Origin of the sequence: Pseudomonas alloputida (genome assembly GCF_021283545.2) — a bacterium.
Taxonomy (GTDB): Bacteria; Pseudomonadota; Gammaproteobacteria; order Pseudomonadales; family Pseudomonadaceae; genus Aquipseudomonas; species Aquipseudomonas alloputida.
This window is the reverse complement of record NZ_CP128540.1, coordinates 3,583,957-3,641,627: the sequence shown is the minus strand read 5'-3', so window position 1 is coordinate 3,641,627 and position 57,671 is coordinate 3,583,957. Positions and strand designations below refer to the sequence as shown.

45 protein-coding genes and 1 pseudogene (2 of these 46 only partly in view) are annotated in these 57,671 nt (G+C 62.7%); 25 read left to right on the top strand and 21 right to left on the bottom strand.

Annotation, left to right across the window (positions count from 1 at the left end; genetic code table 11):
* The 7 genes in view from LU682_RS16725 to LU682_RS16695 are tightly spaced (at most 50 nt apart) and all read left to right on the top strand, a layout consistent with a single transcriptional unit that may run on beyond the window.
* Positions 1–416, top strand: partial view of a beta-ketoacyl synthase N-terminal-like domain-containing protein gene (locus tag LU682_RS16725; RefSeq protein WP_049586211.1) — the end only. Its footprint begins 796 nt before the window's first position; 416 of the gene's 1,212 nt are visible here — the last part of the coding sequence; its start codon lies beyond the left edge, outside the window; its stop codon occupies positions 414–416.
* Between the two features lie 39 nt (positions 417–455).
* Positions 456–3,326 carry an aminotransferase class III-fold pyridoxal phosphate-dependent enzyme gene (locus LU682_RS16720; RefSeq protein ID WP_060488902.1) on the top strand — a complete coding sequence of 957 codons (2,871 nt, stop codon included), beginning with the start codon at positions 456–458 and terminating at the stop codon, positions 3,324–3,326.
* A 9-nt stretch (positions 3,327–3,335) separates the two neighbouring features.
* Entirely contained in the window at positions 3,336–4,073 is a 738-nt protein-coding gene (locus tag LU682_RS16715; RefSeq protein ID WP_060488904.1) for a 3-oxoacyl-ACP reductase family protein, read from the top strand.
* On the top strand, positions 4,070–4,834 hold the full coding sequence (locus LU682_RS16710) for an SDR family NAD(P)-dependent oxidoreductase (protein WP_010953695.1): 765 nt from the start codon (positions 4,070–4,072) through the stop codon (positions 4,832–4,834). Before LU682_RS16715 ends, LU682_RS16710 begins: the two co-directional genes overlap by 4 nt.
* A gap of 2 nt (positions 4,835–4,836) precedes the next feature.
* A complete protein-coding gene (locus tag LU682_RS16705; RefSeq protein ID WP_010953696.1) occupies positions 4,837–6,120 on the top strand; it encodes a DUF1302 family protein in 1,284 nt (427 codons plus the stop codon).
* 50 nt (positions 6,121–6,170) lie between these two features.
* Positions 6,171–7,007 carry an outer membrane lipoprotein-sorting protein gene (locus LU682_RS16700; protein WP_003253956.1) on the top strand — a complete coding sequence of 279 codons (837 nt, stop codon included), beginning with the start codon at positions 6,171–6,173 and terminating at the stop codon, positions 7,005–7,007.
* 33 nt (positions 7,008–7,040) lie between these two features.
* Positions 7,041–9,650 (top strand): efflux RND transporter permease subunit, encoded by a 2,610-nt coding sequence (locus tag LU682_RS16695; RefSeq protein WP_010953697.1) that lies wholly within the window; start codon positions 7,041–7,043, stop codon positions 9,648–9,650.
* 69 nt (positions 9,651–9,719) lie between these two features.
* Here the strand turns inward: LU682_RS16695 and LU682_RS16690 are convergent, their stop codons facing one another.
* The 3 genes from LU682_RS16690 to prpR all read right to left on the bottom strand — a co-directional run bounded on the left by LU682_RS16690 (position 9,720) and on the right by prpR (position 13,015).
* Complete coding sequence (locus tag LU682_RS16690) at positions 9,720–10,103, bottom strand: MerR family transcriptional regulator (RefSeq protein ID WP_003253954.1); 384 nt, start codon at positions 10,101–10,103, stop codon at positions 9,720–9,722.
* 164 nt (positions 10,104–10,267) lie between these two features.
* Positions 10,268–10,846, bottom strand: coding sequence for an NAD(P)H-dependent oxidoreductase (locus tag LU682_RS16685; protein ID WP_003253953.1), 579 nt, complete (start codon positions 10,844–10,846; stop codon positions 10,268–10,270).
* Positions 10,847–11,062: 216 nt separating this feature from the next.
* Complete coding sequence (gene prpR, locus LU682_RS16680; RefSeq protein WP_010953699.1) at positions 11,063–13,015, bottom strand: propionate catabolism operon regulatory protein PrpR; 1,953 nt, start codon at positions 13,013–13,015, stop codon at positions 11,063–11,065.
* Positions 13,016–13,217: 202 nt separating this feature from the next.
* Between prpR and LU682_RS16675 the strand changes: the two genes are divergently transcribed.
* The 7 genes from LU682_RS16675 (at position 13,218) to LU682_RS16645 (ending at position 20,385) form a co-directional block, all read left to right on the top strand.
* Entirely contained in the window at positions 13,218–14,276 is a 1,059-nt protein-coding gene (locus LU682_RS16675) for a phosphotransferase family protein (protein ID WP_049586209.1), read from the top strand.
* Positions 14,273–14,629: a 4-hydroxypentanoyl-CoA kinase subunit LvaB gene (gene lvaB, locus LU682_RS16670; RefSeq protein WP_010953701.1), complete on the top strand. Its 357-nt coding sequence runs from the start codon at positions 14,273–14,275 to the stop codon at positions 14,627–14,629. Before LU682_RS16675 ends, lvaB begins: the two co-directional genes overlap by 4 nt.
* A gap of 53 nt (positions 14,630–14,682) precedes the next feature.
* Positions 14,683–15,855 carry an acyl-CoA dehydrogenase family protein gene (locus tag LU682_RS16665; RefSeq protein ID WP_010953702.1) on the top strand — a complete coding sequence of 391 codons (1,173 nt, stop codon included), beginning with the start codon at positions 14,683–14,685 and terminating at the stop codon, positions 15,853–15,855.
* Positions 15,855–16,622: an SDR family NAD(P)-dependent oxidoreductase gene (locus LU682_RS16660; RefSeq protein ID WP_010953703.1), complete on the top strand. Its 768-nt coding sequence runs from the start codon at positions 15,855–15,857 to the stop codon at positions 16,620–16,622. The genes LU682_RS16665 and LU682_RS16660 overlap by 1 nt, the downstream gene beginning before the upstream one ends.
* Positions 16,623–16,705: 83 nt before the next feature.
* Positions 16,706–18,352: an acyl-CoA synthetase gene (locus LU682_RS16655; protein WP_010953704.1), complete on the top strand. Its 1,647-nt coding sequence runs from the start codon at positions 16,706–16,708 to the stop codon at positions 18,350–18,352.
* A 54-nt stretch (positions 18,353–18,406) separates the two neighbouring features.
* Positions 18,407–18,730, top strand: a complete 324-nt coding sequence (locus tag LU682_RS16650) for a DUF485 domain-containing protein (protein ID WP_010953705.1) — start codon at positions 18,407–18,409, stop codon at positions 18,728–18,730.
* The gene (locus LU682_RS16645; RefSeq protein WP_010953706.1) at positions 18,727–20,385 is read left to right on the top strand and encodes a cation acetate symporter; all 1,659 of its coding nucleotides are present in this window, start codon (positions 18,727–18,729) and stop codon (positions 20,383–20,385) included. Before LU682_RS16650 ends, LU682_RS16645 begins: the two co-directional genes overlap by 4 nt.
* A gap of 261 nt (positions 20,386–20,646) precedes the next feature.
* On the opposite strand, the gene LU682_RS16640 is transcribed toward LU682_RS16645, so the two are convergent.
* The 9 genes from LU682_RS16640 to LU682_RS16600 form a co-directional block, all read right to left on the bottom strand.
* On the bottom strand, positions 20,647–21,555 hold the full coding sequence (locus LU682_RS16640) for an NAD(P)-dependent oxidoreductase (RefSeq protein WP_010953707.1): 909 nt from the start codon (positions 21,553–21,555) through the stop codon (positions 20,647–20,649).
* A gap of 56 nt (positions 21,556–21,611) precedes the next feature.
* The gene (locus LU682_RS16635) at positions 21,612–22,991 is read right to left on the bottom strand and encodes an aspartate aminotransferase family protein (protein ID WP_010953708.1); all 1,380 of its coding nucleotides are present in this window, start codon (positions 22,989–22,991) and stop codon (positions 21,612–21,614) included.
* 95 nt (positions 22,992–23,086) lie between these two features.
* Positions 23,087–24,340 (bottom strand): diaminobutyrate--2-oxoglutarate transaminase, encoded by a 1,254-nt coding sequence (locus tag LU682_RS16630; protein ID WP_060488906.1) that lies wholly within the window; start codon positions 24,338–24,340, stop codon positions 23,087–23,089.
* A gap of 37 nt (positions 24,341–24,377) precedes the next feature.
* Positions 24,378–25,802, bottom strand: a complete 1,425-nt coding sequence (locus LU682_RS16625) for a gamma-aminobutyraldehyde dehydrogenase (protein ID WP_010953710.1) — start codon at positions 25,800–25,802, stop codon at positions 24,378–24,380.
* 77 nt (positions 25,803–25,879) lie between these two features.
* Complete coding sequence (locus LU682_RS16620; protein WP_010953711.1) at positions 25,880–27,211, bottom strand: APC family permease; 1,332 nt, start codon at positions 27,209–27,211, stop codon at positions 25,880–25,882.
* Between the two features lie 12 nt (positions 27,212–27,223).
* Entirely contained in the window at positions 27,224–28,381 is a 1,158-nt protein-coding gene (locus LU682_RS16615; protein ID WP_232856695.1) for an iron-containing alcohol dehydrogenase, read from the bottom strand.
* Between the two features lie 218 nt (positions 28,382–28,599).
* Positions 28,600–29,475, bottom strand: a complete 876-nt coding sequence (locus LU682_RS16610; protein ID WP_010953713.1) for an alpha/beta fold hydrolase — start codon at positions 29,473–29,475, stop codon at positions 28,600–28,602.
* The gene (locus tag LU682_RS16605) at positions 29,472–30,998 is read right to left on the bottom strand and encodes a flavin-containing monooxygenase (protein WP_010953714.1); all 1,527 of its coding nucleotides are present in this window, start codon (positions 30,996–30,998) and stop codon (positions 29,472–29,474) included. Before LU682_RS16605 ends, LU682_RS16610 begins: the two co-directional genes overlap by 4 nt.
* Before the next feature lie 276 nt (positions 30,999–31,274).
* Positions 31,275–31,856: a TetR/AcrR family transcriptional regulator gene (locus tag LU682_RS16600; RefSeq protein ID WP_010953715.1), complete on the bottom strand. Its 582-nt coding sequence runs from the start codon at positions 31,854–31,856 to the stop codon at positions 31,275–31,277.
* A 250-nt stretch (positions 31,857–32,106) separates the two neighbouring features.
* Here LU682_RS16600 and LU682_RS16595 point away from each other — a divergent pair, with 250 nt between their 5' ends.
* From LU682_RS16595 to LU682_RS16565, 7 genes are all read left to right on the top strand, one after another.
* On the top strand, positions 32,107–32,994 hold the full coding sequence (locus LU682_RS16595) for a phytanoyl-CoA dioxygenase family protein (protein WP_010953716.1): 888 nt from the start codon (positions 32,107–32,109) through the stop codon (positions 32,992–32,994).
* Between the two features lie 20 nt (positions 32,995–33,014).
* On the top strand, positions 33,015–34,382 hold the full coding sequence (locus LU682_RS16590; RefSeq protein ID WP_010953717.1) for an NAD(P)/FAD-dependent oxidoreductase: 1,368 nt from the start codon (positions 33,015–33,017) through the stop codon (positions 34,380–34,382).
* Between the two features lie 89 nt (positions 34,383–34,471).
* Entirely contained in the window at positions 34,472–35,119 is a 648-nt protein-coding gene (locus tag LU682_RS16585) for a hypothetical protein (RefSeq protein ID WP_079732584.1), read from the top strand.
* Between the two features lie 472 nt (positions 35,120–35,591).
* Entirely contained in the window at positions 35,592–37,013 is a 1,422-nt protein-coding gene (locus LU682_RS16580; RefSeq protein WP_010953719.1) for a DUF1329 domain-containing protein, read from the top strand.
* Between the two features lie 85 nt (positions 37,014–37,098).
* On the top strand, positions 37,099–38,685 hold the full coding sequence (locus LU682_RS16575; protein ID WP_051122558.1) for a DUF1302 domain-containing protein: 1,587 nt from the start codon (positions 37,099–37,101) through the stop codon (positions 38,683–38,685).
* Positions 38,686–38,693: 8 nt separating this feature from the next.
* Positions 38,694–41,108 (top strand): efflux RND transporter permease subunit, encoded by a 2,415-nt coding sequence (locus LU682_RS16570; protein WP_010953721.1) that lies wholly within the window; start codon positions 38,694–38,696, stop codon positions 41,106–41,108.
* Between the two features lie 10 nt (positions 41,109–41,118).
* Entirely contained in the window at positions 41,119–42,081 is a 963-nt protein-coding gene (locus LU682_RS16565) for a WD40/YVTN/BNR-like repeat-containing protein (RefSeq protein ID WP_010953722.1), read from the top strand.
* Between the two features lie 116 nt (positions 42,082–42,197).
* Here the strand turns inward: LU682_RS16565 and LU682_RS16560 are convergent, their stop codons facing one another.
* Entirely contained in the window at positions 42,198–43,067 is an 870-nt protein-coding gene (locus LU682_RS16560; protein WP_010953723.1) for a phytanoyl-CoA dioxygenase family protein, read from the bottom strand.
* A gap of 238 nt (positions 43,068–43,305) precedes the next feature.
* On the opposite strand from LU682_RS16560, the gene LU682_RS16555 reads away from it, so the two are divergent.
* On the top strand, positions 43,306–44,559 hold the full coding sequence (locus LU682_RS16555; RefSeq protein ID WP_010953724.1) for a PucR family transcriptional regulator: 1,254 nt from the start codon (positions 43,306–43,308) through the stop codon (positions 44,557–44,559).
* 58 nt (positions 44,560–44,617) lie between these two features.
* On the opposite strand, the gene LU682_RS16550 is transcribed toward LU682_RS16555, so the two are convergent.
* Positions 44,618–45,184, bottom strand: coding sequence for a TetR/AcrR family transcriptional regulator (locus LU682_RS16550; protein ID WP_010953725.1), 567 nt, complete (start codon positions 45,182–45,184; stop codon positions 44,618–44,620).
* 94 nt (positions 45,185–45,278) lie between these two features.
* Between LU682_RS16550 and LU682_RS16545 the strand changes: the two genes are divergently transcribed.
* The 3 genes from LU682_RS16545 to LU682_RS16535 are packed head-to-tail and all read left to right on the top strand — an operon-like array spanning position 45,279 to position 50,959.
* A complete protein-coding gene (locus tag LU682_RS16545; protein ID WP_049586198.1) occupies positions 45,279–46,412 on the top strand; it encodes a MexC family multidrug efflux RND transporter periplasmic adaptor subunit in 1,134 nt (377 codons plus the stop codon).
* Positions 46,413–46,427: 15 nt separating this feature from the next.
* On the top strand, positions 46,428–49,556 hold the full coding sequence (locus LU682_RS16540; protein ID WP_232856698.1) for a multidrug efflux RND transporter permease subunit: 3,129 nt from the start codon (positions 46,428–46,430) through the stop codon (positions 49,554–49,556).
* Positions 49,556–50,959 carry an efflux transporter outer membrane subunit gene (locus LU682_RS16535; RefSeq protein WP_049586196.1) on the top strand — a complete coding sequence of 468 codons (1,404 nt, stop codon included), beginning with the start codon at positions 49,556–49,558 and terminating at the stop codon, positions 50,957–50,959. Before LU682_RS16540 ends, LU682_RS16535 begins: the two co-directional genes overlap by 1 nt.
* Positions 50,960–51,041: 82 nt before the next feature.
* On the opposite strand, the gene LU682_RS16530 is transcribed toward LU682_RS16535, so the two are convergent.
* The 7 genes and pseudogenes from LU682_RS16530 to LU682_RS16500 all read right to left on the bottom strand — a co-directional run.
* On the bottom strand, positions 51,042–51,599 hold the full coding sequence (locus tag LU682_RS16530) for a TetR/AcrR family transcriptional regulator (RefSeq protein ID WP_010953729.1): 558 nt from the start codon (positions 51,597–51,599) through the stop codon (positions 51,042–51,044).
* A gap of 177 nt (positions 51,600–51,776) precedes the next feature.
* Positions 51,777–52,181, bottom strand: coding sequence for a hypothetical protein (locus tag LU682_RS16525; protein ID WP_010953730.1), 405 nt, complete (start codon positions 52,179–52,181; stop codon positions 51,777–51,779).
* An 11-nt stretch (positions 52,182–52,192) separates the two neighbouring features.
* Positions 52,193–53,353: a hypothetical protein gene (locus LU682_RS16520; protein WP_061405631.1), complete on the bottom strand. Its 1,161-nt coding sequence runs from the start codon at positions 53,351–53,353 to the stop codon at positions 52,193–52,195.
* 29 nt (positions 53,354–53,382) lie between these two features.
* A complete protein-coding gene (locus LU682_RS16515) occupies positions 53,383–55,002 on the bottom strand; it encodes a methyl-accepting chemotaxis protein (RefSeq protein WP_020191871.1) in 1,620 nt (539 codons plus the stop codon).
* A gap of 592 nt (positions 55,003–55,594) precedes the next feature.
* Positions 55,595–56,275: a TetR/AcrR family transcriptional regulator gene (locus LU682_RS16510; protein ID WP_010953733.1), complete on the bottom strand. Its 681-nt coding sequence runs from the start codon at positions 56,273–56,275 to the stop codon at positions 55,595–55,597.
* A 99-nt stretch (positions 56,276–56,374) separates the two neighbouring features.
* Positions 56,375–56,827 (bottom strand): annotated as a pseudogene (locus LU682_RS16505) (tyrosine-type recombinase/integrase); the annotation flags it as partial.
* A gap of 18 nt (positions 56,828–56,845) precedes the next feature.
* Positions 56,846–57,671: the 3' portion of a LysR family transcriptional regulator gene (locus LU682_RS16500; protein WP_010953735.1), read on the bottom strand. It continues 89 nt past the right edge of the window; only the last 826 of its 915 coding nucleotides appear in the window; its start codon lies off the right edge, out of view; the stop codon is at positions 56,846–56,848.

Below are 57,671 nucleotides of genomic sequence, written 5' to 3'. Positions count from 1 at the left end.
AGGCGTGCCTCGCCGACATGACGGCCCATGCCTCCCTCGGTCGCTTGAGCCTGCCCGACAGCCCAACCGATGTGTTGGTGTGCAGCGGCACCGGCGATGCGCACAAAGACCGCGTGTTGTGCCAGACGCTGGCCCTTGCGCGCGCCTCGCACATCACCAGCGGGTTGGCGATCAACGGCATTCTCAGCGCGGCGCCGAGCCTGGTGGATCTGATGCTTGCGCGTTGCGCATTGCAGGCCCAAAGCGTGCCGCCGATTGCCGGTTTGCAGCAGCCAGTGGCGAACCTGCCGTTCATTCAGGGCGCGCCCCACGCCGCGAGCCTTGCGCATTGCCTGGTGCTGAACCGCGACGACAACGGATTCAGCGCCGCCTATCAAGTGCACTACAGCGCAAAGGTCACTCAGGACTGCCGCTGACTACCGCCTCTTTTTTTACTTTCAAGGGATATGACTGTCATGGATTATCGCGATTTCGTTCGGCCCAAATTCGTCGGCCTGCTGCAGGCACTGGGCCTGGAGTGTGAATTTGAGCGCGCCCTCGGTAGCCAGTTGTTCTACCGCAACCCCAAGGGCGACATGGTCACGGTCACCGACTTTCTCGGCGGTTACGGTGCGGCACTGTTCGGCCACAACGACCCACAGTTTGTCGATCAGCTATGTGCGCTGCTGCGCAGCGACGTGCCGTTCAACGCACAAATGTCGATCCGCGGTGCGGCCGGGCAATTGGGGCGAGCGCTCAGCGACGCCTTCAATCGCGAACTGAAGAACACCGAACGTTATATTTCGACTTTCTCCAACAGCGGCGCGGAGGCGGTGGAAATCGCCGTCAAGTACGCGGAGTTCCGTCGTCAGAAGAGCCTGCAAAAGCAGTTCGACGACATCGATTTCACCCTGGCCAGCCTGACCGCCAGCGAACACGCTTACCGCGAACTGGATGTGGCCGACCTCGACCTGCCTGCAGGTGTCCTGCCGGCCACCCTTAACAGCGTGACCTTGCGTCAGGTGGTTGAAGCCGTTCGCCAACACAACCTGGCGCAGTTGCACATCGAACCGGTATTCGTCGCCCTGCGCGGCAGCTTCCACGGCAAATTGGTCAATACCGTGCAACTGACCTATGGCCGTCAGTACCGCGCGCCGTTTGCCCGTTTTGGGCTGAACGTCGAGTTCATCGACCCACAGCAGCCCCATCAGTTGCAGGAATTGCCGGCCCGGCACACGCACCATTGGTTGAGCCTGCAATGGGACGGCGAACACCTGCACGTGCTGCAATTGCCGTTCAGTGCAATTACCGCCGTGTTGATGGAACCGATTCAGGGCGAAGGCGGTATCAACGAGTTCGCGGCCGAGTTCTATCTGGGGCTGCGCAAGCTGTGTAACGAGCAACAATGCCCGCTGGTGGTCGATGAAGTGCAGTCGGGTTTTGGTCGCGCCGGGACGTTTCTTGCCAGCAGCCAGTTCAACCTGCAAGGCGACTACTACTGCCTGTCCAAGGCACTCGGCGGCGGCTTGATGAAAATCGCCGCGACGGTGATCCGCAGCAGCCACTACGAAGGCGAGTTCAGCTATATCCACAGCTCGACCTTCGCCGAGGACGATCCGTCCTGCCATATCGCGCTGTCGGCATTGCGCCGGTTGTTCGCCGATGACGACGCGATGCTCAAAGACATACGCACCAAGGGCGCCTACCTCAAAGCCTCGCTCAATGAACTGAAGATGGCCTATCCGGATGTGATCGCCGATGTGCGCGGGCGTGGCTTGCTGGTGGGGCTGGAATTGCACGACTTGAGTGTCAGCAGCTCGCTGGTACAGGCGTCGGCCCAGTACAACGATGCCTTGGGTTACTTGATCGCCGGTTACCTGTTGCAATTCGAAGCGTTGCGGGTAGCACCTTCGGGCAGCAACTCCAACGTGATTCGCCTGGAGCCGCCAGCCTGTATCACCCTGGGCGAAATCGACAAGCTGATCGCTGCCCTGCAACGGGTCTGCGACATGCTGCGCCGTGGCGATGCCTTGCCGTTGGCTGCGGGTATCTGCGCGGACTCGATGCCCGCCTTGCCAGCCCGTCAGGACGATTTTCGGGTGACCGAGCCCGTTGAAAACAGGGATGCCAAGGTCGAAGTCGTCGCTCGGGTAGCGTTCATCAACCACCTGATCGATGCCGATATCCTCGGTGACGTCGATCCCTCGTTGGCAGCCCTGAGCCCGGAACAAAAACGCACGTTCATCAATCGCACCAAGCCTGAGCGCCGCGCTGTGCCAGTCGGCCCGGTGATCATTCGGTCGCGCCTCGGCATGGCGGTGGAGTTCACGTTATACCCGCTGTGCATGGACTCGGATGCCATGGCCGAGTACATCCGCAGCGGTGACCTGGACAGCATTCGCGAAGAAGTCGGCAGGCGTGTCACTGATGCCCGCGCCGATGGCTGCAGCATCGCCGGCCTCGGGATGTACACCTCGATCGTCACCAACAATTGTCAGGCGCTGAAGATTGCCGACATGGCGCTGACGTCCGGCAATGCCCTGACCATCGGCATGGGGCTCGAAGCCATCGAGCAAGGCTGTGTACAGCAAGGTCTGGCACTTTGCGAGCAAACCGCTGCCGTTGTCGGTGCCGCCGGTAACGTTGCGTCGACCTATGCCTCGGTGCTGTCCGCCACCGTCGATCACCTGATTCTGATTGGCAGCGGTCGTGATGGCTCGGTTCGGCGCCTGGAGAAAACCGCGCAACAGATTTACGCCGACGCGGCCCGTTCGATCCTCAAAGGCACGGCCGAACACGACCGGTTGGCCCAGCGACTGCTGACCCTTGATGGTTTTCGTGGCTTGTTGCACTCACATGGCCAAAAAGCCGACCTCGGTTTGCACATCGCCCGTCTGGTGGATGAGCGCCTTGGCGCGAACGCCTTCATCACGGTCACCAACGATCTCGACGCCATCAAGGGCGCACGTATTGTCCTGTGCGCTGCCAATGCGCCTCAGCCGTTCCTCGGTGCCGAACATTTTGCCGAGCGCAGCGTGATTTGCGATATCGCCGTGCCGCTGAACGTCCATCAAGACCTGCCGAGCCAACGCGAAGACGTGCTCTACATGCACGGCGGCATCGTCCAGACGCCGTTCGACGACGGCCTGGCGCCCAACGTGCGGGCCTATCTGAAGAAAGGTCAGCTGTATGCGTGTATGGCCGAGTCGGTGTTGATGGGCTTGTCTGGCATGAGCCAGCACGGCTCCTACGGCGATATCAGCCGTGAGCAAGTGCAGCAGGTCCGCGCACTGGCCGCGACCCACGGTTTCACCCTCGCGCAATTCAAAACTCAAAACTCACTGTAAGGAGCGGTCATGACTCAGAAAATAGCTGTCGTGACCGGCGGCAGTCGCGGCATTGGCAAGTCCATCGTGCTGGCCCTGGCCGGCGCGGGTTATCAGGTTGCCTTCAGTTATGTCCGTGACGAGGCGTCAGCCGCTGCCTTGCAGGCGCAGGTCGAAGGGCTCGGCCGGGACTGCCTGGCCGTGCAGTGTGATGTCAAGGAAGCGCCGAGCATTCAGGCGTTTTTTGAACGGGTCGAGCAACGTTTCGAGCGTATCGACTCGTTGGTCAACAACGCCGGTATTACCCGTGACGGTTTGCTCGCCACGCAATCGTTGAACGACATCACCGAGGTCATCCAGACCAACCTGGTCGGCACGTTGTTGTGCTGTCAGCAGGTGCTGCCCTGCATGATGCGCCAACGCAGCGGGTGCATCGTCAACCTCAGTTCGGTGGCCGCGCAAAAGCCCGGCAAGGGCCAGAGCAACTACGCCGCCGCCAAAGGCGGTGTAGAAGCATTGACACGCGCACTGGCGGTGGAGTTGGCGCCGCGCAACATCCGGGTCAACGCGGTGGCGCCCGGCATCGTCAGCACCGACATGAGCCAAGCCCTGGTCGGCGCCCATGAGCAGGAAATCCAGTCGCGGCTGTTGATCAAACGGTTCGCCCGGCCTGAAGAAATTGCCGACGCGGTGCTGTATCTGGCCGAGCGCGGCCTGTACATCACGGGCGAAGTCCTGTCCGTCAACGGCGGATTGAAAATGCCATGAGCCAGTTACGCACGATTGTGATTACCGGCGCGGCCAATGGTATTGGCCGCGCCGTCGCGGAAAGTTTTGCAGCCCAGGCCGAGCACCTTTTGATCTTGCTTGATCGGGATCTGGCAACCTTGCAGGGGTGGGTCACCGAGGGCGAATTTGCCGCTCGTATCGAAACCCATCAAGCGAACATCGCCGATCTCGCCAGCCTGCAACTTCTGTTCAAGGGCCTGGCCGACCGGGTCGGCTTTGTCGATGTGCTGGTCAACAGCGCCGGGGTCTGCGACGAGAACGAACCCGAAGACCTCGACAACTGGCACAAGGTCATTTCGATCAACCTCAACGGCACCTTTTACGTCACCTCGTTGTGCCTGCCACTGATGGCGGATGGTGGGCGGATCGTCAACATGTCGTCGATCCTCGGCCGAGCGGGCAAGGTCCGCAACACCGCTTACTGCGCCTCCAAGCACGGCATCATCGGCATGACCAAAGCCTTGGCGCTGGACCTGGCGCCACGGCGAATCACCGTCAATGCCATCCTGCCCGCCTGGATCGACACACCGATGCTGCAAGGCGAATTGGCGGCTCAAGCGCGCATCGCCGGGATCACCCATGAGCAGATCCTGCGCAATGCCAAGAAGAAGTTGCCCCTGCGGCGCTTCATTCAGGGCGACGAAGTGGCGGCCATGGTTCGTTATCTGGCGAGCCCGCAGGCGAGTGGTGTCACGGCGCAAAGCCTGATGATCGACGGCGGTGCCGGGTTGGGAATGTAGCCATGGCTCGACTGGGATTGAACCGCGGCCTTTTGGCCGCGCTGGTCAGCCTCGGCCCGCCAGCGGCGATCGCCGAGTGGTTGCCGGAGCATCATGAAGCGGAGATCGGCGTTGCCACGGCCGTGCGTCTGCACGGTGACGACCGGGTCACGCAAAAAGCCGTGTACCTCAAGTTCAGCCTGGAGGATGCCTGGGACAGCGGCTACTACAAGGCCAAGGGCCGAGCCCGTTATGACTTCCGTTATGACGGCAACAACCCATACAGCGCGCAAGCCCGGGACGATTACCGGGCCACTGCCGATTGGCGGCACCTTTACTGGGGGCTCTACGTCGGTGACGGCGAGCTGACGGTGGGCTGGCAGCAGGTGGTGTGGGGGCGTGCAGATGAATTACGGGTGCTCGATCAGATCAACCCGCTGGATTATCGCGAGGGTGTGATCGGTCTGTTGGAAGACAGCCGCATCGCCGTGCCGATGATTCGCCTGGTGCAGCCGGTCGCCGAGTGGGAGCTGGAAGCGCTGGTGATCACTGACTTTGTGAAAAACCAGGCGCCGGCCGTCGGCAGCGAGTTCGATGCACCGATCTTTGCCACACCCGATCCGCAGATGTTCGTGGTCGATTCGCGGCCCGGTTATGACGGTCACAGTGGCTTCGGTTACGGCGCCAGTGCCAACGGCCGGGTCGGCACGGTGGATGTCAGCTTCGTTGCCCTCAACGCCCGCCAACAGGACCCGGTTTACGCCGTCGAAGGCCAGACCGAAGAGGGCCTGATTCGCCTTGAGCGGCAATTCCCGCGCTATTCCATGGGCGGTGCCGGTGTGGCCATCGATGCCGGCCACAGCATCGTGGTACGCAGTGAAGTCGCCTACTTCGACAATTGGCGCGTCACCAATCCTTACCGCGCTTACGGCAGCGACCAGACGGCTATGACCAAGTCGCTGCTGGGCGTCGATTACCTCTTGCGGGACTGGCTGATCTCGACGCAGTGGCAACATCAGCGGCTGCTCGACTGGCAGCCCGGCATGGTCCAGGACAAACGCGACGACCTGTTCACCGTGTCTGCCGAAGGCTCGCAGTTCCAGGATCGCCTCAAGACCCGTCTGGTATTCGGCATGTCGCCGCCAGCGCAGGACGACAGTTTCGTTCAGGGGATCTTCACCTACAAACCGGTGGACTGGCTCAAGTTGGGGCTCGAAGTCGATGTGTTCTTCGGCAAGCCCGACCGCCAGTTCGGTGCGTACGACAACCGCGATCAGGTGCGCTTGTCCGCCGGTTATCTGTTCTGACCACACCGGTGCGGTGTGCGAACCACTCAAACAATGAAAAGGAAATCGCCATGTTGCCCATCTTCAAGACCCTGACTGTAAGCGCACTGCTGTTGAGCGCCGCTGCCGCCATGGCAGCTGAAACACGCACGGCCGACGACATCATTCGCCAGGCCCGGGACCGCGATGACGGCAAGAGCTTCATGTCCCAGGTGTCCCTGATCCTGATCGACAAGCAAGGTAACAGCCGCATCCGCGAGTTCAGCTACCTGCAGAAGGATTACCCGGACAGCGACAAATTCACCATGTATTTCTCCGCGCCAAGTGATGTGCGTGACGTCGCCTTCCACATCGAAAACCCGCGCGAGGCCCTGGGCCTCGAAGACAGCCAGTGGATGTATTTGCCGGTCAGCCGACAGACCCGAAGGATTTCCACCACCGACAAACGCGGGGCGTTCATGGGTAGCGACTACTCCTATGCCGACCTCGACAAGATTCGCGCCGAAGACTATCGCCAAACGCTGGTTGGCGAAGAGCAGTTGCAGGGCCGCGATTGCTACGTGATCGAGCGTGAGCCGGCGACGCCTGCCGTGCTGGCCAAGACCGGCTACAACAAGCTCAAGGTCTGGGTTGACAAGAAGAACTCACTGGTGCTGCGCCAGGACTTCTTCGATGTAAAAGGTGTGATGTTCAAGCAGATGCGCACCCTGAAGACTGAAACCATCGACCAGATCGACAGCATTACCTTCAGCGAAACCGAGGACTTCATCGCCGGTACGCGCTCTCAGCTGCGCTTCAATCAGTTGCAGTACAACGTCGCGCTGGACGACCGCCTGTTCACGCAGACCGCGATCAAGCGCGGGCTGAAAGCCGGCGACTTGCCGGAATACGCCGTGTCTGCCCGCTAAGCGCCGCTCTCGATTCATCTGGAACCCTCATTCATGGAAAGATACCTGAACTTCGTCGAGCGCTATGCGCGGGCAATTGTGTTCGTGTTGGTGGCGATCACCGCCTACTTCACCTACACCCTCGGCGCGCTGATGTCGGACACCAATCCGTATCTGCTCAAGGACACTCACCCGGCGCGCAAGACGATCATTGATCTGCAGCGCGAGTTCACCGGCACCTATGACTCGGTCATGGTGGCGCTGAACAACCCCGTGAGTGTCTTCAACACCACGTCGCTGAACGCCCAGTTCGAGCTGTCCCAGGCCATACGCCAGTTGATGCTGGCGAACGATGAGGACCGTGTCGAACTGCAGCGCATCGTCGGCCTGCACAGTGACGACCCTGATGCCCAGGGTTTGCTGGTGCAGATCCTCGCCGAGGGTTTTTCGCAGAACGATTACGCTGCCGCCAAAGCGCTGCGCGACCATGGGATTGCCCGGCACTGGGACAGCCATGACCTGCAGTTTTTGAGCTTTCTTGCCGAGCGGATCAACCCGATCCAGGAAATGGCCTCGATGGCTGACCTGGAAAACATCAGTTTGAGTGCCGATGGCGAGTTGTGGATCCACAAGACCCTGCACGCCCTGGATATGGACCCGATCAAGGTCGAAGCGCAGATCATGGGCAACGAGCAGATGGTCGGTGGCGTCGTCTCGGCGGACAAGAAAGTCGCCATGGTCGTCGCTGAACTGGGCACCAAACAGGACGACGCTCAGGCCCAGTTGCGTGCCTATCACCAGGTCCGCGAGATCATCGCGAAGTACCAGGCCGCCCACCCGGAGTTCACCGATGAGGTGTTCATCGCCGGCATGCCGATCTTCATTGCGGCCCAGCAGGAAATCATCGATCACGACCTGGCGATGCTGTTCCCGATCGTGTTCCTGTTGGTGACCTCTCTGCTGGTTTTCTTCTTTCGCAAACCACTTGGCGTGGTGCTGCCGCTGTTCAATATCCTGTTCTGCACCATCTGGACCCTTGGCCTGATGGCGCTGCTGCGGGTGCCGATGGACTTGCTCACCAGTGTCTTGCCGGTGTTCCTGTTCACCATCTGTTGTGCCGACGCGATCCACGTCATGGCCGAGTATTACGAACAGCTCAATTCGGGTAAGTCTTTCCGCGAAGCCAACCGTGAAACCCAGCGCCTGATGGTCACGCCGGTAGTGTTGACAACGGTCACGACGATTGCGACGTTCCTGATTTCCACCACCAACAACATTGTCAGCATCCGCAACTTTGGCGTGTTCATGTCCATCGGCCTGACGGCGGCGCTGATCATCTCGTTGCTACTGATTCCGGCGTGGATTTCGATCTGGGGCAAAGATGCCGTCCCGCGCAAAGTGCAACTGAAAGAGTCGCTGATCTCCCACTATCTGGTGGTGTTCTGTGCCTGGCTGATTCGCTGGCGCAAGCCGGTATTGCTGGTGACCCTTCCGTTGTTGGCGATGATGACGGTGTTCACGTTCAAGGTGGATATCGAAGACTCGGGCATTGCCTACTTCAAGAAGGACAGCCCGGTGCGGATGTCCGACGAGTTCATCAACCGGGCCGGAGTCGCCGGTACATCGCCGGGCTGGATCGCTTTCGACACCAAGACTCCGCGTGGCGCGCTGACCACTGAAACCGTGCAGTTCCTCGACCGTCTGGACCAGTTCATCAAGGCCCAGCCGAACGTGAGTTACACCTATTCGGTGGCGACCTACATCAAGCGCATGAACCTCGTGCTCAACGACATGAACCCTGCTTTCCTGCGGGTGCCGCAGGCGGTGGAGCAGGTGACGGTGGTCGATGATGACGGCAAACCGGAGACCTTCGATGTCGATGGCAACTCGCTCATCGAACAACACATCATGATGTTCGAGAACGGTGGCGGCACTGACTTGCAGAACGTGCTCAATGCCGATTACTCGAAGGCGGTGACGCTGTTCACCATGACCTCCTCTGTGGCGGGCGATTACCAGGCGATGCTCGATAAACTAGACGCCTGGCTGGCCATCAACAAACCGGCCAACCTGCAGGTCACCCATGCCGGTACGCCGTACATATGGACCGGGGTGTTGCAGGAAATCACCCAGGGTCAGGTGCTGAGCTTCTCGCTGGCGTTGCTGGCCGTGACCTTGATGATGATGTTCTGGCTCAAGTCAGTACGCCTGGGCATCCTCGGCATGCTGACGTTGCTGACCACGTCGGTGACGGTTTACGGCAGCATGTACCTGTTGGATATTGAGTTGAACATCGGTACCACATTGGTGACGTTCCTGGTGGTGGGCGTGGTGGATTACGCCGTTCACCTGCTGTCACGGATCAAGATGCTGGTGCAGAAGGGCATCGAGATCGACGAGGCCATCCTGGCGGCCATGCAGGGCGTCGGGCGCTCGACGGTGGTCAACGTCGTGATCTTCTCGATGGGCTTTGTCGCGCTGCTGTTCTCCGCCTACAAACCCGTCATTGACCTGGGTGTACTGGTGATACTGGCGCTGTCATCCAGCGGCTTCATGACCATTTTGTTGGTCACGCTGATTTCGCCGTGGTTCTTTGCCTCGATTGTGCCGCAGCCAGCAGTGCAAGAGGGCGAGCAGCCGGGGGGTGGGGCTGTGCCAGGCTAAATCGCCGGGGCGCCTGCGTGCTGAAAACGGCACCGGGCGCCATGGCCGTTCAGGGGCGGCGGAGCGGATTCAGCGGGCTTTTTCCAGGTGTTCGAACTGGCATTGCATCTGAGCATCCTTGAGGCTCAGCTCAAACTCAACCAAGCCGTCATGCACTTGCTGCAAGGCCTGGATCTGCCCCATCAATTCCTGCTTTTTGTTATCGATGGCCTGCATGGCCAGATCCCAGGGCAGCTCCTGGCCGCGATGATCCTGCAGAATGGCCTGCATTTCCTTGAGCTTGAAACCGAGTTGCTGAGCGCATTTGATGAAGGTCAGCAGCTCTACGCTTTGCTGGCTGTAGATGCGGTACTTGCCTTCGCGTTGCGGTGGGGGTAGCAGGCCGATTTCTTCGTAATGGCGGATGCTTTTGACGGTGGTGCCCGACAGCTGGGCGGCTTTGCCGATGTACATGAAAATCCCTTTTTTGACGCATCAGAAGCGAAAAGATGTCGCGTGCTCGTACAGGCGCGCGACATTTTTGCACAAGCGTCAGGGGGTGGGAAGCCAAGCTGAAAAGGCGTCACAGCACGGCGGCTCGGCTGGGCAGCGCAGGGGCACGGCCCGACCGGGGCCGATCAGCGGCTGGCGACTGCCTGGACTTGTTTGAGCCAGGCTTCACGCTGTTCCGGCTTGGAGCCCAATACCGGACCGAAGGTCAGGGTTTTCAGGGGTTTTATGCCGCAGAACTCCAGGGTGGTCTTGCGCATTTGGTGCAGGCCCGGCATGCGATACACCCACCGGTAGTACCACGGCGGCGTGTCCATGGTCACCAGTAGGTGAGCCGTGCGGCCCTTGAGCAGTTTATCCGGGAAGGGCGAGCCCTTGCGGTACTTGAAGGCAAAACCGGGCAGAAACACGCGGTCGAAGAACCCCTTGAGCAACGCCGGAATGCCGCCCCACCAGATCGGGTACACCAATGTCAGGTGTTCGGCCCAGGTAATGTCGTTCTGTGCGTTGATCAGATCGGGCTCAAGCAACTGGATCTGGTTATAGCCATCGTGCAAGACCGGATCGAAATCCAGGGTATCCAGGCGCAGCAGGCGCACCTCATGGCCTGCTTGCGTGGCAGCCTCGACATAACGTTCGGACACAGCGCCGCAAAAGCTGTCGTTCGAAGGGTGGCCGAGGATTACGAGCATGCGTTTGCGCTTCATGACAAACTCCAGGTAATGAAGTGCCAAGGGTAAAGTCTGCCCCTTACGGTAGAGTCAAGCCTTGCCGGTTAGCGGTAGCGACAGACAGTCCAGCAGCATCGCTAGCAACCCGGCGATGTACGTCGAGCCAGTCAGTTCGCGGATGATTAGACGGTATAGGGCCTTGAGGCTGTCCAACCAGACGTCATGGGTTGAACATGGGATTGGGGCTTTCATTCAATTGGCAGATCGCAAGCGCCGCCACAAGGTTGTGCGGCTGATGCCGAGACGGCGGGCGGCTTCGTCGAGGTTGCCGCGGCAGCTTTCCAACGTTTCCTTTACATGGCGCAGTTGCGCGACCTTGCCGATGGTGTGCAGGTCCGTTTCGCCTGACGACTTTTTCCGGGCGGGTGAAGGGGGAGGGCCTTCGCACAGTTCAGGTAGCACGCGTGCTAGGTACTGCTCGTTCACGCGGTGTTCCTCAAGCAGTTCGCGTGCCGAGAGCATCGCGCGCTCGATCACATTCTCCAGTTCCCGGACATTGCCCGGCCAGGCATAGCGTTCAAGGTACGGCAGCAGCGCGGCGGGGATGTCTGCAGCTCCCGGTGGTTGCCCCTGAACGAGCAGGCGCTGGCTGATGCCCCGGCAGATCAGGGCAATGTCCTCAGGGCGCTCTCGCAGCGGGGTGGTCTGCAGACGCAGGATGTTGAGCCGGAAATACAGGTCGGTACGGAAATCGCCATCGTCCATGGCGCTGCGCAGGTCCTTGTGGGTGGCGGCAATGATGCGCACGTCGATGGCAATCGGTTCGGTGCTGCCCAGGCGCAGGACTTCGCGCTCTTGCAGCACGCGCAGCAGGCGTGTTTGCAGCGACACCGGCATGTCGCCGATCTCGTCGAGGAACAGCGTGCCGCGGTGTGCTGCTTCGAACAGGCCTGGCTTGCCACCTTTGCGCGAGCCGCTGAAGGCGCCTTCCTCGTAGCCGAACAATTCACTTTCCAGCAACGACTCGGGAAACGCCGCGCAGTTGATGGCGACGAAGGGGCCTTGCCGGCGCGGGCTTTCGTTATGGATTCCCTGGGCGAGCAGTTCCTTGCCGGTGCCGCTTTCACCGGTAATCAGGATGGTCGAATGGCTGGTGGCAAAACGCTTGGCCAACTGCAGCATCTCGCGGTTGGCCTTGCTGTTGCCGTTGAGCTGGTCGAGCCGGTAACGGGCAGTGAACGCACCAGGGCGGCGGGTGGATCGGATGCGTTGGTCGGCACGTTGCACAACAGTGATGTCCTGGCAGGTCAGGACCAGGCCGGTACGTTCGCCGTTCTCCAGGATAGGCAGTAAATTGCTCACCACGGCGTGCGAGCCGAGCCGCATCACGCGGTTTTCTTCACCCGTGCCTTCCTGCAGCGCCTGCTGCAGGTCCAGTTCCGGGCACAGCTGCTGCAGCGGCCGGCCCAGCGCTGCGCTAACCGGCAGGTCCAGCAGCTGCGCAAGGGCAGGGTTGAGCGACTGCACCACGCCTTGGTTGTCGACCGCTGCTACGCCGGCGGGGATATGCCGCAGCACGGCATTCAGATGCCGCCGTTTGGCGATCTCGACGCGTTGAGTGTCGAGAATGCCCAGGGCTTCCTCCAGCGCTTTGCGCGCGGTGTCTTCGCTCAGCGACAGCACGCCATGCAGCCCTGCCTGCTCCGCCAGCTCCACCACCGTCGACGAGCCGATGATGCTGCGACAGCCTAGCTGGGCCGCCTGTTCGACGGCCTGGCGGGCCTCTTCCAGGGAGGTGTAGGCGGCCTGGTGAACCTGGACGGTGAAGAGCGCGGCCATGGCTTGCAGGTCGTGGTTGACATGGTTGTAGCTGAGCACGGCCACTTGGGAGGAGCGTTCGCGGGCCTGCCCCAATGCCCGTAGCAGGTCGCCACTGCCCACGCGCATCGCCAGTACCGGGCGTGTCAGGTGTTTGCGCAGGTAGGCGGCGGTCGCCCCGGCGCAGACGAACACATCGACCTTGCCTGCCTGCTCCAATTCTCGGGCGGTCTGTAGTGCTTCAGCCACCGAGGTGTCGAGGACTTCGATACGAGTATCTGGGTAGTCCGTCGTGAGCCCGGCCACCACATGGGCGAGCCGGCTCCGTTGTTGGGGGCGCTGCAAGTGGCTGATCAGCACGACGACCTGGGAGGCAAGAGCATCCATCACGGGGCCTGTTCATGTTTGAAATGTTTCGATAATGAATCAATAGCTTGCAAATATGCAACAAGCAGCCTGACTTTCGCTCGGCGGTGAGGCGTCAGAACCCAGGCTGTATGCGGCCTGTGGCTGACTTTTGAAGAGTTGGCCCAGGCCTTGCTCTTGGGCTTGTGCCAACCCAGAAACCAAAGGCAGGGCCTACAGAACCATGAGCAGTTCACCAACGATTTCCCCGGCCAGCGATACGTTCGCGGCCATGACTGACGATCACCGCCTGGCCGAGTTCATCCGCGAGCAGGCCTCGGCAACGCGGGTGGTCATCCAGGCGCGCAAGCGCCTGAGCGGCGGCGCTATCCAGGAAAACTGGCTGCTGGACCTGCTGATCGAAGGCGGCCCGTGGGCCGGTGTCCGGCGTTGGGTACTGCGCAGCGATGCGCTTTCAGCGCTACCCGCCAGCCTTGACCGTGAACAGGAGTTCGCCGTGCTGCAGGTGGTTTACCAGGCCGGCGTGAAAGTGCCACGCCCGCTCTGGCTGTGCCGCGATGTGCGCGTGCATGGGCGGGTGTTCTTCCTGATGGAGTATGTGCCGGGTAGCGCTGCCGGCCGCGCGCTCAGCACCGGCGCCGGTCCTCAGGGCCGGGCGCAACTGGCGACGCAGCTTGGCGCCAACCTGGCGCGTCTGCATCAGGTCCGCCCGCCGTGCGCCACGCTGTGCTTCCTGTCCGTTCCGGACAGCTCGCCGGCCCTGGCGACGATCGACGCCTACCGCCGCTACCTCGACACCCTCGCCGATGCCTATCCGGTGCTGGAATGGGGCCTGCGCTGGTGCGAGCTGCATGCGCCGCGCAGCAGCACCCTGTGCCTGTTGCACCGTGACTACCGCACCGGCAACTACCTGGCCAGCGAAGAAGGGCTGGAGGCCGTGCTCGACTGGGAGTTCACCGGCTGGGGAGATCCTTGCGAGGACCTCGGCTGGTTCACCGCCCGTTGCTGGCGTTTTACCCGTCCAGACCTCGAAGCCGGCGGCATTGGCCAGCTGGAGGATTTTCTGCGTGGTTATCACGAGGTGTCTTCGCTGTGCATCGAGCGCAGTCGGCTCCACTACTGGCAAGTCATGGCCACCCTGCGCTGGGCGGTGATTGCCTTGCAGCAAGGGCAGCGCCATCTGTCCGGTGAAGAACCGTCGCTCGAGCTAGCACTGACAGCCCGGCTGTTGCCGGAGCTCGAACTCGACATCCTGCACATGACCGGAGCCGAAGCGCCATGACCCAACCCAACGCCCACGAATTGCTCGAGATCGCCCGCGCGACGCTTCTGGAGCAGCTGCTGCCAGCGCTGCCCGGCGAGTTGCGTTACCCGGCCCTGATGATCGCCAACGCCATGGCCATTGCGGCCCGCGAAAACCGCTTGGGCGCTCAGGCCGAGGATCAGGAGCAGGCGCGTCTGGCCGCCTTGGTCGATGACGCGCCGTCGACATTGCCCGACCTGCGCCGCCAACTGGCTCGCGCCATTCGCCAGGGCAGCCATGACGCCCCGCAAACCCGGCGCACCCTGGTCGAGACATTACGCCAGATCACCGTTGCCCGATTGGCGATCAGCAACCCCAAGGCCTTGCCCTGAAACCGCATCGACCACCCCATTCCTCCGATAGACAAGAACACACAAGGACAGCCATGAACTTCACTCTCCCGGACGAACTGCTCGCCTTGCAGGCCAAGACTCGAGACTTCATTGCCGAACAGGTCATCCCATTCGAGAACGACCCCCGCCAGAACAGCCACGGCCCCAGCGACGCACTGCGCCAGGACCTGGTGCTCTGCGCCCGCGCCGCTGGCTTGCTGACGCCTCACGCCAGCCGCGAAATGGGCGGTCTGGAACTGAGCCATGTGGCCAAGGCGATCGTCTTCGAAGAAGCCGGCTACTCGCCGCTGGGCCCGGTAGCGCTGAATATCCATGCGCCGGACGAAGGCAATATCCACCTGATGGACGTGGTCGCCACCGAAGCGCAGAAGGACCGCTGGTTGCGCCCGCTGGTCCAGGGCCATGCCCGTTCGTGCTTCGCCATGACGGAGCCTGCTCCGGGCTCCGGTTCGGATCCGTCGATGCTGCGCACCACTGCCACCCGCGATGGCGACGACTACCTGATCAATGGTCGCAAGTGGCTGATCACCGGGGCCGAAGGCGCGGACTTCGGCATCATCATGGCGCGCATGGAGGACGGCACCGCGACCATGTTCCTGACCGACATGAAGCGCGACGGCATCATCCATGAACGTCAGCTGGACTCGCTGGACAGCTGTTTTACCGGCGGTCACGGGCAGCTGCGTTTCGACAACCTGCGTATTCCGGCGAGCGATGTCCTCGGCGAGATCGGCAAGGGCTTCCGGTATGCCCAGGTGCGCCTGGCGCCTGCACGCTTGACTCATTGCATGCGCTGGCTCGGTGCCGCGCGCCGCGCCCACGACATCGCCTGCGACTATGCGCGCACCCGGGACGCCTTTGGCAAGCCGCTGGGCGAGCACCAGGGCGTGGGTTTCATGCTGGCCGACAACATGATGGACCTGCACGTGGTGCGTCTGGCGGTCTGGCACTGCGCCTGGGTGCTCGACCAGGGCCGGCGCGCCAATGTCGATTCGAGCATGGCCAAGGTGATCAGCGCCGAGGCGCTGTGGCGGGTGGTCGATCGTTGCGTCCAGGTATTGGGTGGACGCGGGGTGACCGGGGACACCGTGGTGGAGCGGATCTTCCGCGACATTCGCCCGTTCCGCATCTATGACGGCCCGAGCGAAGTGCACCGCATGAGCCTGGCGAAGAAGCTGCTCGACCAGCGCCTGGAGGCCCACTGATGCAGCCGAACCTTGCCCGACTGTTCGCCCTCGACGGGCGTCGCGCCCTGGTGACCGGGGCCTCCAGCGGCCTGGGCCGTCACTTCGCCATGACCCTGGCCGCCGCAGGCGCCGAGGTGGTGGTGACCGCCAGACGCCAGGCGCCGCTGCAGGCGTTGGTGGAGGCCATCGAGGTGGCCGGAGGGCGGGCGCAGGCCTTTGCCCTCGATGTGACGAGCCGTGAGGACATCTGCCGGGTGCTCGATGCCGCCGGCCCGCTGGATGTTCTGGTCAACAATGCGGGGGTGAGCGACAGCCAGCCTTTGCTAGCCTGCGATGATCAAACCTGGGACCACGTGCTCGACACCAACCTCAAGGGCGCCTGGGCCGTGGCCCAGGAAAGCGCCCGGCGCATGGTGGTGGCGGGGAAGGGGGGCAGCCTGATCAATGTCACCTCGATCCTCGCCAGCCGTGTGGCCGGCGCCGTCGGCCCTTACCTGGCGGCCAAGGCCGGCCTGGCCCACCTGACCCGCGCCATGGCGCTGGAGTTGGCGCGCCATGGTATCCGGGTGAACGCCCTGGCGCCCGGCTACGTGATGACTGATTTGAACGAGGCCTTCCTGGCCAGCGAGGCCGGTGACAAGTTGCGCTCGCGGATCCCCAGCCGCCGCTTCAGCGTGCCGTCGGACCTGGACGGCGCCTTGCTGCTGCTCGCCAGCGATGCCGGGCGGGCGATGAGCGGCGCTGAGATCGTGGTCGATGGCGGCCACCTGTGCAGCAGCCTGTAACGCGCCGTGGCGCAATAACAACAAGAACAGGAGGTAGGTATGTGCGTGCAAAACCTGAGCAATGTGTCGATGAGGTGCCTGCCATGATGGTTCCAACCCTCGAACACGAGCTTGCTCCCAACGAAGCCAACCATGTCCCGCTGTCGCCGCTGTCGTTCCTCAAGCGTGCCGCGCAGGTGTACCCGCAGCGCGATGCGGTGATCTATGGCGCAAGGCGCTACAGCTACCGTCAGTTGCACGAGCGCAGCCGCGCCCTGGCCAGTGCCTTGGAGCGGGTCGGTGTTCAGCCGGGCGAGCGGGTGGCGATATTGGCGCCGAACATCCCGGAAATGCTCGAGGCCCACTATGGCGTGCCCGGTGCCGGGGCGGTGCTGGTGTGCATCAACATCCGCCTGGAGGGGCGCAGCATTGCCTTCATCCTGCGTCACTGCGCGGCCAAGGTATTGATCTGCGATCGTGAGTTCGGTGCCGTGGCCAATCAGGCGCTGGCCATGCTCGATGCGCCGCCCTTGCTGGTGGGCATCGACGATGATCAGGCCGAGCGCGCCGATTTGGCCCACGACCTGGACTACGAAGCGTTCTTGGCCCAGGGCGACCCCGCGCGGCCGTTGAGTGCGCCACAGAACGAATGGCAGTCGATCGCCATCAACTACACCTCCGGCACCACGGGGGACCCCAAGGGCGTGGTGCTGCATCACCGCGGCGCCTACCTCAACGCCTGCGCCGGGGCGCTGATCTTCCAGTTGGGGCCGCGCAGCGTCTACTTGTGGACCTTGCCGATGTTCCACTGCAACGGCTGGAGCCATACCTGGGCGGTGACGTTGTCCGGTGGCACCCACGTGTGTCTGCGCAAGGTCCAGCCTGATGCGATCAACGCCGCCATCGCCGAGCATGCCGTGACTCACCTGAGCGCCGCCCCAGTGGTGATGTCGATGCTGATCCACGCCGAGCATGCCAGCGCCCCTCCGGTGCCGGTTTCGGTGATCACTGGCGGTGCCGCCCCGCCCAGTGCGGTCATCGCGGCGATGGAGGCGCGTGGCTTCAACATCACCCATGCCTATGGCATGACCGAAAGCTACGGTCCCAGCACATTGTGCCTGTGGCAGCCGGGTGTCGACGAGTTGCCGCTGGAGGCCCGGGCCCAGTTCATGAGCCGCCAGGGCGTCGCCCACCCGCTGCTCGAGGAGGCCACGGTGCTGGATACCGACACCGGCCGCCCGGTCCCGGCCGACGGCCTTACCCTCGGCGAGCTGGTGGTGCGGGGCAACACTGTGATGAAAGGCTACCTGCACAACCCAGAGGCTACCCGTGCCGCGTTGGCCAACGGCTGGCTGCACACGGGCGACCTGGCCGTGCTGCACCTGGACGGCTATGTGGAAATCAAGGACCGAGCCAAGGACATCATCATTTCTGGCGGCGAGAACATCAGTTCGCTGGAGATAGAAGAAGTGCTCTACCAGCACCCCGAGGTGGTCGAGGCTGCGGTGGTGGCGCGTCCGGATTCGCGCTGGGGCGAGACACCTCACGCTTTCGTCACGCTGCGCGCTGATGCACTGGCCAGCGGGGACGACCTGGTCCGCTGGTGCCGTGAGCGTCTGGCGCACTTCAAGGCGCCGCGCCATGTGTCGCTCGTGGACCTGCCCAAGACCGCCACTGGAAAAATACAGAAGTTCGTCCTGCGTGAGTGGGCCCGGCAACAGGAGGCGCAGATCGCCGACGCCGAGCATTGATCGAGTGCAACGCCTGTACACCCATAACAACAACGACTTTGACCGAGGTGTCTCATGTCCAGCCTGTTATACGCGCGTGTTCGCGCCAATGCCCGGTTCCAGCAACTGGTGGCGCGCAGAAACCGTTTCACCCTGAGCCTGTTCGTGCTGATTCTGGCCACGTTCTATGGCTACATCGGGTTGGTATCGTTTTGGCCCGAACTGATTGCCAGGCGCCTGGCCCAGGGGTCGAACATGACCGTGGGCGTGGCTGCCGGCGCCTTCCTGTTCGTGTTCTTCTGTGCGTTGTCGGCGTTCTACGTGTACCGGGCCAATGGCGAGTTCGATAGCCTGACCCAGGCGCTGCTCAGCGGGCTGGAAGAGGAGCAGGGCGCATGAAAAAACTCGTACCTCTGGCCCTGCTGCTGCACTCAGGCCTGCTGCTGGCTTCGCCTTCGCTCGACGCTGGTCAGCGTCAGCCGCTCAACCTGCATGCCATCGGCATGTTCATGGTGTTCGTGCTGTTCACCTTGTGCATCACCTGGTGGGCGGCGCGTCGCACACGCTCGACGACAGACTTCTACAGCGCCGGTGGCGGCATCCAGGGCTGGCAGAACGGCCTGGCGCTGGCCGGGGACTACATGTCCGCCTCGACGCTGTTGGGGATCACCGCACTCATCTACACCTCCGGCATGGATGGCTACATCTACCTCATCGCTTTCTTCGCGGGCTGGCCGGTGTTGCTGCTGTTGATGACCGAGCGGCTGCGCAACCTGGGCCGCTTCACCTTTGCCGATATCACCTCGTATCGCCTCGACCAAGGCAAGGTGCGCACCATGGCCGCCATCGGCTCGCTGACCGTGGTGTGTTTCTACCTGGTGGCGCAGATGGTCGGGGCCGGGCAGTTGATCAGGTTGCTGTTCGGCCTGGACTACCACATCGCGGTGGTCATCGTCGGTGCGCTGATGATGCTGTATGTGACCTTCGGCGGCATGGTGGCGACTACCTGGGTGCAGATCATCAAGGCGTTCCTGCTGCTGGTCGGCGGCTCGCTGGTGCTGTTCCTGGCGATGCGCGAGTTCGACTTCAGCTATGACGCGCTGGTGAGCAAGGCCATGGACACCCATGCCCTGGGCGAACGCCTGCTGGCGCCCGGCAGCCTGCTGGCCGACCCGTTGACCGCGCTGTCGCTGAGCCTGGGGCTGGTGTTCGGCACCGCCGGGCTGCCGCATATCCTGATGCGCTTCTTCACCGTCAGCGATGCCCGGGAGGCGCGCAAGTCGGTGCTCTATGCCACCGGGTTCATCGGCTACTTCTTCAATGTCATTTTCCTGCTGGGCCTGGCGTCGATCGTGATCGTCAGTCAGCAGCCGAAGTTCTTCGAGGGCGGTGAGGTGGGTGGCAAGCTGCTGGGCGGGGGCAATATGGTGGTCATGCACCTGGCCCAGGCAGTCGGCGGCAACCTGCTGCTGGGTTTCTTGTCTGCAGTGACCTTCGCCACCATCCTGGCTGTGGTTTCAGGCCTGGCTCTGGCCGGGGCGTCCGCCATCGCCCATGACCTGTATGCGCGGGTGATCATGAAGGGCGCGGCCAGCGAGGCGCAGGAGCTGCGGGTGACCAAGTTGGCTACCCTGAGCCTTGGGTTGGTGGCCATAGCCTTGGGCATCCTGTTCGAAAATATCAACGTGGCTTTCATGGTTGCGCTGGCCTTTGGTATTGCCGCTTCGGCCAACTTCCCGGTGCTGTTCCTGTCGATGTTCTGGTCGGGGCTGACCACCCGCGGCGCATTGGCCGCTGGCTACGTCGGGTTGCTCAGTGCCATGGGCTTCGTGGTGTTTTCCAAGCTGGTGTGGGTGGATGTGTTGCACTTTGCCGAACCGCTGTTCCCCTATACCCAGCCTGCGCTGTTCTCCATGCCGCTGGCGTTTTTGGTGGCGTATGCGGTTTCCCGGATGGACCGCACTGCGCGGGCCAAGGCCGAAAGGGCGGCCTTCGCCGACCAGTTCGTCCGTGGCCAGACCGGCCTTGGTGCCAGCGGTGCCGTCGATCATTGAGTTACCCGCGGCCGCAAGCGCAGGAGTGCCAGCGGCCGTGTGATAGCTCGCTAGTAACCTCTGAAGATCTCCCCGATGCTGGTAATCGGATGCCCCATGTGCTGCGCCGTCCCCCGGTTGACGAGGGACGGCCGAGGGGCAAGTAGGGCACTCAGGAAAATGGCCAGCGTCAACACGGCAAGTAGAAAACCAAATCGGCGCATAGGATCCTCCAGCGTTTTTTATAGTTGTTGTCGTCGGGTTCAATCCGCGAAAGCACGGTTAATGCCCTGGCTCTTGCTCGCGGGCGAATGACTTGGTCGTGGCTGCGATGTCCTGGTCGCCGTAGCCCATTGCGGCCGCACGCTGCACGACCTGGCACACCGCATCGAAGACCGGGGTCCAGACGCCTTGTGCGTGCAGGGATTGGGCAATGTGCGCGAAGGCGTCCGCATGCACATCGAGCCTCGCCTGGTCACCTTTGAAATCTTGCGTTTCGAGCCGGCGTACGGCTTCCTCGAGTGCGTCAGCGACGAAAAAACGTGATGTTTCGAGCAGGAGCCTTGCCGTCTTCGAAACAGGCAGGCCAAAACGATCGCCGGCACCCACGGCCTCGAAGAAAGTCACCATCGCGGCAAACGCATGCGCGTGAAGGACGGTCGCAAAGGCCAATGCTTCGTCCCAGGGAAGGAACACCGTATGGCCGGCGAGCCCCTCAAGCAGCGCCCGATGCTGCTCGAAGGCTTCACGATCGCCGGTATGAATGCTGTGGCTTTCGCGGTGGCCGACGTTGCGGGGGTAGGCCACTATCATCCCTTTGACGTAATGGCCGCCCGCCTGATTGACGAGGCCCTGAAGCGCCAGGCCTTCGTCTTGGGCGTTGGTCGTGTAATCGACGATCGTACGATGGGCGAGTGCACGCGCCACACCCGGCATCCCGAGGACCTCGTGGGTCGCGTGGTTGTCCAGGAGCACGAAGATCGTGGCCGGGCTTGCGCTCAGCGCGGCTTTGACGCTTTCGCACAGATGAGCGCCAGCGGCGACGAGTGCCGCGGCCTTGCCGGGTGATCGGTTCCAGATCGCGACGCGCTTGCCTTGCTTGAGCAACACTTGGGCCATGATGGTTCCCATGGCACCGAGCCCGATCACGGAAACGTCGAACTCGAAGCTTTCATCACTGTGTTCACGCACGGTCAAACCCTCATGATTGTTGTTTTACGTGAGTAGCCATCAGATGCAGCCTTTGCTCACAGCAGGTGCTGTGAGCGCGCCCAATCCGTCGCGTCAGCCAGCGTCCGCTCGAAGGCGCTGAAGATCGCCTCGATATCGTCCTGGGTGGTAATCAACGGAGGACAGAAGGCGATCGTGTCGTAGATGGCGCGAATGATCAGCCCATGCTTGTGAGCCTGTTTGAACACGTAGCCGCCCAACGTCCCTGGCTGGGCGAACGGTTGGCGGGTGGCCTTGTCGGCAACCAGTTCGATCCCGCCCATCAGCCCGACGCCTCTGACGTTGCCGACCAACGGGTGGTCTTCGAACGCGCGCAGGTGGCGCTGGAACACGGGGGCCAGGTGCTGCACATGGCCGACCAGATCGCGCTCTTCGATGATGCGGATGTTTTCCAGCGCAACCGCCGTGGCGACGGGGTGGCCCGTGCAGGTCAGGCCGTGGGCGAATGCCCCCAGGCGCTGGCTCTGGCTCACCAGTACATCGTTCATGGCATCGGACACCACCACGGCCGCCAGCGGCTGGTATGAGGAGGTGAGCTGCTTGGAGAGCACCATGATGTCGGGCTGGATGCCGTACAACTGAGAGCCGAACATTGTGCCAAGCCTGCCAAAGCCGGTGATGATTTCGTCGATCACCACGAGGATGTCGTAGCGTTTGCACACCGCCTGGATCGCCGCCCAGTAGCCTGTGGGAGGAGGGATCACGCCACCTGCCGCGATTACCGGCTCGCCGATGAACGCGGCGATGGTTTCCGGCCCTTCGGCAAGGATATAGCGTTCCAGTTCGTTCGCCAGACGGACCGTAAAGGCCTCTTGCGATTCTCCTGGCCGAGCAAATCGGTAGAAGTTCGGGCAGGTCAGGTGATGAACCGGGATGGCCGGCAGATCGAAGTCACGGTGCATCGATGGGATGCCGGTCAGGCTTGCTGCGGCGACGGTGGCGCCGTGATAGGCCTGTTGTCGAGAGATGAATTTCTTTTTGGCGGGCCGGCCCAGTGCGTTGTTCACGTACCACACCATTTTCACCACCGAATCATTGGCCTCGGAACCTGAGTTGGTGAAGAACACATGGTTCAGATCACCCGGCGCCAGCGCTGCCAACTTGGCGGCGAGCGCTGCGGCAGGCGCATTGGTCTTGTGGCTGAAGCTGTGGTAGTAGGGCAGTTGCTTGAACTGCTCGACGGCAGCATCGACCAGGCGCTGTTCACTGAAGCCCAATGCCGCGCTCCACAGGCCCGACATGGCTTCGATGTAGGCATTGCCTTGCTCGTCAAAGACCCGGACGCCGTCACCTCTGGCGATCACGAGTGGCCCGACCTCTCGGTGCTGGGCCAGGTTGGTGTTGGGATGAATGAGTGCCGCCAGATCGTTCTGAACGGTTGAAGAGTGGGTGCTCATTGGCTCATGTTCCTGTCGCAGGGCGAGGGTTGCCCGCAGGTGAGCAGGTGGCGTGCGCCCAGTGTCCGCTCCGGGTGCACGCCTGGACCCTGCAGTTACTGGCGAAGCGCTGCCGCGACCGCCTCGCCGAAGGCGTTCAGGCCCTGTTCGAGCTGGTCGGTCGGGGTGTTCACCGGCGGCATCAGCTTGATGATTTCGCCATTCGGGCCGCAGCGGTCGACCAGCACGCCCGCTTGCAGAACGCGCTGCTGGGCATCCTTGGCCAAGGCCACGTTGCCGCGGCCGAAATCGATGCCGGCGATCATGCCGCGCGAGCGGGCGGAGGCGACGCCCGGGATCTCCGCGAAGCCGGCAACCGCACGTGTCATGGCCGCGCTGTTGTCGGTCAGCAGCTTCAGGAACTGCTCGTCGCGCCAATAGCCGAGCGCGATCTGCGCGGTCAGGAAGGCCAGCTGGTTGCCGCGGAACGTGCCGATGTGATCGCCCGGCTGCCACACATCCAGCCCGGCGCGGATCAACACGATCGCCATCGGCAGGCCAAAGCCGCCGATGGATTTCGCGCAGGTGATCAGGTCCGGCACGATCCCGGAGCGCTCGAAACCGAAGAAGTCGCCCGTGCGGCCACAGCCAGCCTGGATCTCGTCGCAGATGAGCACCACCCCGTGATCGCGGGTCCATTGGCGCAAACGCTGCAACCACAGGTTGGAGGCCGGGTAGACACCGGCCTGGATCTGCACCGACTCCACGATCACGGCGGCTGGCAGTTCCGATCCGCTGCCCTGGTCGTTGGCCAGCCGCTCGAGGAAGCCCATGCTGTCGAACTCACCGTAAGGGCTGTCTTCGTACGGTACGAACACCACGTCGTTGGACAGCCCGGGGCCTCGGCGGGTGCGGTTCCCAGTGACCGCCAGCGCACCGGCCGTCATGCCGTGGTAAGCCCCGTAGAAGGAGACGACCTTGGTGCGCCCGGTCGCCTTGCGCGCCAGCTTCAATGCCGCTTCGACGGCATCGGCACCGGTCGGGCCGGTGAACTGCACCTTGTAGTCCCAGCCTCGTGGCTTGAGCAGGTCACGCTCGATCGACTCCAGGAACTGGCGCTTGGTGGTGGTGTGCAGGTCGAGGGCATTGGTCACGCCGTTGGCCGACAGGTAGGCGATCAACGCATCGCGCATGCGCGGGTCGTTGTGGCCATAGTTCAGGGCTCCGGCGCCGGCGAAGAAGTCCAGGTACTCGCGGCCATCTTCGCCGCGGATCTTGCTGCCCTGGGCGGTATCGAACACCAGCGGCAAGTCGCGGCAGTACATCCGCACGTTGGACTCGAGCCTTTCGAACGTTTCGATCTTGTTCATGCATAACCTCTTGCAATGATGGGGTGTCGTGGGGCGGTCAGTGCTTGAACATCACGTGGCGGACCAGGGTGTAGTCTTCCAGGCCGTACATGGACAGGTCCTTGCCGTACCCCGACAGCTTCACGCCGCCATGGGGCATTTCGCTCACCAGCATGAAATGGGTGTTGACCCAGGTGCAGCCGTACTGCAGGCGGGCGGCCAGGCGATGTGCCCGCCCCACGTCGGCGGTCCACACCGAAGAGGCCAGGCCGTAGTCCGATTCATTGGCCCAGGCCAGTACCTGGGCCTCATCCTCGAAGGGCGAGACCGTTACCACCGGGCCGAAAATTTCACGGCACACCACCTCGTCTTCCTGCCGGGTGCCGGCCAGGACCGTGGGCTCGAAGAAGAACCCGGCACCTGCGGCGCGCTTGCCGCCCGTGACGACCTCTATATGGGGCTGCTCCCTGGCCCGGTTGACGAAGCCCTCGACACGCTGCAGGTGCTCTTGGGTGATCAGCGGGCCCATTTCGGTTGCCGGGTCATCCTGCAACCCACATTTGATGCTGGACACGGCTTCGCCAAGCTTGCGAACGAACTCCGGGTAGACCGCCTTCTGCACATAGAGGCGACACGCGGCCGTACAGTCCTGGCCGGCGTTGTAAAAGCCGAAGGCGCGAATGCCCTCGACGGCGGCGTCGATGTCGGCATCGTCGAAGATCAGCACGGGGGCTTTTCCCCCCAGCTCCATATGCATGCGCTTAACGCTGTCGGCCGTGCCTTCGATGATGCGGCTTCCGGTACGTACGGAACCGGTCAGCGACACCATGCGCACCAGAGCATGACTGGTCAGCGGCTCACCCACCGTGGCGCCGCGCCCATGAACGATATTGACCACCCCGGCGGGGAAGATATCGGCGAGCAGTTCCCCCAGCTTCAAGGTGCTCATCGGGGTGTGCTCGGAGGGCTTCAGGACCACGGTGTTGCCGCCGGCCAAGGCCGGGCCGAGCTTCCACGCCGCCATCAGCAACGGGTAGTTCCACGGCGCGATGGAGGCGACGACACCGACCGCGTCGCGGCGGATCATCGAGGTGTGCCCCGGGATGTACTCGCCCGCCGCCGAGCCTTGCAGGCAGCGAACGGCGCCGGCGAAGAAGCGGAACACGTCCGACACGGCGGGCAGTTCATCCTGCAGCACGGCCGTGAACGGCTTGCCGCAGTTGTCCGCCTCCAGGCGGGCGAACACCGCGGCCTGGGCGTCGATGCGGTCGGCGAGGGTGAGCAGCAGTGCCGCACGGTCCTTGGGCGGTGTTTGCGACCAGGCTTCGAAGGCCGCATCCGCGCTTTGCACTGCGGCATGGACCTGTGCATGACTGGCCTCGTGGGTCTGTACCAGGACGCGGCCCAGGGAGGGGTTGTAGACGTCCACGTGGTCGCCTTCGCCGGCTACGAGGGCACCATTGATCAGCAGTTTTGTTTGCATGTCGATCTCGTCATTGAGCGGCAAGGCCTGTGGCCTGCCTTGTGATTGTCGTCAGAGCGTTCGATGGGAAGAGGGGGCTATACCAGGGCGTCGGGGACCGGGTTACGGAACAGGCTGGTCCGGCAGGCGAGGTAGACAAGCCCAAGGCCGAGCCAGCAACCGCCCATGATCAGGGCGTCTTTATCCAGGCTGACCAGCATCCACCCGGCCGTGACCAGGCCGATGAGCGGAAAGAGCACCCCGCGCAGCAACCCGGCGCCGTCCTTGACGCGCGCATCGAAGGTGAGCCGCAAGGCGCACAGGTTGACGGCGGTGAAGGCGAGAAAGGCGCCGAAGTTGACCAGGGAAGTCGCGGTTGCGATCGTCAGGCCAAACCCGGCGGTGCCGAAAACACCGCACAGCAAGATGTTGAAGGCCGGGGTCTTGTAGCGCGGGTGCAGCGCGCCGAACAGCCGCCGGGGCAGTTGGTTGTCCCGGCCAAGGGCGTAGAGCAGCCGGCCCACGCTGGCCTGGAATGACATCCCCGCAGCGAAGTGGGCGACGATGATCCCGGTCAGGACCACGGCGAAGAACAGGTCGCCGCCGATCATCCGGGCAATCTCGAAGGCGGCCCCGTCCACAAGCTCGAACGTGGGGGAGGGGTGCGCCAGGTACATGAAGTACGAGGAGCCGACGTAGACCGAACCGCCGATCAAGGCGACCAGCAGGATGGCGCGCGGCAGCGTGCGGCCAGGGTCGCGGGTTTCCTCGCTCAGCGTGGACAGCGCGTCAAAGCCCAGGAACGAGTAGGCGGCGATGGCGGCGCCGGCCATGCTGGTGGCGAAGGGCACGTCCTGGTTGAAGAACGGCTTGGCCGACAGCAGCCCGCCAGGGCCGTTGGCTGCCACGATGTAGTGCACGCACAGGCCGATGAACACGGCGATGATGACCAGTTGCACCACCATCAACAGCACGTTGAAGCGGTTGGCCACCTGGATGCCGAGCACATTGAGCAGCGAGGTAGAGACGATGAAGCCGGTGATCCACACCCACTGGGGCACCTCGGGGAACGCCATGTTGAGGTAGCTGGCGCCGAGCAGCCAGATCAGCATCGGGATGAAGAAATAGTCCAGCAGGGCGGCCCAGCCCACCATGAATCCGAGGTTGGCATTGAGCATCTTGCGGGTGTAGGTGTAGGCCGAACCTGCCACCGGGAACACCCTGACCAGTCGGCCATAGCTCAAGGCCGTGAACACAACGCCGGTGGCTGCGACCAGGTAGGCCATGGCCGTGGTGTTGCCGCTGGCCTGGGTGATCACGCCGTAGGTGCCGAAGACGATTAGCGGGGCCAGGAAGGCCAGGCCGAACAGCAGCACGGAAAACGGGCCCAGGCTGCGCCTCAACGAGGCGCCGGAGGTTGACTGACTCATGACGGAGCCCTCTTACGCGACGAAGTGGTAAGCGGTGGTGATGATGTCGTGGTAGGCCTCTACGGACATCGCCTTGGCATTGCTGGCGTCCGAGAAGTTCTGCTTGGACTTCTCGGCAATGGTCGGGAAGTCTTCCTCGCGCACACCCTTGACCTCGGCGAAGCGGGGGATGCCCAGGTCCTTGCTCATCTGGAACAGATGGCCGACGGCGGCCTCGGCGGCATCGACCGGAGACAGCGTGGGGTCGATCCCAAACGCGTAGGCGACCTGGGCATGGCGGACGATATCGGCATCACGGTTGTGACCGAACACGAAGGGCAGGAAGATCGCGTTGCCCACACCGTGGGGCGTGTCGTACATGCCGCCGATGGCTTCGGAAATGCAGTGCACGCTGCCGACGTCGGCGTTGCCGAAGGCCATGCCGGCAATCAGGCTGGCCACCAGCATCTGCTCCCGGGCCGCCTGGTTGTCGGGCTCCTGCACGGCCGCCTTGAGGTGCTGGCTGATCAGGCGGATGGCATGCAGCGCCAGGCCGTCGCTGATCGGGTTTGCCACGCGGCAGGTGTAGGCTTCGATGGCATGGGTCAGGGCATCCATGCCGGTTGCGGCTGCAATCGACGGCGGCAGCGTGTCGGTGATATGGGAGTCGAGCAATGCCAGCACCGGGCCGATGCGATAGTCCAGCACGTTCATTTTGAAGTGGCGGGCGGTGTCGGTGATCACCGAGAAGCAGGTCACTTCGCTGCCGGTGCCGGCCGTGGTCGGGATGGCGACGATGGGCGGGATGGCATGGGTAAGCGTGAACGACCCTTCGTAGTCCTCGATACGGCCGTCGTGGGTGAGCAGCAGGCTGATGGCCTTGGCCGCATCCATCGCGCTGCCGCCACCCACGGCCAGCAGGCCGTCGATACCCGTGCCCCGATAGCGCTGGGCGGTGTGGTTGATGTCGTCACTGCGCGGGTTGGCCTTGATGTCCGCCACTTCCTCGTAGGCGATACCGGCCTTGTCGAGGCTGGCGTAGACGCTGTCCAGCAGGCCTGCTGCCTTGACCCCGGCATCGGTCACGATCAACACGCGGGCCAGGCCGAGTTGCCGCAGGTGTTCACCGGTGCGCTCGCGCAGGCCCGGTTCCATCACGATTTTGCTGGGGAGTAGAAACTTGAATTCCATACGTACCTCTTGCTCAATTGTTGTCATTGTCGAAAGGGCAGTGGAGGGGCATCCGCGCCTGGCCGTGTTTAACGGCTCGGGCGTGTAATGTGGGCCTGGCGGTTACGCACGGGCCTGAATGTTGTTGTTTTGGGTCTTGCGTAAACCTGTTGCGAAAAGGCTCCAGCGGAATAAAAAGAGGGGCGACCAAGCGACGGGCCCCTAAAAGAAAATCTGTGCTAACGCATGTGCCCCGTCAGCAGGGACAGCAGCGTGCCCGACAGGCACGTCGGCAAGTCATGCCCCATCCCGGGCAGCAGCACCAGGTTGGCGCCGCGAATCGCCGACGCCGTGGCAAACCCGCCGTTGGTGGCGACCATGAGGTCTTTGTCGCCATGAATGACCAGCGTGGGGCAGCGAATCCGCTGCAACTCCTGGGTACGGTCACCGGAGTTGATGATCGCGCCGATCTGCCTGGCGGTGCCGAGGTTGCTGGCCTCACCGCCACCTCGCGGCCAGGCTTGCATGGCGTAGTCACGCAAGGCCGGCTCGTTCCACTCCAGCCGCGAACCGATCAGCCCCATGATGTCCACGTAGTCGCGAACGCTTTCGTGCTGGTTACGCGGTGGGCGGCGCAGAAGCTTGAACAGGGCTTTAAGCGCCGGCTGGCCGACGCGCAGTGAGCCTGTCGTGGAAAAGATCGAGGTAAGCGTGCTGACGCGCTCGGGGTAACGCGCGGCGAGTGTCTGGGCGATCATGCCGCCCATCGACATCCCCACCACATGCGCCGCTTCCAGATGCAAAGCGTCCATGAGCCCGATCACGTCGCTGGCCATGTCCCCCAGGTCATAGCCGGGCGTGCGCTTGCGCAGGAACTGCTGCAGGGGCGTGGGGGGCGCCACATCCGTGAAGAACGAGCGGCCCGCGTCACGGTTGTCCAGCGTGATGACCCGAAACCCCCGCTCGACCAGGCCGTCGATAAGCGCTTGCGGCCAGTAGGTCAGTTGCAGCCCCAGGCCGACGATGAGCAGGACTGCCGGGGCGGCTTCATGGCCATGGCTGCGATAGCAGAGCCTGCGCTCGCCTGCCAGCTCGCAGAAGCGATCGGTGCTCATCGGCGGCTACCTTGCTGCTGCAACTGGACATCGGCGTGCAAGGGCGCATTGGGTACTGCGGTGAACTTCAGGCACTTGTCTGTCACCGCGCCACGGCGCAGCAGTTTGACGTCGCGGAAATAATCCATCGACATCACCCAGGGTTCGCGCGGGCCCTGGCGCGGCATGCTGTCCAACGCGCGCTGTACGTAGCCGGCACCAAAGTCGAGCAAGGGGCGGGTTTCGACGCCTTCCGGCGCCTTGGGCTCGCAGACGTTGTAGCCTTCGCGCTCCATCAAGCCCAGCAAGCGGCAGAAGTGGTCGCACAGCAGGCAGACTTTCAAGGTCCAGGATGAGTTGGTGTAGCCCACCGCGAACGCAAAATTGGGGACACCGGAGAGCATCATGCCTTTGTAGGCCAGGGTCTCGCTGAGCACGACCGGTTTGCCGTCCTTGTGCAGGGTGATGCCGCCGAACAGCTGCACGTTCAGCCCCGTGGCGGTGACGATGATATCGGCCTTGAGCATCTTGCCTGACTTGAGCAATACACCGTGCTCGGTAAACCGCTCGATATGATCGGTGACGATGTCGGCATTGCCCGCGCTGATGGCTTTGAACAAATCGCCTTCGGGCACCGAGCACAGGCGCTGATCCCAAGGGTTGTAGGGCGGGTTGAAATGCACGTCGACCGGGTAGTCTTTCGGCAACTCCTTGCGGGTCAGCCACAGCAGCAGTTTCTTCGAAAGCTTGGGGAAGCGCTGGCAGAAGCCCCAGAAGGCCAGGGTGATCTTGGCGTTCTTGTAGCGCGTCAGGGAATAGGCGGTTTGCGCGGGCAGGACCTTGCGCAGGAACGCTGCAACCCCATCGTTGGCGGGCTGGTTGATGATGTAGGAGGGCGTGCGCTGCAGCATGGTGATGCTGGCGACCTTGTCGGCCATGGCCGGGATCAGGGTTACCGCAGTTGCGCCACTGCCAATGACCACGACGCGCTTGCCGGTGTAGTCGAGGTCTTCCGGCCAGTGTTGCGGATGGATGATCTGGCCCTTGAACTGTTCGCTGCCTTCGAACCGGGGGCTGAAGCCCTGATCATAGCGATAGTAACCGCCTGCACTGAACAGCCAGCGGCATTCGACCGTGCGGATCTGCGCCGTGCGGCCATCCTCGACACGCACCGACCACAAGCCCTTGTCGCTTTGCCAGTTGGCCGAGATGACTTTCTGCTGGTACTGGATGAAGGGAGCCAGCTGGTGCTCGTCGATGGCTTCGCTCAGGTACTCAAGAATATCCGCGGCGTCCGCCAAGGACTTGGCCTTGGTCCAGGGCTTGAAGTCGAAACCGAAGGTGTAGAGGTCCGAGTCGGAGCGGATGCCGGGGTATCGGAACAGGTCCCAGGTACCCCCCATGCGCTCGCGGGACTCGAGAATGGCAAAGGTCTTGTTCGGTTGATTGCGTCGCAGGTAGGCCGCCGCGCCGATGCCAGACACACCGGCTCCCATGATCAGAACATCGAGCGGCTCAACCGGAAGAGCAGTGTGAGAGGACATGTCGCCTCCTATTGTTGTGTTATAGAGACTGATCTTTTGACTTGATCATTTGACTCAGAATAAGGTCGCAGGAAGGGTGGGACAAGGTGCAAAATGCACCACGTCACTGCTATTTCAGGATGATTTGCACCTGTTACTTCGCCGATCAACGATCAGACTGGGTCAGTCTGGTAGATATCGTCATCGGAACGTTCGAAGGGGGGCGCTGCGGCTTTCAGAGCCGGAGGGGGAGGGGATCGCCGTGCAGCGACGCAGCACGGCGAATCCTGTGGGGCCTCAGTAACTGGCCACCAGCAACTTGACTGCCTGGCAGGCGGTCTCGGTCTCGGCCTCCAGGCGTGCACGGTCGCCGTGAGCGGACCAGGCGAGCATCAGGCCGTCGAACAGATTGATCAGCAAGCGGCTGATAGTGGTCAGTGCTGCCTGGTCCAGTGCGCCGTCGGTGACCTTCACGATGGCCTGTTGGGCCGCTTCGAGGGAAACGGCATAGATCTTGGTTGCCATCTCCGGGTTGTTGCGCAGGTTCCAGCAAAACAGTTCGAACTGCGTGGTCGCCATCTCAGGATGAGCGGTGAACCAGTTGACAAGCTGGCGCAACATTTCCCCCACCGATTCCGCCGCCGTGGCGCCTGTCGGCACGTGTTGCAACGATTGTTGCGGCATGTTGATCAAGGACTCGTAGACCGCATAGAACAGCTCGTCCTTGGTGTGGAAGACATAGTGCAACGATGCCAGCGGCGAATCTGCTGCCGCAGCGATTCGCCGGGTTGTGGCGTTGGCCACCCCATGTTCCGCGATCACCTTCACGGTGGCCTCGATAAAGTCCTGCCTGCGCTCTTCAGCACCAATCCGAGCCATTGAGCGTTCTCCCTTTTCGGTATTGCCGCCGGCCCCTTGGCCCGGCGTTGACGGTGACGAATGCTAGCGCAAGGTCAAGCCTCAATCCATGAGTCGATGCAATCCCATACCGCATGGGCAAAGGAAGGTACGAAAAATGAAAATCAAATGACTTGATCAAGTGACCATGTTCGGTGATGATGAGTTCACCACCCAAGTCGCCCGGCCTCGGTGGGCAGAACAATGACAAAACCAGACAGGTAGAAAGCAGATGGATACACGAGCGCTCTCCACAGTCAGCAGCGATGCCTCGATCGAGCAGGTGGTGGACATCATTCGGCGTGACGGCGGCGTCATCATTGCCGACTTTGTTTCGCCGGCAACGCTGAAGTCCCTCACCGAAGAACTGGACAGCTACCTGAAGGTCACGCCTTGTGGTGTCGATCCATATTTCGCCGGCACCCAGACCCGCCGTGTGGCCCGAATCATTGGGCGCAGCGACACCGCCGTGGAGGTGGCATTGCACCCGCTGTTCCTTGGCGCGGCCAGGCAGATCCTGCAAACCCCTACCCATGTCTGGGTGGGCAGCGACCGCATCGAGATGGCGCCTGATATTCAACTGAGCATCACCCAGGCGATCCAGATTGGCCCGGGCCAAGGCCTCCAGCCCCTGCACCGTGACGATGCCACTTCGCTCTGGCGGCACCCGCAGTATGGGCGTGAGGCCAGGCTGCAAATGATGCTGGCCATTTCAGATTTCACCGAGGAAAACGGTGCGACGCGCGTCATCCCCGGTAGCCATCAATGGGATGACGAACGAATGCCGACCCAGGAAGAAACCGTCGCCGCGCAGATGAAGGCAGGTTCGGCGCTGCTGTGGATCGGCTCGGTGTATCACGGCGGCGGCGCCAACACGACGGCAGCGCCTCGTACTGGCCTGACAATGGCCTACGACCTGGCCTTCCTGCGCCTTGAAGAGAATCACTTCCTGTCCATTCCCGTCGAACGTGTTCGCCAGCTCCCGAGCGAAATGCAACGCCTGCTGGGCTGGAGTGCCAGTTCGACGCTGCTGGGGTGGGTGGAAATCGATGGCCAGATGCGCGACCCGCAGGAACTCCTGGGCATGCCGGCATTCTCCGAGCCGGGTAAAGGCTTCTGATAATTCTGGGAGTGACGCGAATGAATGCCTTGAACAATGCGGCCGATGGTGACTCAGCACCGTTGAAGTTTCGCGGTCTGGGGGGATGGGTAGAGCGACCGGCTGATCTGCAGCCGGCCCTCGAAGGTGACGCGCAGGCCGATGTGATCGTGATCGGCGCCGGCTTTGCCGGGCTGTCGACCGCGCTGGAACTCAAGGCGCTCGGGGCGGATGTGATCGTGCTGGAACAGGAATTCGCCGGCTTCGGTGCCAGTGGCCGCAATGCCGGCTACCTGCTGGGCAGCATGGGCATCGAGTACGATATGTTCGTCAAACGGGTGGGCGTGGAGCAGGCCACGCAGTTCGTCAGGTTCTATGACGAGGCGGTGCCCTACGTGGAAGGTCGATTCAAAACCTTGGGTATCGACTGTGACTACAACCCTTCGGGCGTGCTCCGGGCAGGTGTTCATCCCAGTCAGGAGAAGCGCTTGCGGGAAAACATGGCGCTGGGTCAGACACTGGGGGCGACGAGCCGCTTCGTCGAAGGTGCCGAGATGCGTGCGCGGGGCATCCCCCCTGCGTTTCTGTTCGCCGCCGAGCAATGTGGCGGCACCTTGAATCCAGGGAAGTACATCGGCGGCCTCCGGCGCGCGGCCATCGAGGCGGGGGTGAAGCTCTACGAACGCACGCCGTTGCTGAGCTTCAGCGAAGGGCCGGTCATTACCTGCAAGACTGCCCATGGCCGTGCAACCGCCCCGGTGATGGTGCTGGCAACCAACGCCTATACCCCGCAGCTGGGGGTGTTGCGCAACAAGGTCGCGGCGATTCGGGTGTCGGCAATCGAAACCCAAACGCTGTCGACGCAGCAGTTGGCTGCCCTCGGCTGGCAAGGGCGGGAAGGGATCATCACGCCGCACTACACCATGGAGAGCCACCGCCTGACGGCACACGGCACGATGGTGTTGACCGTCAAGAAGCTAGGTTATGCCTACGGTTCGAAGACGCCCAATGTCCCGGACCAGGGCGCCTATGCGGCATTGGCGCAGGTACTGCGCGAGCGCTATCCGGCATTGCAAGGCCTTGGCGTCAAGCACTGCTGGAGTGGTTACGTCAGTGGCGCCTACGACTTTCTGCCGGTGATCGGTGCCATGGGCGCGAAACAGAACATTTACTACGCCACCGGCTGCTCGGGCCACGGGCTGGGCACGCAATCGTTGATCGGCAAGCTGTTTGCCCAGCAAATCAACGGCCAGGCGCCTGAGCTGCTGGCAGCACTGCAACACAAAACGCCGTCCTTGCTGCCTGAACCCTTGCAATGGTGCGCCGTACACGCTGCCTTTGCGGCGGCCAAGTTGCTGGATGACTGGACCGATAGAAAAGTGCGTAAAGACAAGGCCAGGAAGGGCTGATTGCAATTGATGTGCGTGTTCTATGCCCGTATGTGCAGAACTACGGCGCGACCCTTTTGACAGAGGCTGTTATCGTGGAACTCATAGATTTGTTTGCGTTGATCGCATGCGTGCTGCTGGTGATGAGTGGCTTGGGTTATGGTGTTGCATTTATCAGGCGCAAGAATTATTTGTTGGGCGTGGAGTTCTTGATTGTCGGTATTTCCGCAACAAACTTTACGACGTTCATCGCCACGGGGTGGCAAGCCAATTATAAAGTCGCCATCTTTCTGGATGCGTTTTCCCGCGGGGTCGGCGTGCCGGTTATTGCAACGCTCGGGTTGATGGCCGTGACGCATAATTATAAGCCGTCGCCGGTGAAGGACGTGATATTGTTTTTGGCCGCGTTTGCCGCGACTGCCCTTTACTACCTGTCGACGAGCTTTAAAGAGTTGCTGCCCTATTTCTATGTGTTGATGTGGTCGTTGTACACGTTGTTTCTGGTCTACTTTATCTGGCGGCTGGTACGTGCCGGCGAGTCGCTGCACGCGCTGGCCACCTTGCTGGGAGGGGCGGCGGGGCTGACGATCGCGCTGCGGTATGACTTCTTCCCGATCCCGGGGGATGATACCAAGATGATCTTCATGAGCTGTGCCTTCCTGACCTGGTCCTATTCGATTGTGCAGTTGTTTTATGCCTATGGGGCACTTCAGCGCTCAAGGAAATTGCCCTCGCATGCCATGCTTCATCCCAGTTAAGTTGCGGGTTGGTTAACGGGCTGTTCAATGGCAGACGGGATGTGTAGTTTGATATCTGCTGTTACTCCATGGCGGGCGAAAGCCTGCTTTTTTACCGCCCCTAGGGGCGGTTTTTTTATGGGTGAATCATTCGCGTCAGTCATGGGCCTGGATAAGCGAAAAATAGTTAGGGTTCAGTGTGGCAGTGGTAGACCTTTAGGTGGCGCACTATTAAAAGGCATCTTTTGGTAACACATGTTTCCTTACTTCCCAATAATGTGCAGGCGCCAGGCACGCATTAGTCGATAAATAAATTCAACTCGCTGATTTCTCTAGCGTAATCCGCCTATGACGCATTCTGGCATGTGGCTTGCGTGTTGATCACATGACATGGTCAGTTGATCATGTCGCTTGATCAGGATGTAGTAGGCGCCGATCTTTCCACCCGAAGGGTCGAGCAGCCGGTCCAAGCCCTTCGTTTGAGGATCCTCCAATGAAACAAGTCACTGCACGGTCGGAAAGTGTCGTATCCGCCCGCCGTATTTTCAGGCAGCTGCTGGTTACCCTTGCGGCCTCGACCGCGATCTGTTCGGTACAGGCTGCGCCCCAGGGGGCGGAGGCGCTGGGTTCGAAGTTGACGCCGCTGGGGGGCGAGAGCGCCGCCAGTTCTAGCGGCGATATTCCAGCCTGGGCACAGCCAGGGCAGCAGGGGGCAGGATGGAGTTACGGCCAGGTACGAGGGGAGCACTGGAAGTTCAAGGGTGATAAGCCCCTCTACAACATCGACTCGAACAATGTGGCACAGCATGCGAGCAAGCTGTCGCCTGGGCAGCTCGAACTGTTCAAGAAAGTCCCAGGCTATCGCATGGATGTCTACCCGACCCGTCGTACCTGCAGCGCGCCGGATTTCGTGGCCGAGAACACCAGGCAGAACGTGGGTTTCGCCAAGCTTGATGCTTCCGGTGTCGCCCTTGAAGAAGCCCATGTTCCGGGTGTCCCGTTCCCGATGCCCACTACCGGTGCAGAGGTGATGTGGAACATGAAGCTGCGCTATCGCGGCGTTGGCGTGGAAATCCCCCGGAGCATTTCAGGTATTTCTCCTCGCAAGGGCGGGGAATGGCTGCGCCAGTCGACCGACACCTTCTTCCTGACCCCCTGGGGCAAGAAGGGCAGTGCGCTTTTCTCGTCCTACGGCCGCCTGGAAAACGCGACCTTCTTCAACTATCTGGCGCCCGCTGCGCTGGCCGGTCAGTCCGCCGTGCAAACGGCTGTGGCCGGCGAGCAGGCCACGACCTTCTACTACTTCCCTGGCCAGCGTCGCGTGCGCCGTATGCCCTCATATTCCTACGACGCGCCTCAGATCGGCCTGGACAACCAGTACACCGTGGACGAGGCAAACGTCTTCTTCGGCACCATGGACCGTTTCGACTGGAAGCTGATCGGCAAGCAGGAGCTGCTGGTACCTTACAACGATTTCGGGGCCTACGACACCGCCGCCAAGGTAGAAGCGTTCGCCGGCAACGACTCGATCGCGCCGCAGTCGCGTCGCTATGAGCTGCATCGCGTCTGGGTGGTCGAGGCCAATGTCCGCCAAGGCATGCGCCACCAGGCGCCCAAGCGCATGTTCTACATCGACGAGGACAGCTGGAACCCGCTGCTGGCCGTCGACTTCGACAAGCAAGGGCAGATCTGGAAGGTGCGTGAAGGGTTCTCGATTCCCGTTTACGAGACCGGCGCTTGCGACGTGCAGGCCCAGGTCCAGTACAACTTGGCCGATGGTCGTTACCTCTTCGACATGACCTCGATCGGGGCAGGCAAACACGATATTCGCTGGATCACCGAAGACAGTGGCAACCCTCGCCTGAAGCGCGACTTCTTCACCTCGGATAACCTGCGAGCCATCAGCGAGCGCTAAAACCGACGTCAGATCGAGAGCCAGCATGAAAAAAATAATTACGAAAGCGTCAGGCCTTGTCATCGTGTGCGCAACCCCGTTGGCAATGGGGTTCACCTTTGAAACCGAAACCCTCAATGGTTCCTTCGACTCCACCATCACCGCAGGCATGGGCCTGCGTACGGAGTCGCGGGGCTGCAACCTGATCAACCAGGGGCCGACCGGGCACAACGTGCCCTCCGGCTGCCTGGCGCAGAGCTCCGGTGTGGCGGACCAGGGCGACCTGAACTACGACCGCGGCGACATGTTCACCAACTACCTCAAGGGCACCCATGAGCTGTTGCTCAAGATGCCCGAGGACGTCACCTTCATGGCGCGTGGCACCTGGATCCGCGACTTCGCGGCCACCGATACCACCGGCACGCTGTCGTTCAATACCCCAGAGAGCGTCGGCAGCAACGGGCTGAGTGACGACGCCCGCGACGACCTCGCCTTCAAGGCCCGCCTGCTGGACCTGTGGGTGAGCAAAGGCTTCGACGTGGGTGGGCAGCGGGTCCGTGCGCGCCTGGGCAACCAGGTGATCAACTGGGGCGAGAGCCTGTTCGTGGCCGGTGGCATCAACAACACCAACGCCTACGACTACCAGGCCTTGGCGCGCCCCGGCGTGCAACTCAAGGAGGCCGTGCTGCCCGCGCCGATGCTCAGTGTTGCGTCAGGCCTTGGCTCGGGTGTCAACGTCGAGGCCTACTATCAGTTCCGCTGGAACAAGAGCGAGTTGCCGCCGGTGGGCAGCTATTGGTCAAACACCAACGCACTGGGCGAGGGCAGGGGAGACTACGGGTTCTCCGAAAAGGACGCCCGCGACAGCGGCCAGTGGGGCCTTTCGCTGCGCTGGCAGCCGGAAGACAGCGACATCAACTATGGCTTCTACGTGATGCGTTATCACGACAAGTTGCCGTCGTTGCGCGTCGCCATTCTTGACCCGAACACGTTCGCGGCGGCACCCACCTGGGAATACCAGGAAAACCGGATGATGTATGGCGTCAGTGCCAACATGCCGATCGGTGACTGGGCAGTCGGTACGGAGCTTTCTTACCGGCCGAAGGATTCGGTCATGCTCAACCCTGTCGTCGACCTGTGTTCCAGCAATGGGGGCAAATGCTGGAAAGACGAAAAGAAATTCCAGTGGCACCTCACCGGCCTTTACAGCTTCACGCCGTCCAACTCCCCGACGCTGCTCGATTTCACCGGGGCCAGCACGGGCACCCTGCTATCGGAACTGGTGGTCATCAAGTACCCCGGGCTGCATGACGAGGTCAATGGCGAACCACTCGCCCCAGGGCTCAATGCCTGGCAACTGGATCCTGCGACAGCGCCCAAGTCCCGTGGCGACAAGACCTCGTCGGGCATCAACCTGGACTTCAGCCTGACCTATGACGGCACGTTGCTGCCGGGCTGGCAGGTCACGCCCGGCGTCTTCTACTCGCGCTCGCTTGGCGGGCGAACGCCGAACCTGAGCGCCACCTTCACCGAAGACGCGAGCAGCATGAACCTGTACCTGAATTTCGTACGAAACCCGGCCAGTTGGCAGATTTCCCTCAACTACGCGAAGTTCATGGGCGGCGAAACCCCCTACGACCAGCTTTATCGTGACCGCGATTATGTCGGCATCGCGATTTCCCGCACCTTGTGAGGCCTGCCGTGAACGGTTCTGTAAAGCTATCTGAAGCCCCGGCACGTGGCCTGTTGTCACGCGTCGAGGGTGTGTTGTTCGGGCATCGTCGTCTGGTGCTGGCGAGCCTGGCGGTGTTCACGCTGATCATGGGCTGGTTCGCCGTGCAACTGCGCATGGATGCTGGCTTCGAAAAGCAGTTGCCGCTAGGCCACGAATACATCAAGACATTCGAGGCCTACCGCAACGACCTGCTGGGAGCGAACCGGCTGACCATCGTGGTCAAGGCCCGACAGGGCGATATATGGAGCGCCCCGGGCCTGAAGCGGCTGTATGACGTCACCCAGGCAGTGACCTTCCTTCCTGGAGTGTCGCGCAGCAGTGTGCGGTCCCTGTGGACGCCCAATGCCTTCGTCAACGAAATCACCGAAGAAGGTTTTCGCGCTGATCCACTGGTACCGGGTACGGTTTCTCCCGATCACCTGGATGACCAGATCATCGCGACGATCGCCAACTCCACTGCCCAGGGTGGTTTCATCGGCACGCTGGTTTCCCGTGATCAGAGCAGCGCGATGATCACGGTGGAACTCAACGAGTACGGCACCAATGGCGCCCACCTGGACTATGTGGCGTTCAACCACAGGCTGGAAAAAGAGATCCGCCAGCAATTCGAGGATGGCGAATTCGAAGTCCAGATCATCGGTTTCGCCAAGCAGATCGGCGACATCGCTGACGGTGCTTCAGCCGTACTGGAGTTCTGTTTGCTTGCGTTGCTTCTGACCGCGGGGGCGGTGTACTGGTATTGCCACTCACTGCGCTTCACGCTGCTGGCGCTGGTCTGTTCGCTGGCCTCGCTGGTGTGGCAGTTCGGCAGCCTGCGCCTGTTGGGGTACGGGCTCGACCCGTTGGCGGTGCTGGTGCCCTTCCTGGTGTTCGCCATCGGGGTTTCCCATGGCGTGCAGCAAATCAACTTCATCGTGCGCGAGATCGCTATCGGCAAGAGTGCCGAAGAGGCGGCGCGCTCGAGCTTCACCGGCTTGCTGATACCGGGAACACTGGCCTTGGTGACCGCACTGGTGTCGTTCGTGACGCTGCTGCTGATTCCTATCCCGATGGTACGAGAAGTCGCCATCACGGCCTCCCTCGGTGTGGCCTACAAGATCATCACCAACCTGCTGATGCTGCCATTGCTGGCCTCCATGCTGCGGGTGGACGATCGCTATGCGGCTGCCCAGGAAGTTTCCCGGCAGCGCCGTACCCGCTGGCTGCGAGGCCTGGCCCGGCTCGCCGAGTGGCGTAACGCACAGTGGGTGCTTGGCGTGGCCCTGGTGGTGTTCCTGGTGGCGATCTGGCAAAGCCACGACCGGGTCGTCGGCTCGTTGCAGGCGGGTGCGCCGGAGTTGCGTGAGGACTCGCGCTTCAATCGCGATGCGGTCTCGATCGCCACCAGCTACGACATTGGCCTCGACTGGCTCAGCGTGGTTTTCGAAGCCAACCAGGGGGCCTCTGGTGAAGGCGAGGCGGCGGCCTGCGAGGATGTCGCGGCGGGTCAGTACCAGGATCGCTTCGTCTGGGCCATGCAGGGGGTGCCCGGTGTGCTGTCGGTGGCCTCCTTCTCCAGCAACATGCGTCAGTTCAACGAGGGGTACAACGAAGGCAATCCCAAAATGGCCGCGGTGCCCATCGACCCGATGAACTATGCCGCGCTGGCCACCGAGGTGGCGCGCACGCCCGGGCTGGTGCGTACCGACTGCAGCATGTCGGCGGTGCACCTGTACCTGGCCGATCACAAAGCCACGACCATCAACCGAGTGGTGGACGCCGCCAAGGCGTTTCGCAGCGACTATCCGCAGCCTGGCCTGTCGATCCGCCTCGCCTCGGGCAACGCCGGCGTTCTGGCCGCTATCAACGAAGAAGTGGAGAAGAGCGAAACTCCCATGCTGCTGTATGTCTATGCCGCGATCGCGCTGCTGGTGTTCGCCGTCTACCGCGACCTGCGGGCAGTGCTGGTTTGTTGCCTGCCTTTGACCATCGGCACCTTCATCGGCTACTGGTTCATGAAGGAACTGCAGATCGGCCTGACCATTGCTACCTTGCCGGTGATGGTGTTGGCCGTGGGCATTGGTGTCGACTACGCCTTCTACATCTACAACCGGCTGCAACTGCACCTGGCCCACGGCCAGTCGATCACCAAGGCGGTCGAGCACGCATTGCTCGAGGTGGGCGTTGCGACGATCTTCACCGCCATTACCCTGGCGGTGGGCGTGGCTACCTGGGCGTTCTCGGAGCTCAAGTTCCAGGCCGACATGGGCAAGCTGCTGGCCTTCATGTTCATCGTCAACATGGTCATGGCCATGACCGTGCTGCCGGCCTTCGCGGTCTGGCTGGAGCGGGTATTCCCACGTAAGCGCCCTGTGCGCATGATCGGCGCGCTGGTGCACTGAGGAGAGAAGCATGAAGTTCAGGGTTTCATTCACCGCGGCCTTGCTCGCAGCAGCATTGCCGCTGATGTCTCTTCAGGCCGCGCCGTTGCAGGCCGTGCCGGCCGTACAGGCGAGCAATGCCACGCAGGCCACCATGTTGGCCGCTGGCTGGGCCGGTGCGCGCGTGGTTGCCGTGGGCGACCACGGTGTCGTGTTGTTGTCCGACGACCAGGGCCTGCAGTGGCGCCAGGCGAGTTCGGTACCGCTGTCCACACCATTGACGGGCGTGTCTTTCGTGGATGCCAAACGCGGGTGGGCGGTTGGCCACTGGGGCGCGATCCTGATCACCACCGATGGCGGGGAGTCCTGGCAGGTCCAGCGCCTGGCCACCGAAGAAGACCGGCCACTGTTCGCGGTGCACTTCTTCAATGCCCGTCAGGGTGTTGCGGTAGGCCTCTGGTCGTTGGTGCTGACTACCGAGGATGGGGGCCAGACGTGGTCCGAGCAGCCGCTTCAGGCCCCGCCGGGGGCCAAGCGGGCCGACCTCAACCTGATGGGGCTGTTTGCCGACAGCCGCGGCACGCTGTACGCCACGGCCGAGCATGGGCAGGTACTGCATTCCGAGGACCAGGGTAAAAACTGGCGTTACCTGGATACTGGCTACGAAGGCACCCTGTGGGCAGGCGCGGTACTGGCCGATGGACGTCTGCTGCTGGGCGGCCAGCGCGGTACCCTGTTGCAGGGTTCAGCGGACGGCAAGGGCTTTCACCGAGTGCCAACGCAAAGCAAGGGCTCTGTCACTTGCGTAGCGGTAGCCGGCTCTCGTGTGCTGGCGGTCGGGCTGGATGGGCTTAGCGTGCAGAGCAGCGATGGCGGGCACAGTTTCCAGGAAACGCAGACCGCGGATGGCCTTTCACTGACGGCGGCGTTGTTCAACGCCGAAGGTGTACCTGTATTGTTTTCACGCCGAGGGGTAATGCCCTACCAGGAGTGAAGGGTTGGCCACTCGCTCAGAAGCCAGGCATCGCAAACCGATGCCTGGCCTGTTTTCTTGCCTGGGCGAATGGGTGGTCGTGGCACCTTCAGGCCCAGGCAAGTCAACGCTGGACGCTAGAGCTGAAGGTAATCCGCCAGGTCTGCGTAGTTATGTTGCCAAAGGCCAGGGCTGCCATTGGGGTATTGGGAGCGGAAACCGAGGATCTTCTGTACCCGCGGAGAAAGCGTGCGCACCAGCTCGAGCGGCACGATCAACGGGTAGGCTTCTTCAGGCGTGATTATCGAAGCCTGCATCGGGATGGTCAGCCCGCGACGGTAATAGTCGGTGGTCACGTTGGCCCCGCCACCGTGAACGACCTTGCCGCCGAACAGCACGGCATCCCCGGCTTTGAGCAGGGCAGGAATCGTCATCTCTGGGGTGCCGACATCGTCGAAGTCATCCCAGTCCTGGCTCCCGGGGATCAAGCGCGTGGCGCCGTTTTCCTCGGTGAAATCGGTCAGCGCCAGCATCAGGTTGGTGATGGCGCGTGGCGCATGTTTGTTCATGGCCACGAACGGTTGGTACTGCATCATGTCACGGTGCAGCATTTGCGCTTTGTTGCCTGGGCCGATTTCGATCAACTGGGCCGTGGTCAGCCACCAGTCACCGGACTCCGGGGCGTAAAGCACGTTCCCCAGTTCGTGGAAGAGGTCGTCATCGAGGACTTCCTCACGAAAGGTCTTGCTGTGGGTGACGAGGTTGGTTAGCCGTTTGGTCTGATGGCCATGGAACTCGGCGATCAGCTCGTGCTCGTGCCTGGAGCCGGCATCGAGCGCGGCCAGGGGGGCGTCGAGTTCGTTGTTGATCCGTACGACTTGTTCAGGGGTCATGAAGTTGCGGATGATTACCGCACCTGCTTGGTCGCTCAGCAGCGCAATCTCTTGCGCGGAAGTCGAGCGGGTTACCACGGGCAGGCTTGGCGTGGCGTCGCGAGAGGCTGACATTGAGAACACTCCAGATTGAAAGGAACGGTTGCGCAGGCGGGTTGACGTTTGATCAACGGGCATCAGGAAACAGGCCTGCTTGCCACTGCGCTAAACCCAAAAAAGGGACATGAAGCGTCACGGTGCCTCCTTGTATTTTTTGTTCAGGCAGTGAGTTCATGCTAGGTTTCCACTGGCCCTGCGCCAAGGTACGAACTGCACCATTTTCCAGCCGATTTTTGAGTGATTTGCACCGCCCATGACCAGCACGCCGTCGCCCTGGCCACGCCCCTCGGAAACCGTTCGCGAGCTTATGCGCAAAGGCGCCGAACTCGCTCAGGCGCTGCCAGCCGAGTGGGTCGAGCGCCTGAACCAGTCACTGTTCTCTTCGCCCGAAGATGCCAGGTTGCTGGAGGACCCGGTCATCCTCGCGGCGTGCCGGCGCGCCAACCGGGCAGAGTTGCTGCACTGGGCCAATGCCAACCTGCAGCGCCCTGGGGAGCCGGTGGAGCCCTATGTGTCTGCTGACATGGTGGACACGGCCAGGGAGCTCGCCCGCAGGGGGTTGTCCGAACTGCTGATGAATGTTGCAAGGTCGACACAGAACGCAGCCTGGGACCTGTGGATGAAGATGGCCTTCAGCCTGACGCAGGATCCCGCGGTGCTCGAGGAATTCCTGGAGGTCTCGTCGCGGTCGATCTCGGAATTCATCGACAGCAACATGCGCGTGGTGACGCAGATCATCCTCGAAGAAAAAAGCGCCCAGGCCCATGACGACCCTATCGATAAACGCAGCCTGGTCAGCCGGCTGCTCGATGGCAGGGATGTGGACGCGGAGCAGTTCGGCAGGCGACTGGGCTACAGCCTGGCTCAGAGGCACCATGCCTGCCTCGTCTGGAGCGAAACCCCGGACGCCGAGATTCGCCCCCTGGAAGACATGGCGCGTGCCCTGGCGCAGCTCACGGGCACGGTAGCGCCGCTGATCGTATTCGCGGGCCCTGCGACCCTGTGGGCCTGGAGCAATGCGGCAAAGCCGCTGGACCTGAACCTGCTGCAGGACGTCGCCCGGCAATTTCCGAAGATACGCGCGGCAATCGGTTCGGCGGGCGCGGGGATGAATGGCTTCCGGCGCTCGCACCTGGAAGCCTTGACCACCCAGCGGTTGATGGGCCGTTTGGCGGGTTCACCCGCCGTTGCCACGATCGATCAGGTGAGGATGGTGTCGCTGATGACCCAGGATGCCCGCGCGGCCAGGCAGTTCGTCTTGAGCACGTTGGGGCGCTTGGCGACCGAGCCCACGGTGCTTCAGCATTCGTTGCACGCCTTCCTGGCCAATGGCTGCAACATCACCCAGACCGCCGAGGTGCTGGGTACCCATCGCAATACCTTGCTGCGCCGGCTGGAGCGCGCCCAGGACCTGCTGCCTATCCCGCTTGCCGACCATCGCATCCAGATCGCCGCTGCCCTTGAGCTGGTGATCTGGAGCACGCCGCTCGATGACGCCGAGCAATAGCGTTCATTCCCTTCCTTTGACGCAATAGGTCTTCACGGCTGTTGCCCTGCGCGGGCGCTCAATAGGGCGCCCGCGTGGCAATGCCCTGTAGAAACGCGCTCTCCAGCACCGTTGCACACTCTCTTGGCGCGCGCCCCCGTTGGCGGGCGTCGACCATGCCATGCAACAGCGATACGAACATCTCGGTCAGCAACGCCGCGGTGACATCCGCTCGAAATACGCCTTGTCGCTGGCCGCTGGCAAACAACGCATCGAGCCTTTCCAGATAAAACCGCAGGTCGTGCTGCACGCTCATGTGCACAGGGTAACGGGAGGCCAGGAAAGCGATCAGTTCACCCTGGGCCAGGTGCGCATGAATCAGCTGACGCAACGCGGCCAGGGGCTCGCGGCAGGCCAGCGTGCCGCTGTTGTCGAGGATATGCATGAGCGTGTCTTTGGCGTGCTGTTCGAGCTGGCTATCGAGGTTGTCTCTCGTACCGCAGTAACGGTGCAGGGTTGCCCGGCTGATGCCCGCCAACACGGCCAGCTCGCCCATGGACGCTCTGGGTCGCAAGGCGGCAGCGGCATACAGGGCATTCACCAGCTTGGCGGGAAGCGTTGAAGGTGGAAAGTCTGAAGGGGTCATTAAGAGTCTTTTATGATTTTAATGAGACAATATTGACTCATGTGGGTTTGAAAAGTAGCATCCGCCCCGTTTTCAATCTAGGTTCGGGTGTGTGATGGGCAAGACAGGTTCGATAAGGGTGGGCGCATTGGCCATGGCGATCGCCTTGGCCGGGTGTGAGCCCGCAGCAGAGCAGGACGGTGCAGCCAATGCGAGCTACCCGGTGGAAATCGTGACATTGGCGCCCGAGCAGGTCGCCTTGGCGGCTGAACTGCCGGGCCGGGTCGAGCCGATGCGCGTCGCCGAGGTGCGGGCGCGGGTGCCGGGTATCGTGTTGCACAAGCGCTTCGAGGAAGGGGCTGACGTCAAGGCGGGGGATGTGCTGTTCCAGATCGACCCGGCGCCGTTCAAGGCCGCACTGGCCCGTGCCGAGGCTGACCTGGCCCGAGCCCAGGCCGTGCAGCAGGAGGCCCAGGCGCGGGTGAAGCGTTATGAGCCACTGGTCAAGATCGAGGCGGTCAGCCAGCAGGACTTCGACAGCGCCACCGCCGAGCTGCGCAGTGCCGGTGCGGCGGTGCGCTCTGCCCAGGCCGACGTGCAGGCCGCACGCCTGAACCTGGGCTACGCCACCGTCACCGCGCCGATCTCCGGGCGCATTGGCCGTGCGTTGGCCACCGAAGGCGCGTTGGTGGGGCAGGGGGAGGCGACGCTGATGGCGCGTATCCAGCAACTCGACCCGATCTACATCGACTTCACCCAGTCTGCCGCTGACGCACTGCGCCTGCGACAAGCGTTGAAGGACGGCGCACTTTCGGCCGACAGCCAGCGCCTGACCGCGCAAGTGGAAGGCACCGACTTCCAGCGCTCGGGCGAGCTGATGTTCACCGATGTGAGTGTGGACCGCGGTACCGGCCAGGTCATCCTGCGGGGGCGCTTCGACAACGCGGACGGCACGCTGCTGCCGGGCATGTATGTGCGCGTGCGCACGCCTCAAGGCACCGACAACCACGCCATCCTGGTCCCACAGCGTGCGGTTCAGCGAGGCAGCGACGGCCAGGCGCGGGTCTTGGTCGCCACCAATGGCATCGCCGAGGCACGCGCGGTGCGCACCGGCGTGATGCAAGGCTCGCGCTGGCAGATTACCGAGGGGCTGGAGCCGGGCGATCAGGTGATCGTCGGCAGCCCCGCAGGGTTGGCCCCCGGTATGCCCGTTGCGCCTGCGCAGAAACAAACGGCTGCCGCCCAGTGATGCGAGGGAAGTGAGATGTCCAGGTTCTTCATCCATCGCCCGAACTTCGCCTGGGTCGTGGCGTTGTTCATTTCACTGGCCGGTTTGCTGGTGATTCCATCCTTGCCCGTGGCCCAGTACCCCAACGTGGCGCCACCGCAGATCTCCATCACCGCCTCCTACCCCGGCGCTTCGGCCAAGGTCATGGTGGAGTCGGTGACCAGCATCATCGAACAGTCGCTCAACGGCGCCAAGGGCCTGCTGTACTACGAGTCCACCAACAACTCCAACGGCGTGGCCGAAGTGATGGTGACCTTCGAGCCAGGCACCGACCCGGACATGGCGCAGGTCGACGTGCAGAACCGTTTGAAACAGGCCGAGGCACGCATGCCACAGGCGGTGCTGACCCAAGGGCTGAAAGTCGAGCAGGCCAGCTCCGGCTTCCTGCTGATCTACGCCCTGACCAGCACGGCCGGCAACCGTGGCGATACCACGGCCCTAGCCGACTATGCCGCGCGCAACATCAACAACGAACTGCTGCGCGTGCCCGGCGTGGGCAAGCTGCAGTTCTTCGCCTCGGAAGCGGCCATGCGGGTCTGGGTGGATCCGCAGAAGCTGGTGGGCTATGGCCTGTCCATCGACGACATCAACTCGGCCATTCGCGGCCAGAACGTCCAGGTACCGGCCGGCAGCTTCGGCAGCACGCCCGGTGCCAGCGAGCAGGAGCTGACCGCGACCCTGGCCGTGCAGGGCACTCTCGACACCCCGGAAGCGTTCGCCGGCATCGTCATGCGCGCCAACCCCGATGGCTCCAGCGTCCGCCTGGGTGATGTGGCGCGCATGGCCATCGGTAGCGAGAACTACAACCTGTCGGCGCGCCTGAACGGCCACCCGGCGGTGGCCGGTGCGGTGCAGTTGGCGCCGGGCGCCAATGCCATCCAGACCGCGACGCTGGTCAAGGAGCGCTTGGCCGAGCTGTCGCAGTTCTTCCCCGAAGGTGTCGAATACTCGGTGCCGTACGACACCTCGCGCTTCGTCGACGTGGCCATCGAGAAGGTGATCCACACCCTGATCGAAGCCATGGTGCTGGTGTTCCTGGTGATGTTCCTGTTCCTGCAGAACGTGCGCTATACCCTGGTCCCGTCGATCGTGGTGCCGGTGTGCCTGCTCGGGACGCTGATGATCATGAAGCTGCTCGGCTTCTCGGTGAACATGATGACCATGTTCGGCATGGTGCTGGCCATCGGCATCCTGGTGGACGACGCCATCGTGGTGGTGGAGAACGTCGAGCGGTTGATGGCCGAGGAAGGTCTGTCGCCGGTGGAGGCGACCATCAAGGCGATGGGGCAGGTGTCCGGGGCGATCATCGGCATCACCCTGGTGCTGGCGGCGGTGTTCCTGCCGTTGGCGTTCATGTCCGGTTCAGTGGGGGTGATCTACCAGCAGTTCTCCGTGTCGCTGGCAGTGTCGATCCTGTTCTCCGGCTTCCTGGCCCTGACCTTCACCCCGGCGCTGTGCGCCACGCTGCTCAAGCCGGTGCCCCATGGCCACCATGAAAAGGCCGGTTTCTTCGGCGCCTTCAACCGTGGCTTCGCCCGTGTCACCGAACGCTATTCGCTGCTCAACAGCGAACTGGTGGCACGTGCCGGCCGCTGGATGCTGGCGTATGTGGGCATCCTGGTGGTGCTGGGCTATTCCTACCTGCGCTTGCCGGAGGCCTTCGTGCCGGCCGAGGACCTTGGCTATAGCGTCGTGGATGTGCAGTTGCCACCAGGCGCCAGCCGGGTACGCACCGACCACACCGCTGAGGCGCTGGAAAAGTTCCTGATGTCCCGTGACGCGGTGGCCAACTCGTTCATCGTCAGCGGCTTCAGTTTCTCGGGCCAGGGTGACAATGCCGCATTGGCGTTCCCGACCTTCAAGGACTGGTCGCAGCGCGACAAGGCGCAATCGGCGGAGGCGGAAACGGCAGCGATCAATGCACAGTTCGCCGCCAACGGCGACGGTGCCATCACCGCCGTCATGCCGCCGCCGATCGACGGCCTGGGCAACTCCGGTGGTTTCGCCCTGCGCCTGATGGACCGTGGTGGCCTCGGGCGCGAAGCACTGCTCGCGGCCCGTGACCAGTTGCTGGCGCGTGCCAACGGCAACCCGGTGATCCTCTACGCGATGATGGAAGGCCTGGCCGAAGCACCGCAGCTGCGCCTGCACATCGACCGGGAAAAGGCCCGAGCCCTGGGCGTGAGCTTCGAGGCCATCAACAGCACCTTGGCCACCGCCTTCGGATCGGCTGTGATCAACGACTTCACCAATGCCGGGCGCCAACAGCGCGTGGTGGTGCAGGCAGAGCAAGGCGAACGCATGACCCCCGAAAGCGTGCTGCGCCTCTATGCTCCCAATGCCAACGGCGAGCAGGTGCCGTTCAGCGCCTTCGTCACCACCCAGTGGGAGGAGGGCCCGGTGCAACTGGTGCGCTACAACGGTTACCCGTCGATCCGCATCGCCGGCGACGCCTCGCCGGGGCACAGTACCGGGCAGGCAATGGCCGAGATGGAGCGCCTGGTCAGCGAGCTGCCGCCAGGTATCGGCTACGCCTGGACGGGCCTTTCCTACCAGGAGAAGGTCTCCAGCGGCCAGGCTGCCAGCCTGTTCGCCCTGGCCATCCTGGTGGTGTTCCTGCTGCTGGTGGCGCTGTACGAAAGCTGGGCGATCCCGCTGACGGTGATGCTGATCGTACCGATCGGTGCCCTGGGCGCGGTGTGGGCGGTGACGCTCACCGGCATGCCCAACGACGTGTACTTCAAGGTCGGCCTGATCACCATCATTGGCCTGGCGGCGAAGAACGCCATCCTGATCGTCGAGTTCGCCAAGGAACTGTGGGAGAAGGGCTACAGCCTGTGCGACGCCGCCATCGAGGCCGCGCGCCTGCGTTTCCGTCCGATCGTGATGACCTCCATGGCGTTCATCCTCGGCGTGGTGCCGCTGGCCATCGCCTCCGGCGCGGGTGCGGCAAGCCAGCGCGCCATCGGTACCGGCGTGATCGGCGGCATGCTCAGCGCCACCTTGCTGGGCGTGGTGTTCGTGCCGGTCTGTTTTGTCTGGGTGTTGACGTTGCTCAAGCGCAAGCCTTCCCCGGTGCAACAGGCTGTCGAGGAGGCAGAGTGATGATCATGGTCAATCGTGTGCTTCCTATCGTCCTGGCCTTGACCTTGGCTGGTTGCTCCCTGACGCCGACCTATCAGCGCCCCGAAGCGCCGGTGGCGGCCGAATGGGGCGATGCAGCCGGCCATACTGGCCACTCGGTGGAGCAGTTGGACTGGCAGGCATTCATCGTCGACCCAGTGCTGCGTCAGCTGGTCGGTACCGCGCTGGACAACAACCGCTCCTTGCGCCAGACCCTGCTCGACATCGAGCAGGCCCGTGCGCAGTACCGGATCCAGCGGGCCGACCGGGTGCCGGGCTTGAATGCCAGCGCCTCCGGTAATCGCCAGCATTTGCCTGCGGCGCTTTCGAGCGATGGCCGCGAGGGTGTCAGCAGCACCTATCAGGTGGGCTTGTCGCTGCCGGAATACGAAGTGGACCTGTTCGGCCGCGTCAAAAGCCTGAGCGATGCGGCCCTGGAGCAGTACCTGGCCACCGAGGAAGTCGGGCGTGCCGCACGCATCGCCCTGATCGCCGAGGTGAGCCAGGCCTACCTGGCCTTGGACGGCGCCGAGCGGCGCCAGGCGCTGACCCGTCAGACCCTGGCCAGCCGCGAGGATTCCCTGGCGTTGGTCGGCCAGCGGCGCGCCGCCGGCACGGCCACGGCGCTGGACCACCAAGAGGCGCTGGGGCTGGTCGAGCAGTCCCGTGCCGAGCTCGAAGTCACCGTGCGCCAACAGCGCCAGGCCTACAACGCGCTGGTGCTGTTGCTGGGCAGTGCCGAGGCGGCCAAGGCGATGCCCGCTGAACGCCCGGATGAGCCGATGGTGCTCAATGACATTGTGCCGGGCGCGCCGTCGGCATTGATCGAGCGCCGCCCCGATATCCTCGCCGCCGAACACCGGCTGCGCGCGCGCAATGCCGATATCGGCGCGGCGCGGGCAGCGTTTTTCCCGCGTATCAGCCTGACCGGCAGCTTTGGTACCGCCAGTGCGCAGATGTCCGGGTTGTTCGACGGTGGCTCGCGTAGCTGGGCCTTCATGCCGCAGCTGTCGCTGCCGTTGTTCGACGCCGGGCGCAACCGTGCCGGGCTCAGCCTGGCTGAGGCACGCAAGGACTCGGCCGTGGCCGCCTATGAAGGCGCGATCCAGGTCGCCTTCCGCGAAGTGGCCGATGCGCTGGCCGCCACCGACACCCTGCGCCGCGAGCAAGCCGCGCGGCGGGCCCTGGCCGACACCAGCCGCGAGACCCTGACGCTGGCCAAGGCTCGTTACGAGGGTGGGGTGGACAACCATTTGCGCTACCTGGACGCCCAGCGCAACAGCTACGTGAACGAAGCAGCCTTCATCGAAGCCAGTACCCAGCGACAACTGGCGTTGGTCAACCTGTTCCGCGCACTCGGCGGCGGCTGGCCGAGCAAGGGCTGAAACAGCCTCCTTTGGTTGGCTTGTCCAGCCACTTGGCCCCAGGGATCGATGCCCTGGGGTTTTTTTGGCTGGTGAAGGCAGGTCAGCGAGCGGGTGCCGCAGCACCGTCGAGGAAAAGCAGCTCCAGCGTTTGCACGGACGTCGCGCTGGCCGCCCGCCCGCGTCGTTCGGCATCGACGATGCCGTACACCATGCTCAGGAACATTTCGGTGAAGATCGCCGCGCTGATATCGATACGGAAAGCCCCCGCCTGCTGGCCGCGCAGGAAGAAGGCATCCAGGGCGTCGGCATAGGCCCGCCACGGGCGGTTCGTCTCGCTGTCGTCGAACGAGTCCGGGCGGTACTGGAAGAGCAGGAAGATCATCATCTCGCGATGCTTGAGGTGCTCGACGATGAGGCGATGCAGGGCTGCGGTCGGGTCGCTGCCGTGCAGGTCAGCGTTGCCGATGACCTGCGTCAGGACCTGGTCCCCATAGCTTTCCAGCATGTTCACCAGGTTGTCACGGGTGCCACAGAAACGGTGCAGGGTCGCCTTGCTCACGCCCGCCGCCTCGGCCAGCTCCTTCAATGTGGCTCGGGGGTGGACGACGATCGCGTCGGCCAGCGCTTTGAGCAGGCGCTCATCGGTAGGGAGGTGCATCAGAAGATTCCACACTGCATATCGTGCGGGCATTGTGAATGAAAACGGCTCATAGGGCACCCATTTGAGCAAATAATGGCTCAATCAAGGCTCGCAGGTCGCAGCCCTGCAGGGGCTTGCCTGCGAGCGCCAGGCGCTGCCTCCCCCGGTATGCCAGGTCAGGGGAGGCGGCGAAGCTCAGGGCAGGGTGAAGAGCACTTTGACCTTGTCGTTGACGGCAGAGGTGTCGATATAGCCGATGGCATTGGCCTCGCTGCCCACCTTGGCGATCACCGCGGCGTCATCGTCCACGCTCTGCAGCGGTTGCCCCTTGCCCGTGAACACCAGGCCTGACCAGTACGACTTGAGCTGGGATTCGTTCTTGTTGGTCAGCGCGCTGTAGAATCGTTCCTTGGTGGGGTTCCAGCCTTTCTGGTCGAGGCCCTTGAGGCTGGTGTCCTTGCCCAGGAATATGTTGGCCACCTCGGCCTGGGACGGTGCGGCGCTGGCGCCGGCATTCATGATCACGGCCACCTCGGCACTGGCCAGGGTGCTGGCTGTGGCCAGGGTTGCGCCGAACATTGCGGTGAGGAGTGGTTTCATATGGGCGCTCCTTAGAAGACGAAATCGACGCCGACGCTGACAATGTCGCCGTCGTAGTTGCGCGAAGGAGTGCCGGCGGTACCGTTGCTGGCCGCGAAGACTGCATGGTCGAAGGTCTCCTGGGCGTTCTGCACGAAGGTGCCGCGGTAGCCGTTGCCGCGCGTGTCCACCCGCTTGTACTCGCCCTTGAGCACCAGGTTCGGCGCCAGGTTGTAGTTCATGCCGTAGGTCCAGGAGCTCTGGCGGCCAGCGTCTTCGTCGAGCTGAGCGTAGGTAAGGTGGAGCAGCGCGTCGCCAAAACGGCGCCCGCCCATGAGGTAGAAGGCATCGATGCTGCCTTGCTGGTCGCCTTCGGTGTTGTTGCTGGTCCACTCGTTCGAGGAGACCCAGGTGCCGTTGTCGTACTGGTAGCCGATGGACGCGAAACCGCCTTTCTTGCGGTTCAGGCTCAGGAAGTCGACCTGTGTAGGCGAGCCCCCTGGGGCGACGACCGAGGCGCTGAGGTTCGTGTCGATGTCCGCTTCGGCGTACCCGAGACGCAGCGTGCCGAAGTCATAGGTTTCCAGGCTGACGTTCGCCGCGAAGATCTTCTTGTAGTCGATGTCGTACAAGTCATCCATGGCGAACAAGTTGCGGTTGGCGGCCTGGCCGCCGGCCACCTGGAACGTCACGGAGCCGATGCCGGTGGTCACGGTGTAGAGGGCATCGGCACCTTCGTAGTTGCTCAGCTGGACCTGGCTGTAGACCTCATCCGGCAGCCGCAGCCAAGGGTGGGTGACACCGACGTCGAGGGTTTCGGAATACATGTAGATCGGCAGGCGCAGCCGCCCTACGCGCACCGTCAGGCCTTCGGTCGCTTTCCAGGAGAGGTAAGCCCACTCCAGGTTGCCTTTCCAGGTGTCCTGTTCCGGCTTGAGGGTGCCCTGCACGGTCACCCCCAGCGTGTCGGTGAGCCCATATTGGAGCTGGCCACCCAGCCGGGAGAGCTGGTCACCGCGCCAGGCGTCCGTTGTCTGCCCGCTGATGCCGAAACTGCGCCCTTTGTCCTCGCCCCCCAGGTGGGTGAGGCCGGCGGTGCCGAAGCCGTTGAATTGATAGTCTCCCTGGTCCAGGGCCATTGCTGGGGTGGTCGCGATAAGGCCTGCGATACCGAGTGCTCTAATGCCTTGCATGCTTCAACTGCTCTCGTGGTGGGGAAGGTTCAAATGCGAAACTGAGCGGTGGCGCTGCGAAGGTGGTTGCCCGTACCGACCAATTGCTCGCCGAGCCGTGCGGTGGCGTCGGCACCTTGGGTGGTGGCCTGGGTGTCCTGTTGCAGCCTCTCGGTGTCTTGCTGGATCGAACGGGAAAGGCCGATCTGCTCGTTGGTGAAACGGGCGATGCCGGCGTTTAACTCATCGATCTGGCGAACGGCCCCGGTAATCGCCTCCAGGGTCTGCGTGGCATGTTCAGAGCGCTGAATGCTTGACCTGGCCTTTTCGCCGTTCAGGTTCATCGCGTGCAAGACACTGCTGGCGCTGTTTTGCAGGCGCTGGATGATGTCTTGGATCTGCGCGGTGGAAGCGGTCGTTTTCTGGGCCAGGTTGCGCACCTCATCGGCGACCACGGCAAAGCCCCGCCCTTGCTCGCCAGCCCGTGCCGCTTCGATGGCGGCGTTCAGGGCGAGCAGGTTGGTCTGTTCGGCGATGCTGCGGATCACCGTCAGCACCGAGCCGACGTGCTGGGTTTCTGCTTCCAGTTGTTCCATGGCCTGCACCGAGCTGAGCACGCTGTTGCCCAGGTCGCCGATGCTCAAGGACAGGCTGTCGATGTTATGCCTGGCTTCGTTCGCTTGACGCGCCGCGGCGCTGGCTTGCTCGGAGGCCTGCTCGGAGCGCTGCGCCACTTCCTGAATGCTATTGGTCATGGTGTCTATGTCACGGCTGATGGACTCGGTGCGCTCTTGCTGTGAGCGCGCACTGTCCTCCGCGCCCTGGGTGAGCCGGTGCAGTTCGCGGGACATCTGCTCCAGGGGCGCTGCGGTTTCGATGACCTGGCGCAAGGTGCCTTGCAGGCTGTCCAGCAAACCGTTGAACAGGCCGATCATCTCGCCGATTTCGTCTGAGGAGTCGACCTGCACGCGGCGGGTCAGGTCGCCATCGCCGCTGGCAATGGTCTTGAGCGATCCGATGACGCCGCGGACATTGCTCATGACCTGACGAATCACCCAGGCCGCGCTGGCGCTGACCACCAGCAGCAGGCAAAAACTGAGCAGGTAGCCGACGCGCGTGGTGGTGGCGTTGTCGGCGCGGACTTGGGTCAAGCTGCTCTGGAAGTCGGCGTAGGCGTGGCTGCGAAACTGCTCGCCGAGCGCCTGGGCGTTCTTGAGGTCGCTGGCCATGCGATCAAAATGGGGGCGTAAATCATCGAACGCCGCCCCATCGAGCAGTTGCCCGGAGGAGGCGAACGCGTTATCGGCGTAGCGCTTGATCGCCGCCGACCAGGCTTGAATTTCCCGGTGTCGGTCGGCCCGTTCAGCGGTCAGCGGTTCCAGGTCGCGCAGCCGCGCATGGACGTCGGCCAGCACGTCGCTCGCTTCATCCAAGGTGTCCCGCTCGCCCGCTGCCACGGCGCTGTTGAGCAGGCCGGGCAGGCGGGAGAACTGGAAGATCACGTTGTCGGCAGCTTCCAGCGTTGGGTAGCGCTGTTTTTCGAGCGACACCAATCGGTTGTCGTTGTCGTCCAGTTGCACCGCGGTGTAGCCCACGAACAGCAACATGCCGAACAGGGCGATGGCAGGTGGCAGGAAGAGTTTCAAGGTGAGCGGAATGTTTTTGAACATGGGCTGTGCGGGCCTCGTCGGGACGAAGGGCAAATTGCAGGCAAGCAGGGCCGCAATAGCCGGTGCGCTTTTGGCAGGGCGTGCTATCGCGACACGTCGGACAAAGGGCTGTCCTTCGACAGCGTAAGTTGGCGTTACGTGATCATGGCGCCCCTCCGTGCCCCGTTGCGAATTGGCCGCCCGATTGCGTGGAGGGTCAGGCCGAGGCCAGGTTTGGAGAGGTGGAGGAAGGTGAGGTCGTCAATTTCAGGCAACCTGCGTCTTTGTGGAATAAGGATCCGGTAGCCCTGGCATGCCTGCTCGGACCGCGACAGCGCCTTGGTGCTAAAGCCCATTTTCGCTCCTGCCACTTGGTTGTGTTTTATTTGTTATATCAAGTGTTTTGTAAAATACAGGAGTTTTGCTTACATGCAAGACGCAATGGCGCCAGAGCCTGCAAAAAGCAGGGCAGGCGCTATCGGGGCCTGGTGCTTGGGTTGGATCGGCAAGGCGCGGGGCGGCAGTTGCGCGACGACGGAAGGCGGCGAAGACACGAGCGGTTTGGTGGGGGTGACGCCTTCCAGGGAAGGCGCCGGGTCTACCGGGAGGCGACTTAGGACTTGGCGGTTTTGGGTGGAGAAATCATGACAATGAAGGCGTCAATCAAGGCTTTCCCGCGCTCTGCGCTAACGGGTTCGGACTCGAAAGGCAGCATCATGAGCCAGCCATCACTGAACGCGGCAATGTGATCGGCCAACACATCGGCCGGCACATCTTCACGGATCTGGCCCTGGCGCTGGCCGGCCTCCAGCACCGAAGTGGCCACCTCGCGGAAGTTGGTATAGCGCTGCTTGATGACACTGGCGAACGCGGGCTGGTGCCGGGCATGGGTGAGCAGTTGCAGCCATGCAAGCCAGTTGCCTGGCTCGTCAAGGCTGATCCATTGGTGCCACTGCTCAATAAGCGACTTGATGTCGACCTGATCGAGGTCGATGTCCAGCAGTGCGTCGACTTTGTCGAACAGGGTCTGCGCAACGGCACTGACCATTTCTTCCTTGTTGGCGAAGTAGTAGGTCACCGCGCCTGTGGTGCACCCGGCGTGCTGCGCCACCTTGCGCATGGTGGCACCGGCATAGCCTTCTTGCGCGATCACCGCGATCGCCGCCGCCAGCAACTCGGACCTTTTGGCGTCGCGATCGCCAACCGGGCGCCCACGACGGGCAAGCGGTTCGGATTCGCTTTCATTGGCCTTGGCCTTGGCGTTGGGAGCAGTGCGGGGGTGTACTTCAGGCATAGGGGGGCGGTTTCATCGGTCAAACAATAGAAGCGGCAGTTTGCCACAGCACTGCCGACGCGCGCGATGTCAGTGGGGGGCGAGGCTCGTGCTTTTTACCCAGTCGGCGCTGACGAGGTCGACATCTTCCCAGCGCATTTTCACCAACTCTCCAGGGCGAACCGGCAGCATCACCAGCAGGCGCATCGCGATGCTTATACTGCTCGGGCTAAGTTCATCCAGGCGCAGCAAAAACTCCCCCAAATCGGCCGGTCGCTCGATCGCCGGATTACTGGTTACCACGTGGCGAACCTTGAGTTCCTCAGTGTTGCTCAGGGCTACGTTGCGCTCCACCCAGCCCCGCCCCTCGGCGAAACCGAGCACGGCACGAATGATGGTGCGTACGCGTTTGGCCATGGCCAGTGTGCGTGCGCGGCGCAAGGTGGCGATTATCTCGATGATGTGATCCAGCTTGATCTCGCTGACGGGGATACTTCCGATCGTGGGCAGGATGTGATTGTTCAACGCGCCGCGGAAGCCCGCGAGGGATTTGCTCACGAGGTCGTGCGATTTGATCTCAGTGGAAGCCTGTCACAAGCTATCGGGATCCCCAAAGAACATCTGTATCCGCGACCGCAGCCACCGCTCCGCCGGGTCATTGTCCTGTGCCCCGCGCCAGGCCATGTGCAGTTCGAAACTGCGCACGGGTATCGGCAGGTCCTCGGCCCGCAAGCCGCCGGCGGCCGTCAGTGCATCCGCCGTGTAGTCCGGTACCGTAGCCACGATATCGGTGCCTGCCAGCAAGCTCCCCAGCCCGTTGAACTGCGGTACCGCCAGCACCACGTGGCGCTTGCGGCCGATGTCTTCCAGGGCTTCGTCGATGAACCCGGACAAGTCCCCGGCAAACGACACCAGCGCATGGGGCCGGGCGCAGAAGTCATCCAGGGTGATGCTGCCGGGTACGCTGTCGGCGCGCAGCAGTTTCGGCATGCTGCGGCGCAGCACCTTGCGCTTGGCGTTGGCCGGCAGTTCGCTGGTGTAGCTGACCCCCACCGAAATCTCGCCCGAGGCCAGCAGGGTTGGCATCAGCAAGTAGTTGACCCGTCGCACCACCAGCACGATACCGGGCGCCTCGGCGCGAATGCGCTTGAGCAGTTGCGGCAGCAAGGCGAACTCGGCGTCGTCCGACAGGCCGATGCGGAACACCGCATTGCTGGTGGCCGGGTCGAATTCGGCGGCGCGGCTGACTGCAGTGGAAATCGAATCCAGTGCCGGTGACAGCAGGGCGAAGATCTCGTGGGCCCGTGCCGACGGTTCCATGCTGCGCCCTGTGCGCACGAACAACGGGTCATCGAACAGGTTGCGCAGGCGCGACAGCGCCGCGCTGATGGCCGGTTGGCCGAGAAACAGTTTTTCT

What these genes read in the sequence shown, in the direction of transcription:
- LU682_RS16520 (WP_061405631.1), bottom strand. Translation starts at nt 53,353, where the DNA reads ATGCAAGGCATTAGAGCACTCGGTATCGCAGGCCTTATCGCGACCACC.
- LU682_RS16650 (WP_010953705.1), top strand. Translation starts at nt 18,407, where the DNA reads ATGTCCAGCCTGTTATACGCGCGTGTTCGCGCCAATGCCCGGTTCCAG.
- LU682_RS16635 (WP_010953708.1), bottom strand. Translation starts at nt 22,991, where the DNA reads ATGAGCACCCACTCTTCAACCGTTCAGAACGATCTGGCGGCACTCATT.
- LU682_RS16690 (WP_003253954.1), bottom strand. Translation starts at nt 10,103, where the DNA reads ATGTACATCGGCAAAGCCGCCCAGCTGTCGGGCACCACCGTCAAAAGC.
- LU682_RS16560 (WP_010953723.1), bottom strand. Translation starts at nt 43,067, where the DNA reads ATGTCAGCCTCTCGCGACGCCACGCCAAGCCTGCCCGTGGTAACCCGC.
- LU682_RS16600 (WP_010953715.1), bottom strand. Translation starts at nt 31,856, where the DNA reads ATGGCTCGGATTGGTGCTGAAGAGCGCAGGCAGGACTTTATCGAGGCC.
- LU682_RS16615 (WP_232856695.1), bottom strand. Translation starts at nt 28,381, where the DNA reads ATGGAATTCAAGTTTCTACTCCCCAGCAAAATCGTGATGGAACCGGGC.
- LU682_RS16695 (WP_010953697.1), top strand. Translation starts at nt 7,041, where the DNA reads ATGGAAAGATACCTGAACTTCGTCGAGCGCTATGCGCGGGCAATTGTG.
- LU682_RS16705 (WP_010953696.1), top strand. Translation starts at nt 4,837, where the DNA reads ATGGCTCGACTGGGATTGAACCGCGGCCTTTTGGCCGCGCTGGTCAGC.
- LU682_RS16675 (WP_049586209.1), top strand. Translation starts at nt 13,218, where the DNA reads ATGAGCAGTTCACCAACGATTTCCCCGGCCAGCGATACGTTCGCGGCC.
- LU682_RS16700 (WP_003253956.1), top strand. Translation starts at nt 6,171, where the DNA reads ATGTTGCCCATCTTCAAGACCCTGACTGTAAGCGCACTGCTGTTGAGC.
- LU682_RS16545 (WP_049586198.1), top strand. Translation starts at nt 45,279, where the DNA reads ATGGGCAAGACAGGTTCGATAAGGGTGGGCGCATTGGCCATGGCGATC.
- LU682_RS16625 (WP_010953710.1), bottom strand. Translation starts at nt 25,802, where the DNA reads ATGCAAACAAAACTGCTGATCAATGGTGCCCTCGTAGCCGGCGAAGGC.
- LU682_RS16515 (WP_020191871.1), bottom strand. Translation starts at nt 55,002, where the DNA reads ATGTTCAAAAACATTCCGCTCACCTTGAAACTCTTCCTGCCACCTGCC.
- LU682_RS16565 (WP_010953722.1), top strand. Translation starts at nt 41,119, where the DNA reads ATGAAGTTCAGGGTTTCATTCACCGCGGCCTTGCTCGCAGCAGCATTG.
- LU682_RS16530 (WP_010953729.1), bottom strand. Translation starts at nt 51,599, where the DNA reads ATGCACCTCCCTACCGATGAGCGCCTGCTCAAAGCGCTGGCCGACGCG.
- LU682_RS16645 (WP_010953706.1), top strand. Translation starts at nt 18,727, where the DNA reads ATGAAAAAACTCGTACCTCTGGCCCTGCTGCTGCACTCAGGCCTGCTG.
- LU682_RS16595 (WP_010953716.1), top strand. Translation starts at nt 32,107, where the DNA reads ATGGATACACGAGCGCTCTCCACAGTCAGCAGCGATGCCTCGATCGAG.
- prpR (WP_010953699.1), bottom strand. Translation starts at nt 13,015, where the DNA reads ATGGATGCTCTTGCCTCCCAGGTCGTCGTGCTGATCAGCCACTTGCAG.
- LU682_RS16710 (WP_010953695.1), top strand. Translation starts at nt 4,070, where the DNA reads ATGAGCCAGTTACGCACGATTGTGATTACCGGCGCGGCCAATGGTATT.
- LU682_RS16685 (WP_003253953.1), bottom strand. Translation starts at nt 10,846, where the DNA reads ATGAAGCGCAAACGCATGCTCGTAATCCTCGGCCACCCTTCGAACGAC.
- LU682_RS16525 (WP_010953730.1), bottom strand. Translation starts at nt 52,181, where the DNA reads ATGAAACCACTCCTCACCGCAATGTTCGGCGCAACCCTGGCCACAGCC.
- LU682_RS16540 (WP_232856698.1), top strand. Translation starts at nt 46,428, where the DNA reads ATGTCCAGGTTCTTCATCCATCGCCCGAACTTCGCCTGGGTCGTGGCG.
- LU682_RS16660 (WP_010953703.1), top strand. Translation starts at nt 15,855, where the DNA reads ATGCAGCCGAACCTTGCCCGACTGTTCGCCCTCGACGGGCGTCGCGCC.
- LU682_RS16715 (WP_060488904.1), top strand. Translation starts at nt 3,336, where the DNA reads ATGACTCAGAAAATAGCTGTCGTGACCGGCGGCAGTCGCGGCATTGGC.
- LU682_RS16590 (WP_010953717.1), top strand. Translation starts at nt 33,015, where the DNA reads ATGAATGCCTTGAACAATGCGGCCGATGGTGACTCAGCACCGTTGAAG.
- LU682_RS16620 (WP_010953711.1), bottom strand. Translation starts at nt 27,211, where the DNA reads ATGAGTCAGTCAACCTCCGGCGCCTCGTTGAGGCGCAGCCTGGGCCCG.
- LU682_RS16655 (WP_010953704.1), top strand. Translation starts at nt 16,706, where the DNA reads ATGATGGTTCCAACCCTCGAACACGAGCTTGCTCCCAACGAAGCCAAC.
- LU682_RS16575 (WP_051122558.1), top strand. Translation starts at nt 37,099, where the DNA reads ATGGGGTTCACCTTTGAAACCGAAACCCTCAATGGTTCCTTCGACTCC.
- LU682_RS16510 (WP_010953733.1), bottom strand. Translation starts at nt 56,275, where the DNA reads ATGCCTGAAGTACACCCCCGCACTGCTCCCAACGCCAAGGCCAAGGCC.
- LU682_RS16535 (WP_049586196.1), top strand. Translation starts at nt 49,556, where the DNA reads ATGATCATGGTCAATCGTGTGCTTCCTATCGTCCTGGCCTTGACCTTG.
- LU682_RS16665 (WP_010953702.1), top strand. Translation starts at nt 14,683, where the DNA reads ATGAACTTCACTCTCCCGGACGAACTGCTCGCCTTGCAGGCCAAGACT.
- lvaB (WP_010953701.1), top strand. Translation starts at nt 14,273, where the DNA reads ATGACCCAACCCAACGCCCACGAATTGCTCGAGATCGCCCGCGCGACG.
- LU682_RS16555 (WP_010953724.1), top strand. Translation starts at nt 43,306, where the DNA reads ATGACCAGCACGCCGTCGCCCTGGCCACGCCCCTCGGAAACCGTTCGC.
- LU682_RS16630 (WP_060488906.1), bottom strand. Translation starts at nt 24,340, where the DNA reads ATGAACAAGATCGAAACGTTCGAAAGGCTCGAGTCCAACGTGCGGATG.
- LU682_RS16720 (WP_060488902.1), top strand. Translation starts at nt 456, where the DNA reads ATGGATTATCGCGATTTCGTTCGGCCCAAATTCGTCGGCCTGCTGCAG.
- LU682_RS16580 (WP_010953719.1), top strand. Translation starts at nt 35,592, where the DNA reads ATGAAACAAGTCACTGCACGGTCGGAAAGTGTCGTATCCGCCCGCCGT.
- LU682_RS16605 (WP_010953714.1), bottom strand. Translation starts at nt 30,998, where the DNA reads ATGTCCTCTCACACTGCTCTTCCGGTTGAGCCGCTCGATGTTCTGATC.
- LU682_RS16550 (WP_010953725.1), bottom strand. Translation starts at nt 45,184, where the DNA reads ATGACCCCTTCAGACTTTCCACCTTCAACGCTTCCCGCCAAGCTGGTG.
- LU682_RS16610 (WP_010953713.1), bottom strand. Translation starts at nt 29,475, where the DNA reads ATGAGCACCGATCGCTTCTGCGAGCTGGCAGGCGAGCGCAGGCTCTGC.